This window comes from Legionella gresilensis (assembly GCF_900639865.1).
Lineage (GTDB): Bacteria > Pseudomonadota > Gammaproteobacteria > Legionellales > Legionellaceae > Legionella_C > Legionella_C gresilensis.
Genome location: NZ_CAAAHX010000002.1, coordinates 1 through 57671 on the forward strand (window position 1 = coordinate 1; position 57671 = coordinate 57671).

Here is a 57671-nt window from a genome sequence, read left to right on the forward strand (position 1 = left end):
TCTCTTTTTTATCCCAGGTGTTTAGTTGACAAGGCTATAAGTTCTGCCACGATTGTCACACGATTGCAGCCCCATTTCATCTTAGAATCTCTTCCCACGTTGGAAGATTCAAAATAACTGTTGAAGTTGCACCTGTTTCAACTCTCGTTTTATTAAGTTTAATCTAAGTGCCATCGGTTATAATAACACTTTTGCTCTTTATAGAATTACGGTTTTGCAACAGAACCATAATTAGAGCTGGAATAAATTGCACTGATTAGTATAGGCTATTTGTTGTTCAAGAAGTAATTTAAGATTAATGAAATCATCCCTCCTTGCTTGAAATAATTCTTTTAAGCTGTCTAAATTCTGTTGATACATGCCCCTAGTCTGCCTTGGATTCTGTACAGCGTATGCACACCAATTTTTATTCGGCGTTGACGAGCCATTTCCTTTAAGGATGGCAAAATCACTACCTAATTTAGAATTTAGTCCAAACCAATCGGTATCTGCAGGATCATCCCAATTCTGAAATTGAGTCGATGAATGGGGTTGTATAATGAATTCAGACATCGGACATTCTGAGCAGTAAACATAAACAACATGCATGGGAAGCATCTTCTGTGTACCACCTACCCCTTCGCGCCATTGCTTGTCAACAGCATCCCAATCTCTCTTAATACCAGGTACATAAGGCGCTCCAGAAGCATTAACATACGTTTGCAGTTCTTTAATAATAGTGTTAGTAAAATCAAAATGCTGTTGCCTGATAATTTGGCCATTTAGCTTATAGGTGAGACCTTTGGTGGTTATATTGTTATATTGTGATAACAAATTGACTAGTATTTTTTTATTCTCTTCGCTTGGTGGAATGCAAGTAAGTATTGTTGTCCACATAGGTTTATCTAGCGCCCAAAGTGCATATTCAAAGCCAGTAATATTTGCAAAAGCACGTCCAGAGCAATCGGTAACGCTACCTTTTTTAAGCAGTAATGTCTTATCTTTTTCTAGCATCGCTAAGACTTTTCCATATTTACCGCATACAATATAATGTAAAAATTTACGTACCTCTAATGGTGATTGGGAAAAAAATTGATGTCCCTTTGACAGCAGAGAAATTTTTAGTAGATCAGGGGTAGATAAATAGGGCGTGACTTCATTACCAATATTAAGTGGTAATTGGTTAAGAAATTTAAATTCATGTTGCATATCTTTTCACTTAAGGATTTTTAGAACTCATTACATTACTACGCTAAAATTCAGGTAGTAAAAATTGGTCCTATTCTATCATTTGATTTCCACTGCTCAAAAGCACCGCTCATTTCTTCAGTAATAAAAGCACCATATTCAGAAGGAATAAAGCCCTCATCTAAATCGAATGCAGGGTAATACCCTCGATTAAAGCATTTTCATTTCTTGAATAAGTTAAGAGGTAACTATAACTGTGTGAAGGTGAAAAAAATAAAATACTATTGTTAGCTGCCAGTCTATTGCAGTTGAAAACGGTAGTTTCTCATATAATAAATTCAATAATTTCCATGCATCTTCTTACATTTAACTTGAGACAATACTTGAGGATCCCGCCTAACATAATGATGCGAATTTTTTACATATGAAATTAATTTGTCGACGTCAGAAGAAAATTTTTTGTGATCATTTTTTAGAGTTTTTAATATAGTCTTGTTGAGGTTTAAACCTAGGTAGAACAGGTAAGGTAGTAGTATTGGCTGGATACCTTGCTGTGATTATCCTTATTTCTTGGTTCTCAACTGATTCACCTCGTTTTTCTTTCAAAGGATTTAAAATTATGCGTATGTTTAGAACAGTTTAATATTAACCTGGCACTAAATTTTAACAAGGTTATTATGATCATATAATACGAGAAACTTTAGTATTAAAAAGCTAAGTATGGATAACAGGAACCTAACAATCAATGAATTGCAATTGTTGAGACGCAAAGCGGTAGAAGCGGTGATAAAAGAAGGTTTAATGCAACCCTTTTATTGGGCTTTACGCCGTCAACAATAAGCCGATATATCAAAGCCTATAGAATGGATAGCGACACGAGTTTTAATTATAAACGCCGTGGGGTTGCTCCTTTAACTAACCGCTATTTGTCAGAAGAGCAATCGCAAGCACTGATAGCGATTTTATTAAACAAGACACCTGACGAAGTGGGGCTTGAACATTCGTTATGGAATAGCAAGAAGATTATCAGACATTTTATCGGGATAAAATTTTCAATTCACTATAGTGAGCGCGGCATAAGGAAGCTAATAAGCTCAATGGGCTTTCAAGTCAAAAGCCCATCAAACAGGCTTATCAACAAAATGACAACAAGGTGAAAACGTGGTTGACTGAAATCTACCCAGCTATTAAGGTTAGAGCTTCACAAGAAGGCGCAAGAATCTATTTTATCGATGAAATGGGTATCCAATCCACTGATAATCGCGGCAGAACCTATGGTTTAGTTGGCAAAACACCGGCAATTAAAAAGTCGGGTAGTCGATTTCAGAGCATTGAAAACACTGGATGATTTAACTATAAACATTCGCTATCACTTGACAAAAATTCAATTTAATCCTGAGAAAATCAGAAACTTCTTCAAGAAAAAAGAAGTCGCTTATGCAGTAGTATAGTTATTGTTATAATTTAGTGCCGGGGTAATATGCAAGAACATAGGCACAAACTTTCCCATTTGGAAAAAATTAGTTTCCAACTTACTTGATTCTCACGAGGCAATATATGTATTAAAATTATACAAATTGTAATTAAATAATGGAAATATTACTATGTGTCCTATTAATCAAAGCAATTTAGCAACTTTAAATGACAGCGAACTACAAACGATTCTGCCGCTTCCGGAAATTTTAATTTCTCATTCAAGCAACTTCAATGTTGATGCAAAAGGAGTTTGGGTATATGAAAAAACAGGTATAGCTTATCCGAATCTAGAGGATATCCCAAATTTAAAAAATACTGAGATACAACATGGCCTGGTGGTGAAAGGTCAATTAGAAGTGTACGGGCACTCAATTAAATTAGAATATATTACGCAAGATGCCTTACTTATACGCCAACGCCAAGTCTGGGTGATAAAGGGTACTAGCCAGGTTTATCAGGGAGAAATTACTAACTATACCTCCTCGACTAATAAAAAAGGTACTTTTAGCCAGACAGGTGAGGGAAAAGATGAGCAAGGGAACGTGCTTACGCTGGAATGCATTAACCCCAAAACCTTGCGCGCACGTCAACAACAAGTCTGGGTGATAAAGGGTACTAGTCAGGTTTATCAGGGAGAAATTACTAACTATACCTCCTCGACTAATAAAAAAGGTACTTTTAGCCAGACAGGTGAGGGAAAAGATGAGCAAGGGAACGTGCTTACGCTGGAATGCATTACCCAAAATGCCTTGCGCCAACGCCAAAAGAAAGATAAGCAGTTGAAGGGCAAAGCATTCTCTGCAATGAATGAAACAACGAGCACAGCTTTCCCTGAGGTAGAGTTACCCGTAAAATTTAGCCAGGTTGAAGAAGCGCTTGATGGGAACATCGATTTGTCTGAAGAATGGGTCAACTCTATACTTGCCACATCAGTCTGCACTCAAGAGCAGGCGGAAAATGAGGAAAGAGATGTTGACTTACTTGATTTTAATGACGAGATTCTAACACTATTAAGCACGCAGCCCCCTATCTTGTCATCAGCTGATGCGGATAAATTCAGTAGTAAGAGAAAAAGTAGCGAGCTTGCTTCAGAAATACAACAAGAAAGCCCAGCAACTGCCTTCGCCAATAAAAGGCTAAAATCTTCTGATTCACTCACAACATTTGGGTTTTTTGGAGCCAGAAACTCAGTTGATAGTCAAGATGAAACACATCAGAAAGATTCCGCTGATAGCTTAACTAATAAATAAAAAAATAATCTTTACCAAAGCTAACCTATGGACTGCATCGTAGAAGCTAAAGTAACATCTGTATTACAAAATAAGTATTTTTATTTAATTTTTTTGTTGTTTTCTCTTCCTTATCTGTCTAGGTATTACGCCGACGTTGAATTATTGTAATATTGACGTTTTAGCCTATTTTTTTAAGTTCTCAACAGTCAATAGTAATCCTGTGATTTAAGTTAGACTTAAATAATTTCACTGATATTATTAATAATTCAACGCCGGCTAAATGGCAAACAGCTTCACTCTTTTTTGGGCATAAAACTCCAAATCAACTTGAGGCGCTGATTAAGGCAGACTTAGAACATATAGCTTAATTGGGAGTGCATTTTTGCTTGACCATGTTATTTTGTAGTTTTCATAGTTTTTGCAACAGAACCCTTTTTTCAAATCTTTTATATATATTTAGGCTTTTTGCTAAGCAGTTCTTCTATCTCATCATAATTATCAACCTGGCAACTAGAAAGTTCATCAAGTAACCCAGAACGCTCAGCGCGTTGCAATATATCTATTATTTCAACTTCAGATGCGATATGGGAAGCTTTCCTTTTGTTTATTGGCGAGAAAAAGGTAGGACTGGCATTAGCAGTATGAGTATGCGTTATCGAAAGAGACTGTGATACTATTTTTTTATCTAAATTAGAGCTTGTTGCAGCACTTTTCTTTCGTAACTGCCATGCACTTTGCGTAATAGACTCTAAAGTAATCCGCTGACCTTGATTATCAATCAACTCACCTTGCATGATAAGACCGTCTCTTTCCACCGTATTTTCAAGCTTAGTACTATCGACTTCGGCGGTATACGCGAGACCTGTCTTTGCATAGACCCAAACCATAGCTTTTTTTGGCTGGTCTTTACGAAGTTGCCATGCACTCTGCGTAATATATTCTAAAGTAATCCGCTGACCTTGATTATCAATCAACTCACCTTGCATAATAAGGCCGTTTTTTTCCACCGTATTTTCAAACTTAGTACTATCGACTTCAGCGGCATACGCGACACCTGTCTTTGCATAGACCCAAAGCCTGGCTTGTTTTGCCCGGTCTTTACGAAGTTGCCATGTTCTTTGCGTAATACATTCTAAAGTAATCCGCTGACCTTGATTATCAATCAACTCACCTTGCATGATAAGGCCGTCTTTTTCCACCGTATTTTCCAGCTTAGTACTGTTGACTTCGATGGGATAGGCGACACCTGTCTTTGCATAGACCCAAACCCTGGCTTTTTTTGCCTGGTCTTTGCGAAGTTGCCATACTTTTTGCGTAATATATTCTAAATTAATCCGCTGACCTTGATTATCAATCAACTCACCTTGCACAACAAGGCCATTTTTTTCCTTTGTATTTTGAAGATCATTTATATCAAAAGGCGGGTCGTATTTCGTAGTAGTCTTGACTAACACCCACAGGCCTTGGCGATTTTTCCATGTTCTTTGCTTAATACATTCTAAAGTAATTCGCTGACCTTGATTATCAATCAACTCACCTTGCATAATAAGGCCGTTTTTTTCCACCGTATTTTCAAACTTAGTACTATCGACTTCGGCGGTATACGCGAGACCTGTCTTTGCATAGACCCAAACCATAGCTTTTTTTGCCCGACCTTTGCGAAGTTGCCATGCACTCTGCTTAATAGACTCTAAAGTAATCCGCTGACCTTGATTATCAATCAACTCACCTTGTACAATAAGACCGTCTTTTTCCACCGTATTTTCAAGCTTAGTATTATCGACTTCGGCGGCATATGCGACATCTGTCTTTGCATAGACCCAAACCCTGGCTTGTTTTGCCCGGCCTTTGCGAATTTGCCATGCATTGTGCGTAATATATTCTAAAGTAATCCGCTGACCTTGATTATCAATCAACTCACCTTGCATAATAAGCCGTTTTTTTTCACCGTATTTTCAAGCTTAGTGCTATCGACTTCGTTAGCGTACTGAATATCAGTCTTAAAATATACCCAAACTTTATTAGGATCTGTTGCGTGTTTAGGATCAATAAATTCAGAGAAGTTGACTGAATTGATGACTAAATCTTCGGGAAACGATAAAATTGTTTGAAAACTTTCATTATCATCTATCACGGACAAATCGTTTTGATTTCTAGGACACATAATATTATTTTCATTAACTAATTATATTTGTATAATTTTAATACAGATATCATCTCGTGAGAATCTAGTAAGTTGGAAACTATTATTTTCCAAATAAGATAGTATCAAGCTGCTCAAGGTAAGGTTGTGAGTCATGAACAGCGCCTGTGGTTATTTTAATGTCTAAAATAACGCGACTTTGGCTCGTTGTGCAGACATGCGCTTTATATTTTAAGGTGCGAGGCGCGCCTTTTTTAAACGCTAAGCTCGCATCAGGATCGGTTTTACTTTGATGGGTTTTATTAGAGATGGTTCGTTTAGTAAGCTTAACACCACTTTTGAGAGTTATTCTCATAGCAAAGTAACCTTGCCTTCTATTCGCAGTTGTTAAAGAAAAATTTAAAATCTCATACTCTCATACCATTCCAAACTATTTTCACTATCTGAAATATTTGCTAACTCAAAGAAATTAAATTCTTGTGGTTGTAAAGTTAATGTTGATTCTTTAAGGCCGATTAGATCATGACTTATATTCGGCCCTCCAACATACCAATTTCTATGATTATCAAGGTAAAAAGTATGCGACGTACCCGTAATAATTTTAATGATTTTATTTGAGTTAGGTAAATTAATAGGTTCAAATAATTTATCACCTTCCCATGAAACTGAAATAGGGCGCTTACTATCATTTGATTGATGCCTAATATAACCTCCTGAAAAATACCATTGACCTTGTGTATCACATGCAAACACATGGTAATCGCCCACAGCCAGTTTCTCAATTGGAAGGCCCTGTGGAGATTTATATTTAAAAATGAGATAAGAGGCACCCGCATTAGACCCTAATTGGTTACGACTATTGCGACCACAAGCAAACCATTGGCCACTACTACCACGTATAAAAGTATTTTCTTTACCAAGCTTAATGTCTAAAATTGTTTCTTGGGTGGGTAACGTAATAAGCACAGGCTCATTAATTTCTCCCTCAGTACCAAAAAGCTCACCTTTACCAAATCCATACCACCGACCATCACTATCGCGCAAACAAGTATGCTTATTTTTGTGAACCACATCGGTGATATTTTTACCCTTTTTCTGAATACAATCTAATGCTGCTTGATAGGGCTCTGAAGAATGATGCCATTGGCCCTTACTATCACAAATAAAATAATCGTAGTCACCCGTTGCAACTTTAGTAATGACACCATTTGAAAGCTCTATCTTCTTTATTTGTTCTGCATAGGTAGGAATCAGTTCTGAAGAAAGGTGCTTTCCAAATTCAAAATAGTTATTTTTCATATCGCCAAAAATAGCATATTCACTTCCCATGTGCATGGCTCTTATCAAAAAATCACTTGGAATGGGAATAGGCTCTATAGTCTTTGTTAAGGCTCTATATGGCCTCCCAACTGCAAATACTTTCCCCTCCCATAAATAAAAACTGCCAAATGCATGAACAGCGATTTGTAGTCTCTTTTTCTCAATATCCATTACTGCTTTAAGTTGGGGATTAGATGCGAATTTCTTAGACGTTAACCTTAATGAAAAAATACTATGTAGAGAAAGGTATTTAGATGCTATTACTCCGATAACGTCATCCGGCACATCTAAAATTGTTGTGTTGTTTTGCTCCATTTCATGTGGCGGGGAATTTTTTTCTTCTTGTAGCATAGTAATATCCCTTTCTTATAATTGTGTAGTAGTACCGGTAGTATCCCACTTTGAATAAATGTCTCTCAGGTCAATTTTAGTTAAACAAGCTTTTTATCCAAAGTTGGTTATCAATAAATATTGGCATCGGGTTCTCTCATAACTAATTAAACCTAGATAAGGGCGCTCATTATTATAATAATAAAACTCTTCGTCTAGCTTTTTAAAACCAAGTAATAGATTTATAAGATAATTCATTGCAGTAGGACTGCTTTCTTTAATGTTTATAGAGAGTTAATCCTCAAAAGATCCTACATTTACCAGTAATTTTGTTGATATTCTAAAACAATTTACTGTTTCAGAAGATGAAAATCACCCTTCTAACTTTAAACCTTAATTTATTTAGTTACATAGGGTTAATAACCTATGCATTGCTTATTTGAAAAGTACTCTAATTTAAGAAGTAGGCGGTTTAGGATTTGCGTCAAATGAACACCGATTTTAAACTCAGGGTTATTAAATTGTTGATTTTGCCAGAGCCAGGTACAATGTCCTGCAGTTAGAAAAACTAATTTTCCCCCATCACTTTTAATTAAAGAGCCTGTATAACGACCAGCTGGACTTAAATCTGGCTTAAAACCGCTAATTGAAACGACATTAGGATGCTCACAATTTAGATTGGTACTATATCATTAAGAAAGTTTTGGATAGTTTGTTTCAACCAAGCCTTGTACTTGTTGTGTGTTATACGCAATCAACTTCAAAAGGCTAAGTTTTCCTTAATCTCTTGCTTTGACATTTCATGTCTAAGCCCACTAGCAATAATTGCGACATATGATTTACATGACACTTCTAAAGGCTGTGCTGCTACATCCACTATATAATATGCTTTGGTAGCAAGAGCCAGTAATGTCCCTTACTTTTCATATGCTCACCTAAAAATGTTGCAAGTTTTCCAGATCCCCAAAAAATATCCCCACGCATGAACCCACGAATGGCGCCACCAATATCTTGCGCAATCATCAGGCGTTGTAGTTTTTTTTCCTTAGGTTGTTTTATAGTAGGTCGTGTTGTATCTAACCAGAGAGGGGCGCCAACTGGAATCCATTTTTTATCCACAGCTAAAGAATAGCCTGGAGTAAGAGTCATATTTTGTACACCGAGTGCAGCAGGCCTATTGATGTTTTCGAAAAAAACAAAAGATTTATTGGTATGAATAATTTTTTTCGCCTTCTCTGGGTGATTTTCTAAATAATGTAAGATAGCTTTTTTAGAGGCTTTATGTCGTGTCAGGATGCCTTTATTAATTAGCACTTCGGCAATGGAGGTATAAGGAGCACCATTCTCACCAGCATAATTTAGATAGAGGTCTTTGCCGTCAGGTAATTGAATGACACCAGAACCTTCTATTTCTAGAAAAAGCCGCTCTGCTGGGCTTTGGACCCAGGCAATCACAGGTGCTTTTTTCTTAAGGGCTCCTTTATCAATTTGCTCTCGAGTATACAAGGTTAAATATTTCCGATTTGGTAAACCATAAATTGGAGTATTATATTTATCAATTTTCTTTAAACTACCTTGTATTTTTGGCATGTAATAACCCGTAAATACGCTAGAAACAGGGCCGGTTTTTTTTTGCTCAAATTCAACGGGATAAAACCATTTTTCAAAAAAATTTTTTGCAGACTCTTTTGTAACAAAATTAAGTTCTAAGGCAGCTTTACAGGCAGGATACCAGTCACGAGCTTTTAACTTAATGTCTTGAGTTCCAATTGGATCTACTGGCGATTTTTTTAGAAACATCTCGCATGATGTCTGGAATGCTAATAAGGATTTTTGAACATTAGCCTTATCCCAGCCTGGCAAGTCTTTAAAAGACACATAAGTTAAAAAGAGATTTTTATTATTTACACTAACCTTTTTAGGAGATTGCTTATGTAAGGCGCTTTTTTTTACAACTACTGTTTCTAGTCCTCTCTCAAAATATGTATCATTTTTGGCCAAAATTTTGATGGCACTCATCTTTGTGGCATTCTTTATCACTTGGGTTTTAAACACTACATTTTGATAATTTAGCAGTTTCGTTTGGACTTCTACCTTATTGAAAGGCCCAACATGAAGAAAGGTAAGGCAAGTAATGCCACTTATTGTGTAAATTAATTTCTTACTCATAGCGGCGCAATACTTACATAAGATGAAGATAGAAGCAACACTTTTTATATTAATTATTCTAGTTGTAAAAAAATAAGTGTGTTGTTTCAGATATATTAATGAGATTTATCAAAAGAAATTGAAAAAAATAAATTTGAACATAAAATAGTCATTTTTTTAAAGCTATTATTCATGCCATCACTTACGTTTTTTACAGCGCTGCCATTAGATGTTGCTCTTACTATTCATTCTAAACTATCTGCCGAGACCTTGTATAAGAAATGTCGCTTAGTTGATAAATATCAATCGTTTATTGCGACTCTTGCTTTATTAAATAAGCAAGAGATTGATGCCGTTCCTTATCAACAACATTGTTTAGATAATTTATTAAAAAAGGAAATGACTTTTGCGACTGACATGGCTTATTTAACAGACGCACATTATAAACAATTAACTAATGTCTTGTTTAAGCTTATCAAAAATCCTTTATTAGATTTTAAAAGTAAATTACCCATTTTGCTGATTATAAGCAAATTAGAGAATAAACCTGCTTTAATTGATATTAGCCTAATCCATGACATTGAGGCGCAATTAAAGAGTGCTGATAGCGAAGAAATCTGTCTTGCCTTAAATTGGTTGGCTCATTTAGCGCCTTGTCTTTTACCAATTCATTTAGATAAGTTTATTACTTCTGTGAGCGTGATGTTAAAGGAGCCAAGCAAGCATGCTCGTCAAGCAATTAAGTGTTTATCATCGCTTGCGCCATATGCACAAACCATTAAGCTTACAACAATATGCACTGAGATTATGCCTAAATTGGCTGATTTAAACTGTTCTATTCGTAAAATAGCGGTAAAATGCTTGGCTGCGCTTGCGCCATACGTAACTTCCACCGAGCTTATGAAGATATGCACTAATGTCAGGGTGCAATTATCTTATGATGAGAGCTGGGATGTTCGCCAAGCTGCAATAAAGTGTTTAGCTGTGCTTGCACCATTTGTAAAACCCACCGAGCTTAGTAAAATATGTAATGAAGCTCGGGCTCAATTGGCTCATGAGGATGAGCTTATTCGCGAAGCAGCTTTAAATTGTTTGGCTGTGTTTTTGCCACATGCTCAACCTAGGGAGATTAGCAATATACTCTTTGAGGTCAAGGCTAAACTAAGTGACACTGACTGGGAGGTTCGCGAAGCAGCTATAAACTGTTTAGCCGCGCTTGTACCACTTGCACAACCCAGTGAAATTGACACAATACTTACTGAGGTCAAGGCTAAATTGCCTGATGCAAAGTGGGGCGTTCGCCAAGCCGCAGTAAAGTGTTTAACCGCGTTTGCACCCTACGTAAAACCCCCTGAGTTTACTTCGATATGTATTAAGGCTAGAGCTAAATTGGCCGATGTTGATGTGCATATTCGTTTAGCAGCCGTGAATTCTTTAACCTGGCTTGCGTCATACGGACAACCAACTGAGCTTAGCGCGATAGGCGTGGAAGTTATGACTAAATTAACTGATGCAGATCCAGGTATTCGCCGAGCAGCGCTAAAATGTTTAGCAGCGTTTGCGCAACATTTACAATCAACTGAATTGAACAAGATATGCACAGAAATTAAGTCTAAATTGACGGATGTGGACTGGCATGTTTGTTATGCAGCTTTTCAATGTTTAATCAAACTAGTAGCTAAATTACCCTATGGTGCTCAAAAAGAATTTATAAGCGCTAATAGTGGTAATTTATTACGTAGTGAATTTCGGGGGCCTTTTTATCAGTTAGTGAATTCACTAATCAGTCAACAAAGAAGAAAAGATAAAGAAGTGAATGAAATCCTTCAGTTAGTGAAAAATTATGACCCAATTTTACATATCTTTGCCACGAAATATAATGATTTACTACCTAACCATATGGTCACTGATAACAAAGAGTTTCATCCCTAGGTTAGCACTTCTTTAGGAAACGGCTAATTACTAATGTATAGGTCTGAATGACATGGACATTTAGTCTCACAGATGTTCATCTACTGGATAAGGAATTGGACGATTGCTTCATTAGCTGATTGTGCTTGTTTAGGTAAGAACTCAGGATAGGTATAGAAAGTATGGGGCATATCTTTATAATATAAAGTAGTCACTTTAACTTTGGCTGCTTTTAATTTTTCAATAAAAGCAATATTATCATCGCGCAATGGATCATCTTCCGCAATTAACATTAAAGTTTCTGGTAAATTCTGCAATTGTCCATGCATAGGACTTACATAAGGTATTTGCCAATTTCTTTTATCTGGGACATAGCAAAATCTTTCAAACGCTAATAAGCTAGAGTCTCCACGGGGGTTACCTATACCTAACTCGAAAATGGAAGGGTAGTTTTCAAAATTAAAATCCATTAGTGGACATAAACATAATACTTTATCAGGGATTTGAATGGCATGATCCGCACAATAAAGCGCTACTGCAGCTGCAAGGTTACCGCCAGCTGAATCACCACCAATAAAAATTTTAGCATTAGAGTTGGTTCGTATATATTTGTAAACAGTCAGGCAGTCTTCTAAAGCTGCGGGATAAGGATGCTCCGGTGCTAAACGATAATCAATACTTATAACTTTTATCCTACTCATGGAAGCGATTTTTTTTGCCCAAGCTTGATGCTTTCCAGCAGTAGGCGAAATCCAACCACCTCCATGTATATAAATAAAGATTGCAGAACTATCTAGGTCCTTAGGTATGAAAAGAGAAATCGGAACTTCTAAACCATCTTTACCTTTAATAATCTTTTTTTTGTGAGAAACATCTAAATACTTTTCTAAATCTGGATGCTCGGGATTTCCCCAGGCGGACCTTAGAATATCTAGCCATTGTTGAACAATTGATTTATTTTCGAGAAGATGTTGGTAAAAATGCTTTGCTGGCCCTTTTTTCATCCAGACAGGTTCTTTATTTTTTTTCATATAGTAAATCCGAAATTTGCTAAGCGTTGTTCGCATATTCCCAGACTTCAATTACTTAGGTAAATTTGCCTGGTCTATGATTTCAAATAAATCGGCTTTATAAATTAATTTAAATATAGCATCTACTTCATTATGATAATTCTAATTCCTAGAGCGAATATCATCATCTTCTATTTCAATTAGGTTCTTTCAGTGATAGGGGAAAAATAAGATTAGAAAGCTCGCCAAGTGAATTTAGCAAGGGCTCGAAAAGCTTAATCAATATTTGTTTGTGTAACTATGCAAAGTTTGTTTGGCTGACTATACTTTTCGCCGTTGCGATTATATCTATAGCATTTTTGGGTGCAATATATCGTTTAATTGCAACTAAATCTCTTGGAAGGGGATTTCCATATATAAACATTGGGTTTAATTAATGTGCAAAATTATAGGTGAGATTGATAGCTTTAGCTAATGTAGTCTTGACGTAGCGAAGTCAAAACGAAGCTTCACAATTATTGTAATCTATTAATAATATTATATTTTTTTGCAACTTTTATGCAAAAAAATGGTAAGATGCAATTTTTAATTGAAAGTATTTTGGTTTGATTTATAAAGGAGTAATGGCATGAAGCAAGCTGGACAAGTAAAGAAGCAAGAACACCAACTAAGCATGTATAATTTATTAAACTGGAGCACCGCCTATCGAGGTTATAATGCGCTGGTTGCAGGCCTTGTCATGATGCAATATATTAATAATCCTGAGGCTGCGGCAATAGAGTATCTGCCAGATGTCGCTATTCACGCTTTTGAAGCGATTGCGCCTAATACTTTAAACTGTCTAGGCGCGGCTGCTAACTACGTACGAGGAGTCCAAGCAGGGGTAGCTTTTTTTTCTAGTAAATCGACTATTCCTAAACCTGCTAATTTAGTTGATGTTGTTAATCATGGTATAAATATTTGCCATCGAGTAATGTCTTAACCTTTCGTTCTAGCATTTAAGTTCACTCATGTAGCCTTGATGTAGCGTAGCGCAATCAAGGTTTATTTTTATACAGATATTAATTTAATAACCTAAATTTATATTTTTAAGTTAATCCTAAACACTTATCTAAAAAATAAAAACACCTTGATTAATTTTTGATATTTAAAGATACTACCTTGTTCATTTTTTAAATGAATTTTAATTAATACCCTATTAAAAATCTAATTAATGAAATTATTATATTTTTATAGGTGCAATTATTTTTAATAAGGCTTTGTCCTAGAGCCAATTTTTAAAAGGTAGTTTAAATATGAAAACAATAAAATTAGTAGCGCTGGCTTCCTTATTTGTATCACAGATGGCTGCAGCTCTTCCTTGTGATGGATTTGAAATTAAGCTAAAAAACGACTTGGCTGATGATTTATTGGTAACTAAGATTAAATTACATGGTGGTAAGTTGAGCCCTGGCGGTATTCAAAAACTTGATAGTAAAACAGAGCAAGTATTCACAGTAAATAATACATCCAGTTTACCTATGGCTGGTGAACTTGTATTTCACACTATAACTTTACCAAGCAAAACAGTTAAGATCCATTTTAACTTAGCTAATACTGATTTAGGTTGTAGTTATGCGGATACCTCACCTACGAGTGATTATTCAGTGGCTGCAAGTGGTTCATTAAATCAACTTAATTACACAATTTATAATCGTTAAACAGTAATATTTACCTATGCGTAAGTTCAAATTAGGCTTACGCGTAGGTAATTTTCTCATATAATTTTTGTGGTAATATCTCTGCTTTGGAGGATGTAAAATTTACCATCGTCTATTAGCCATTCAATGTTTTGTGGCCAACCAAAAAGCTTTTCTGTATGCGTCATATCGAAACTATCATTAATTAATAGTACTAGGTAAAAGCTATAATTATTTTGAGTATGAGCAATTTAGTGATAAAAATAAATTCTACACAGATAAGTACTTACCTAGGCCGCAACTTTCTGAAGTATTTTTTTCAAATTGATACTCTTTATCTAGTAGTCTTTCAACTTGATTAAATATTTTAAGCCGCCGTTCTTTATTTTTTTCTGAAAATATATCATTGCCTAATGTAATTAACTGCTCACGATCAGAAAATGTAATAACAGTTTTAGTGCGAGATTTATCATTACGCGGATAGCATTCACCAACACATTCATTCCATGTTGGCGTATCAGTATATTCGCATAAAAAATTGCCCCAAAAATCAAAAATATATTCAGGCGTCGTATGTACTCTAATGTAGGTATGACTTTGGTCTGAATATAAGGTTTCTATTGATAACTCTACATCAACAAATTCAACCATTAGGAAATAAGCACCAACTATTGCATAGGTCTCACATGTCCCTGTTCCATACAGATAAGCATTTTCAAAATACTTAGAATAACGTGCAAACGGCTCAATAGTTTTTTGTACGTTCCTTTGTTCTTTATCAGAGAGACGAAGGCTATCTGCGATTACTGCGGGAAGTACATCAAGCTCGCTTTGCGAGTAATTAACAGGAAAGAACTGATTTTTATTGCGATCATTATTTATATAGTAAAGGCTAGCCACTCTCTCTGCAATTGGACTATTAGCTCTTCCAAAGAGTAGGACTTTATCAACTTTTTTCTTTAGTCTTGTAAAATATTCGGACATAACTTCAAGTTTATCCAGTGTCTCAATATAAGCATTTAATTCTACTTGAAGTTTAGTCATACAAGTTAATATTGATTAATTAGTGTTGCGCAATTATACGTACCAATAAAATACTGATCAACTTTCATTAATAATATACTTTTAAGGCACCTAGAAAAGGACAAGCCAGTTAAGATTTAATAATAAATAACGCATAAGTAGATTAATTAAGAGATTGCCAATAATCAATCTGGTTAAGAAAATAAATAGTAGCCAGATTTGATTTGACAAACCTCAATTTTGAAAGTTTTGTATTAAATTAAGTGCAATTTAAGGACTTTTAAATTTAGAAATGTTTCGTTTCAATTAATGACCAATCCAGCGTTTATAGCGCTGGATCAGCTAAATTTCCTTTGTCTTCTAGCCATGCTTTGCGATCAGTGGCTCGCTTTTTAGCAAGCAACATGTCCATAATAGACATGGAAGTATCTTCATCTTCAAGCGTTAACTGAACTAAGCGTCGTGTATCAGGATCCATCGTTGTTTCACGTAACTGCATAGGATTCATTTCACCTAATCCTTTAAAGCGCTGTACATTAATTTTTCCTGCATTTGACTTAGTAAGTTTAGTAATAACTTTTTGTTTTTCTTCCTCATCAAGAGCATAATGAACTTGTTTGCCTGCATCGATTCTATAAAGAGGTGGCATAGCGACAAATACATGTCCTGCTTTTACAAGTGGTCTAAAATGACGTAGGAAAAGGGCGCAAATTAAGGTGGCAATATGGGCGCCATCTGAATCAGCATCTGCTAAAATACAAATTTTACCATATCGTAAGCCAGACATATCTTCAGAGCCTGGATCAACACCAATAGCCACGGATATATCATGAATTTCTTGAGAAGCTAAAACATGAGAAGAATCAATTTCCCAAGTATTAAGTATTTTACCTCGTAAAGGTAATATAGCTTGGAAATCTTTATTACGTGCTTGCTTTGCAGAACCGCCTGCTGAATCTCCTTCTACTAAAAATAATTCAGCTTGTTTTAAATCAAGCTGCAAACAGTCAGCAAGCTTACCTGGTAAAGCTGGGCCTTGGCTTACCCGCTTACGAGCGACTTGTTTAGACTGTTTAAGTCTCCTTTGGGCGCGTTCGATAGCAAATGCAGCGATGGCTTCACCAAAGTTACGATGGTGGTTAAGCCATACAGCAAAAGCATCCTTAATTACCCCAGTTACAAAAGCTGCCGTTTGTCTTGAACTAAGTCGCTCTTTTGTTTGACCAGCAAATTGAGGCTCTTTCATTTTTACTGACAAAATATATTGACAAGGCTCCCATAAATCATCAGCGGTTAATTTAACACCACGGGGCAGTAAATTACGTAAATCACAAAAAGCAGCCAACGCATCAAAGAGGCCCGCACGTAAACCATTAACATGAGTTCCGCCTTGAATGGTGGGAATTAAATTCACATAACTTTCATTTAAGCCAGAAGGGGAGCTATTAGGTGACCAAGCAACAGCCCAATCAACGGTGGCTTCATCACTTGAAAATTCACCCGTAAAAGGCTCATCAGGAAAATAATCAGCAGGTAAAGATTGTTTTAAATAATCGACAAGCCCTTTCTCAAAACACCAGAAAGTCTTCTCCTGCGTGATATTATTGATAAATGTCATGGATAAACCAGGGCATAATACTGCTTTTGCCCTTAATACATGCATTAATTGTTTAGTTGAGAATTTGGGTGAATCAAAATATTTGGGATTAGGCCAAAAACGAATAGTCGTACCTGTATCGCGTTTTTTTACAACGCCTATTTCATTTAATTCCTGTGTCTTATCGCCATTAGCAAAAGACATTTGATAAACCACGCCATTACGTTTAATAGTAACTTCTACATGCTCCGATAAAGCGTTAACGACAGAAACCCCAACGCCATGTAAACCACCTGAAAAAGTATAATTTTTATCCGAGAATTTTCCACCTGCGTGTAAGCGCGTCATAATCACCTCAACCCCACTTAAGCCAAGTTGTGGGTGGAGATCAACAGGCATACCGCGGCCATTATCTTCAACTTCGATAGAATTATCTTGATGGAGTGTCACTATAATACTGTTGGCAAAACCAGCAATAACTTCATCAACACTATTATCAATAACTTCCTGCGCTAAATGATTAGGCCTAGTTGTATCAGTATACATTCCTGGCCGGCGTTGTACTGGTTCAAGGCCGCTTAATACTTCAATTGCTTGAGCCGTATAATTATCAGACATGACTTGATCACTTCTTTTTAAAGAGAGCTATTTTAGCATAAAAAGCACTCAAAATAGGAATGAAACTAGTGTTTATAGCATTAATTAGCTTCATTAGGCAAAAATATAATCTAAGTTAATAAATCAATTAAATTATAGATGAAAATAGTTTGATTTTATAAATATAAAAATTATCATGGTGCTTTCTTATCTAACAATAAATTCAAATTAAGGCAATGAAATGGCGACTCGACCAGACGAAGTATTTAAGAATGATGATTCGCAAATCGAAACTAGAGCATCAAGGGAGTTTAGACATCGTAAAGATAAAAACGATGTAAACGATGTAAGCGATGGGCGTGATTTCAAAACTTGGTATCATCCAGATGATGCCCAAAGGCTAGTCTGGAAATATTATAATGATATAAAAAATAATTTTCCATTTGATACTAACCAATCTATTAAAGATGTTATGTTACCGCCTTATGTATCTTTTGATGGTTATGAAATTAATGTAGTTAATTTTTTTACTGTATTAATTAACTTTTTTCAGCAAGCAAAAAATCAACATAAAGTTTTTTTGCCGTTTATAGTTAAGCCAGAAACAGGTGGTGCACATTATATAGCTGGTTTTTTAAAAAGAAATCCTGAAGGTAAAATAGATATCATTATTTTTAATCCAGTAGGATTAGATAATGATAGAATAGGTACTGAATTAGCTAACCTTGATAAAGAAAATCTTAACATAGCTAATATTATTTCGTCGCCACATACAATTCAAAGTATTGAAAATGACAAGGGTCTGCTTGCCTCTTGCGGTCCAATTTGTGTAGAGTTTTTAAGAATAGCGATGTCTAATCTAGATTGGTTATCGAGGCTTGATAAAGATTTTGAACTACCGTCAGATTTACTTGCTCCTTTGCAACAAGACTACCAAAAAACTGTAAAAGAATATCGTCTTAAGCATGAGCAAGTATTAACGCAGGTTACCGAACAAGATCTAGATCAACTAGATGAAGATTACAAATTTATTATTCCTGTAATGTTTGATGGATTATCGGCTTGGATAAAACAAAAGGATCTAAAAGTTACAAACGAATTTGACGAAGATGATCCGCTCTTAGAAGATGATTACGACTTTGATAATCAATTGTATGATGCAAGTGATGAAGAGGAAGTATTTAGCGATGGAGAAGAAGACCCAGATGACCAGAAAGAATTTACAGAGGATAGTATCCATACGCTATCAGCAAATCAAAGTTTAAATCCTGAGATGACCATAGCCACTCCGTATTCATCTCCTAAGTTATTACCGCAGAAACAAGTGGAAAATAAAAGTGAGTTAGACCAATTAAACAACCAAACTATAAAAAGGGTTGAAAATAACCAACGTCAGATGTTATTAGACGCTAATGTAAATGTAATTAAAGAAAATAATTTAAATAAAAGCACTGCCAGCTCTCCCCGCGGCGTGAAATATGTACAAGACGAAATTGATCGATTACGTAAAACTTCCAAAAGTTTTTTTGCCATTCGGTGTGAAAAAAAAGCAAAGCTTATTGAAACCGCTTTACAAGAAGCAATTGGAAAAGGTGACGATGTAAGAAATGACCAAGGCGTAAGAGCGGCCTTGGGCTATCATCGGATCTTTAGTTTTTTTGGTTTAAAGAAAGCAGATGCCTTACAACATATAGAAGAATCCTTAAATCTTCCAAAAAATCAATAATAATTAAGAAAACTTAGCCTTAATTAAGGCTAAGTTAATCCTTGGGCAAGAGGTCTATTGGTTAATTTCACTATTTTACTTCTATACTTAACTCATAAGCTGGTCTAAATTTAAACAAATATTAATTCAAGCTAATTAGTGTATACTAAAAGGGACATGACTGTAGAAGTTGTTGTTTTTAATAGAAAATTATTACCTTTAATTAATGACATGATTTTAACTCTGAACTGTTTTATTGAGGTATAAGGAGAATAAAATGAGTATTTTTACTTATCTAAAAAAAGATCATAGAGTAGCTAAAGAACTAATTAATAAAATATTACATTTAGATCCGCATGCTACTGAGGAGCGGGATGATTTATTTAACCAATTAAAAAAAGAAATTATTATTCACAGCAAGGCTGAAGAAAAGGTATTTTATAAGCCTTTAAAAAAGGAAGAGGCAACTAAAGAAGAAATTCCTCATGCTAAAGAAGAGCATGAGGAAGTTGAGCAAATGTTAGAGCGTTTATCAGATAAATCTTTAAATGGCGCTGCTTGGTCAAAGCTATTTCAAAAAATGGCAGATTCTTTAATGCATCATATTGAAGAAGAAGAAAATGAAATTTTTAAAGATGCTAAAAAAGAGTTATCTTCTAACGAAGCACAGGAAATGGAATTAGCGATGCAAAAGGAAAAAAGAACTATTGAAAAGAAAATAGATATTCCACTTCGCAATGAAGATAAGTAAAAGGTAAGTTTGGAATATAAAGAGATAAAGGCTCTTTATGTCGTTAAATAAACGATATCCCGAAACTTATTGGGGATAAAATTATTGTTTTATCCCCAAACTTGATTTCCTGGAATCGCTTGCTAATTATTAAATTTGTAATATTATGATAAAGGACTTTATCTTGAAGTAAAAAGGATTTACTGAGGTATCGTTTGATATAGATGTCAATAAATTATAAACAAGGGAATGATAATGACAACATTAGTTGGAACCCAAGAGCATTTTAAGGATGCCTTATACGAACTTTGTGAACTTGATTATGATGCTATTGAAGCTTATGAAGCAGCTATCAATCGAGTTGATAATGCTGAGTACCGTAGTAAGTTAACTGAATTTAAAAATGATCATCAAAGACATGTCCAAGAAATAACAGCACTCTTAGAAAGCCACCAAGAAAAAGCACCTGATGGACCTAGCCTTAAACAATTACTTACCCAAGGTAAAGTAGTATTAGCAAATATGCTTGGTGATGAAGTTATTCTAAAAGCAATGATAAGTAATGAAGTAGATACAAATACAGCTTACGAACGCATTAATTCTCATCAATATATATGGCCTGACGCTGTTGAAATATTAAGCCGCGGTTGGGCTGATGAAAGACGACATAAGCAATGGCTAGAATCAGTAACAAGTCAACGCTAAATAACAATTCAACTTGGGATTAGAAAGAGAGTTTAAATTCCTGATCATTTCTAAAATAGAAAAATGTTTAAATTAACAAATAAAGGAGTCGCTGCTATGAAACGGATACTTTCAGTAATGCTTACTACTATAGTCTTTTCTTCTGTTAATGCTGCTGCATCTTCTGATGCAGATACAACAAATGATTCGTCAAATGGTAGTTATTCTACCACTACCGGCACAGGTGCTGATACTACAGGCACAAATACAGGTACAGGTATCGATACCACTGGTGCAACTACTGGCACAGATAATTCTGGTATTGATAATTCTATGGGTACTGATACTACAGGTGGTGATGTAACAGGCACCGATCCTATAGGTGATGGTATGAATGATACTATGACTACGGGTAGTGGTGTAGATACGAATGGCACAGGTACTGATATGGGTACTGATGCCTCAGGTAATACAGATAGCTCTATGGGCAATGGTGCTTCAGGCACTTCAACAGGTGGCTCTATGGGTACAGGCACTACAGGTGGAACTGGTACAACAGGTGGTTCAATGGGCACAGGCACTACAGGCGGCACGGGAACTGGTGGTGCAGGCGGAGCTGGGCAATAAGATTAATTTATTTAAATAATTATGATTCAAGGAGAATAACATGGTTAACAATGAGCGTACGGGAATTTTAACGATAATCGGAATTATTATTATCGCTGCACTTGTGCTTTATTTCTTATTTGGCCGTCATACTGATACTACTACCACAACAGGTACTACCACGACGACTACTGGAACCACTGGTACTGGTACTACAGGTACTGGTACTACAGGTGGAGATACAACTGGCGGTAGCGCTACTGGAACAGGTGGTGGCGCTCAATAATCTAGAAAATCATCTGGATATGATACTCAGTAAATTTGCTGGGTATCATACTCTATAAGTTCATCTCTAAGAATCAAACACATATGCCACAATAGAATTCTTGTATAACTTGCGTCTTTTTCTTTACAGCTGCGCTGTAAACATTCCTGTGGTGCTCCTATGATATGTAAATGCCACTTCTCAAAACGTTTACGCTTTGTACTAAAACAGGATTCACAGGTTAGGTAAGAACTCTATAAATTTCGAAAAGCAGGCTGATCTACTTCAGTATTTTATCCTATACTCAATTAAGGATTGATCTAACATCAATAACAGGAAGGATTATGGCAAAACCAGTTTGGAAAGGATATATATCATTTGGATTAGTCGCAATTCCTGTCAATTTATACCCTGTAGAGAAAAAAAATGAATTGCGTTTCCATCTTTTAGATGCACGCGATCAATCGCGGGTTCGCTATGAACGTGTTAATGCAGAAACAGGCAAAGAAGTTCCTTGGGATGAAATTGTTAAAGCATATGAATTTCAAAAAGGTAATTATGTTGTTCTTGATGATGAGGATTTTAAGCACGCAGCACCAGAAGCTTTTAAATCGATTGATATAGAAGAATTTGTCGATTTAAGTGATATTAGCTGTCTTTATTTTGATAGGCCTTATTACATGGTTCCAGATAGTTCTAATAAAAAGGCGTATGTTTTATTGCGGGAAGCTTTAAAGAAAACTGAAAAAGTTGGTATTGCTAAAATTGTCATTCGTAATCGAGAGTATTTAACTTTAATTCTACCCCATGAAGAAGCTTTGATTTTATATGTTATTCGTTACCATCAGGAGATTCGTAATGAAAGCGAATTTGACTTTCCTAATGAGGGTTTGAAAGCTTATCATATTAATAATCGTGAAATAAAAATTGCTACTGATTTAATTCAGGAAATGAGTGCAAAATGGAAGCCAGAGAAATATCATGATGAATATCGTGATGCATTAATGAAATGGATTGAGAAGAAGAAGCCGACAAAGTCAACGAAAAGAAAAGCAGAAGAGCCTAAGGAGAAAAATGACGACTTAATTGACTTTATGGCGTTACTTAAAAATAGCCTTAAAAATACAAGTCGTCGTTCAACTAGTAAAGATGAGAAAAAAAGTCGATAAACTTATGTCTAATTAGGTGCTTTGACGCTCAGTTCTTACCTATCGTAACAACTAAGTGTCAACATATCCTATATAAAAATTTATAGTTCGCCAACTTTAGAGGTTATTCGACCACAATAGGTGGGAATCGGTCAGCGTAATTTAAAGGTTTCTTTGCTACATTAATGGCTAAATTTAATGCTGTTTTAGTAAAAATTGCTGCTAATTCGTTATTAGCTAATATTGCTGTAGGCTGGCCAATATCACAGTGATTGCGAATACGATGGTCTAAAGGTAATCGGCCAAGTAACGGAAGTTTAAAATTATAGGCTAACTTTTGTCCACCACCTTCACCAAATAACTTGTCTTGATGACCGCATTGACTACAAGTGTGATAAGACATATTTTCGACGATACCTAATACATCAATATTTGTTTTTGCAAACATTTGAATTGCCTTCTGAGCATCTAGCGTTGCTACAGGCTGTGGTGTGGTAATAACAACTGCACCTGTTAAAGGAATTTTCTGCACTAAACTTAATTGAATATCACCAGTCCCGGGAGGAAGATCAATAAATAAATAATCTAGTTCATCCCATAAGGTTAAATCTAACATTTGTATGAGAGATTTAGCAAGCATAGGGCCACGCCAGATTAATGCTTGTTCATCACTTGGCATGAGATAGCCAATTGACATTGCTTCAATACCATGCACTTTCACAGGTAAATAGTGCTCTCCACTAATTTCAACTGGTTGATGCTGACCAAGCATTAAGGGAATACTAGGTCCATAAATATCAGCATCTAAAATTCCTACACGTGCGCCAGCACGAGCTAATGCGATAGCTAAATTAACGGTCACAGTTGATTTACCTACGCCGCCTTTACCTGAGGCAATAGCAATTGTATTTTTAACACCACGTAATCCTTTGCCTGCTAATTGCGTTCGATGGGCTTTAATAAAAAAGTCTAGATTAACATCAACTTTTAAAGATGGATAAACATGTTCCAATTTTGCTTTAATAGTCGGTATGTAGTGGGTTTGTAAAAAATTAACAGGAAAACCTGCCTGTAGATAAACTCCAAGGTGATTTCCTTCTTTCTCTTCGTTAAGTTTCAAGCTCATTTCTGCTGCCGTTAAATTTAGAAGTTCATCTTTAGTTGTTTGTAAAACCTCGTCAGAGTAAGAAGAAATAGTCATGGTAATAATAGGGTAATTATTTTTAGACTATAATAACTGAATTGATTTATTTGTAAATTGACCAATTTCAATTAAATAATTTTAAGGATGATCATGAAATTATTAAAAATAATTCTAATCGTAACTGCTGGGTTCTATTGTTACCCTTTATTTGCAGAGTCGCAACAATTAGCTTGTCCTGACTTAAAACAAACATCTCTTATTGGAAAGGATTTAAAACAAGATTTTGAAGAAAAATTATGTAAAAAACCGATGTCGCCTACACGCGTAAAATGGATAGTAAAAAATAGTTTACCTAAAGTATTAAATAAAGAATTTCTAGGTGCTGAGCCTCCTGAAAATTGGGAAACATTAATTAATAACTTGATTGATTCTTGTTATCAACAGGGCGATTTATGTAAAAAAGAAATACAGCATAAGGTCAATAATTGTTTAAAAAGTTCTATTCCTTTGTTGATAGTTCAATTAGGACCATGGTTTGGTGATAATTGTGAGGCAATTAATCAAACTGTTATTAAAAATTGGGTGATTAAAAAAAGTGTTATTGATCAATTAATAAAAGAAGAATCAGCATCTTCAGTTAATCAAGATAAGATAGATTAATTTATAAATTTAATTTACTCAAATTGATAGAATATGATTTCTTATTGACATAAATTTATCATTATGGATAATAGCGAACCAAATCTTGGTCTACTATTTAAAATTATGAGATTTCAATCTTCTAAGTCATTAAAAATATGTTTAGATAAGCAGTTACCGAGCGCTTTGAGAATTAAAGTTCAAAACTTTTTTAGTTTTTTACCTTTCGTTTCGCCTATTGATGAACGAATAAACGAGTTAAGAAATTTAATTGATCAAGCTAAAATTAATAAACAAGATTATAGATATTGTAAATACTATGAGCTTCATATAAATTATTTTTTATCTAACCTTAAGCTTTTTTATCATTATTCTCGTAAAGAATCAGCCTACACTCAGTCGTTGCGAGATGGTAAAAATTCATTTAAAAATATAAAAGAAAATTTGTCGCCAGTTACTGCAAAACGCAATGAGGTTAGTTTAATTAATAGTACTAAGCTTTTTAATAGTTATTTAGTCCAAATAGAGAGTTTTCTAAAAGAAGATAACTTTCAGGAAAAAATAGAGAAATTGTTAAAAACCTTAGAAACTAAAGAATTACATATTAAGCTAGCAAAAGAGTTAATTTCTCAGGCACGCGCTAAACCCTTTCTATCAAAATTAACGCAAAGTGCGCTAATTATTATTGATAAACTTAATCTTGAACAAGAACAACTAGTCAGCTATGTATTTGATGACTTAAAGAATGATCAAGCTTTAGATAATTATTACTTTTATTTAATGCAAAAAGCTGAAGCCTATAAGTTAACCCTCCTTGAGTTAATAGATGATTTAGGAAGTAGCAAAGCTAGTAAAGAACCATGTCTTTATAAATTACAACGTGATTTCTTGCAGATGAAGCATCCCTTAAATCAGCTTTGCGACAATGGCGTTATCCAAGAAAAAGAAGAAGCTATTGATAGTTTTATAAAGCACTTTAATTTATGGCGTGCTGAGCAGCAAGCCAAGCTTACTACAACGCCACAGGATGTAAAAATTAAAACTTTATTACAGCAGCTTACTCAATGTATCGAACAAATTAAATTCTATATAAAAATTTTACACAAACCTATTTTAAAAGATAAGTATTATCAAGATCAGATAGCAGAAACAAAAGCACGAAAGATCTATTATGATCGCAAGGAATTTGAAGAAGATTTAGAATATAACCGAATAGATAAAATTTCAGAGCAAAGATTATATGAGTTATATCCTAATGATGATGATTTTATCAAGCAGTTGCAAAAATGTCGTCAGCAGGGGATAAAAGTTTTTGATGCAAAAGAGTTAAAGCATCAGGAAGAAACTAGCTTTTCCAAAGCTTCGGTGTTAAGTATTTAATATAAACTAAGTTATATTCTAACACCTAGCCCTGGTCACCTCCAAGCAGGCAATGCTTAAATTAATTTAAAGTAACAACCTGCTGGTTTTATTGTTTACGTGTAAGGGCTAAATTACAGCCCTCTAACTTTTTTACCGCCTAAGTGGCTCGGCTTGTCCAAGGCATGCAGGTGATGATGAAATTAACTGAAAGCAATCAACAACTTTCTGTCCTTAATTCCTATATTTTTAAAGGCGACCGATTTTATTCTAGATACCGCGACCAAGTCGCAGTACGTAGAGTCTAATGAGGTGCGGTACGCAGGGTCTAATGGATAGTCATGCGTAGTTAAAGTTAAACACAAAATAATGGCAGGTTAGTGGAAAAGAGATAAAAGATTTTTGTATTAATAGAATCAGGGCAATATACAAGTATTAATCTGTGCTTTATTTTCGACTTTCCAAGATAGCCAAAATTGGGTTGGAAGATAATAAATTCCTAATTGCATTGGCACCTTGATGATCTCTTTCAAAGATTCTATATTTTTATTTAATTCTTCTTGATCTAATCGTTGCTGTTCTTGGGTAGCCGGTGTTGTTTTAAAATTAATTAGCCAATAGGCGCCCTGATCATAAAAAGTCCTATCAATTAATTTCGTTTTAATAAAACCATCTTCATTAACTAGCAATTCATATTGATTACGTTCATCTGTATGTAATTTACAAAGCCATTGACCAAGCTCACTTGATAGCATTGCTTCAATTTGGGCTTGAATGGTAATAATGATTTTAGTTTGCTCACTATGAGTAAAGCCCATCATTTGCAATCGTTTCTGAAGTATAATCCAAGGTAGTTCAGTAATATTTTTTGGATGGTGGCTAAAAATCCAATAGAGCAGTTCATAAATAGCTTCGTTTGTTTGCTTCGTAAGTATATCTTGTTCGAGTGATATATTTGATCTTGCTAGAGGTGGGATTTCTTTGGATTTTATATAGTGCTCTAAAGGTAGGCGTCTTAATAGGGGTAACATCATTTGTAGGTTAGCCATTGGAGTGGGGTAATCTATGGAAGCAAATGGTTGTTTACTTAAGAATTCACGCAAGGTATTAAGTGTTAATTTTTGGTGATTGTCAAAAAGATAAAGCCTTTTTCTAGCGCGTGTAACAGCAACATATAAAAGGCGTTGCTGCTCATAGCTATCTTTTTCGGCGTCAATATCTGTTAAATAATTATATAAGAGGCATTGCTCCTGCTGCGCTGCCCGAATCGGTGACATAAGAAGTAAGTCATCACCAACTTGTCTAGGTAATTTTAACCAACGAATTAGAGGTCTATCCTGCTGCTGCGATTTACTGCCTAAACTCGGTAGAATAATAGTATCAAACTCTAAGCCTTTGGATTTATGAATAGTCATAATATGTAGTCGTGAAGACGACGTATTTTGAGAGTAGAGTCGTTTGAACTCTATTTCAAACTGTGTTACATCATTAATTTGTCCATCTTTTATAAATCTATTGAGCAAATTAAAAAATTGTTCAATGTCTAATTGTTGTGAATCACTTAAAAGTAAATCACCATGCAACTGCTTAATAATTTCAATTAAGGATTCTATTAGTGGTTTCTGTTGACGAGTGTTTAAAGCCCGTTGCATAACGGTATAGAAATAACGGGCGCGAATTAAGCCCTCTTTGCTTAATTGAGTTAATTTATCTAAATGGGCAAGGGTATAATAGATTGAGCGATGCTTATTAAAATTAGCAATATAATATAAGTCTTTTAAAGATAGGCCACACCAAGGACTTCTCATAGCAGCTAACCAAGCCAGACGATTAGCAGGCATCAGTAGCGCTTTAGTCAATGACCAAATATCAACTAAATGAGCTAAACTTGATAACTTTTCAACTTCTACCCCTTGAAAAGAAATATTTTTCCGCCGCAGTAAGGGAATTATTTCTACTAGATGGGTACGCGATCGAACTAAGATAGCGATAGTATCTTTTGGGTACTTAACTAATTCTTGTTCAACTAATTGAACAACTGCTTCCGCTTCTTGCTGTCTATCATTAAATTGTTGCGCTTTTATCCAGCTGTCTGCAGGTGAATTTATTACAGCACTAGAGTGATGAAACGAAATAGCGCCTGTTTCAATGTCATCATGGGGAGGAAAAATAGAATTAAAATGCTCATTGACCCAATCAACAATAACAGAAGTGGATCGGAAATTAGCACTAAGTTCAAGTGGTATTAACTTAATGCTGGCTAATCCTTCTTCACGGGCTTTAATAAATAATCCTACTTCAGCTTGTCTAAAACGATAAATGGATTGCATGGGATCACCCACAATAAATAATGTTTTACCATCGTCGGTGCTCCAGCCTTGAACAAGCTTTTTAAGCAATTGAAATTGCTGTAAAGAGGTGTCTTGAAATTCATCAACAAGAATGTGATGAACTGTATGATCAAGGTAAAGGGCTAAGTCTGTAGGATATAAATCATCGCCAAGTGCAAGTAACGCTTGTTGTGAAACAGCAGTGAAGTCAACTTGATTTTTGGTACAAAAAGTAACTTGTAGGTGAGCAGCTAACAAAGGTAAAAGCGCTAGAAGTGCTTGTAAAATCTCCCATTGCTCATCATTATAATAGGGAGCTGGAAGGTTTTTTAAACGAATTAGTAATTTTAAAAAATGTGGTATGTTGCTTAACTTATATAAAATATTTTTACTTCTAGTTTTTAAGTCCTCATAAATTTCTTTGTTACAACTGTCTCTTTTTAAACCTACATGGTGATCAAAGCTTTTTCGTAACTTATTATCTTTTGTCAGCAGTAAAGAAGCTAAACAATTCGCTATTGCGCGATTAAATTGATTGACTGTCGCCCACTCTCGTAGCGGTTGTCTTGTTTGATTTATTTCTAAATCAAGCATGGCAAATTGTGCACATAGTTTACGTAACTCTTCACATAGTGTTGAAGGAAAACTAGCAAGAAAACGCTGTAATTCATGTTGTTCAATCAAGTAGAGAGCTTGTTCAAAATTTTCCTTTGTTTGCTCATGTGCTGCATAAACAGCAGGCAACCATTGCTCACGAGTTTTAAGTAAATCACTTAGTAAAAGAACTAATCGATCTTGGCGATTATCAAGATGATGAAGTAATATTTTTAAAGGCTCGTGCAAAAAGTCTTTGTTAAGTACATCAGTTAACCAATCGCGTATAGCTTGTTGATAAAGGTCGTGTGGATCTTCACTTACTTTAGCATAAGGAATTTGTTCATCATTTAAAAAAATTGCCTGACTAATGGTTTGGCACAACGCATCAATAGTCATGATCTTTAAGCGGCCGGGTTGTTTAAGAAGCTGCCAATCATATTTTAGACTATTATTTAAAGCGTCTTTAGCATAGCGCTGGGTTAATTGCTGATGGGGCGTATTAGCTGCGCCACCTTTTTCTGCCCGTTGTAAGGCAGTTATTATCCGCTCACGCATCTCACTGGCTGCTTTACGGGTAAAAGTTAAGGCAACAATTTGCTCAGGTGAAGTTACTGTACTAAGTAGTCTTAAATAACGTTGTGTTAATAACTCTGTTTTGCCTGAGCCAGCTGGTGCTTGAACAATAAAAGAATACCTTGGATCAGTCGCCTGTTCCCGTTGCTTACTATCCTTAAGCATAGTTAATCTACTACTAACTCTTGTGCAGGAGGTCTTAGATTATAATTAGAACTCATACAATAGCCATAGGCACCTGTATTAGCAATTAAAATAATATCGTTTTCAAAGGTTCGAGGAAAAAGACGGTCATATCCTAAGGTATCTGACGATTCACAAATAGGGCCAACCACATGCGAAAAATCTGTTTTTTCATCTGTTAAGCGAGTTAAATTAACAATTTCATGATAAGCGCCATATAAAGCAGGCCGTATTAAAGAGTTCATACCTGTTTCAATGCCGATAAATCGTACTTTGCCCTTTTCTTTGCATTGGGTAACTTTAGCTAGAATAATACCACTGTCAGAGACAAAGTAGCGTCCTGGTTCTAACCAAAAGGATAAATGTGAAAAACGGGTTTTTACAGCAAGCAGGGCAGCATCTAAAGCAGCCAAGTCTAAAGGTTGTTGCCCTGGCTTTTCAACGACACCCAAGCCCCCACCTAGATTCACAATTTTTACATCAGGAAATAAGGATAATAACAAGGTTAACATTTGCGCAGTATTTTGCCAAAGCTCCGTTGTTAAGATACCGCTACCAGAATGAGCATGCAGGCCGACCACAGAAATTTGGTGTTCAGCAATAAGTTTATGTGCTATTTCTAAATCACTTTGTGGTATGCCAAATTTTGATTCATTTCCGGCTGTGCAGACAAATTTATGATGACCTGCGCCACTTCCTGGATCAACGCGTAAGAAAATCGATTTATTTTTAAATAATTCTGGCCAGTTTTCTAAAGGATACAAGCTATCTATAGTTAAATAGCAATTTAGAGATAAGGCAAATTCATATTCGTGTTTAGGTGCAAAGTTAGGAGTAAAAAAGATACGCTTTGGATCAATATCAGGAAATAATTTTAGTATGAATTGTAATTCATTGATAGAGACGCACTCAAATCCTAGCCCCTTACTATAAAAAGTTTTTAAAATATCGCTATTAGCATTTGCTTTAACAGAATAGAATAGTTGATCAATTACTTGCAATTTTAATAATTCATCTGCGCGTCTTATAAGCGTTTCACGATCATATACATAGCAGGGTGAATGGGTATATGCTAAATCAAGTAATTTATCACGTTTGTTTTCCCACCAAGGAATGTTACGTTGCCCAGGATTACCAAACTCTTCATGCCAACTTTTTGAGTAGTAAAAACTCTGGGGATTACTTTCAATAAGCAAATTATGTAGTTTCTGGCAGAGTTTTTCTGCATGTGATTCATCAACAACAAAAGTTAAATTTAAGTCATTCGAAGCCAATGACATTAAATATATTTGTTTAGCTTCAAAAACTTCTAGGGTAGGGCCTAGTTTGGGAAGAATTGTACGAATATGATGACCAACTAAACTAATGGCGCTACAAGGCTCAATAATTTTTGCTTTACCAAATTGATTTAAGTCTTCTATTAATGCTTCAAGATTATGTCTTTCATGAAGCTTTGCATTAGTATCTAAAGATAGGGTTACATTAAATTCGGATGAAGACAATAAATCAACCGAAAAACCATGGTGTTTAAATGCTGCAAAAACATCAGCTAAAAAGCCGACTTGATGCCACATATTTAAAGTATCAATAGAAATTAAAACAATACTATGTTTTATTTGAATTGACTTAATGGGTGGCGCTAGCTCATCACTATCTTGAGTAACCCGTGTGCCTGAATGTTCAGGCATATTTGTGTATTTTACAATCAAAGGGATATTAGCTTGGCGTACGGGCGGTAAGCAATTAGGGTGGAGAACTTTAGCACCCATAGAAGCAATTTCTTGAGCTTCATCATAGTTGAGTTGTTTAAGAAGACGTGCATGTGGAAATTGATGAGGATTGGCTGTATAAATTCCAGGTACATCAGTCCAAATTTCACAACTTTTCGCACCGACAATGGCAGCGAGTAAACCTGCTGATGTGTCCGAACCCCCACGGCCAAGTAAAACAGTATCACCTTGCGGATTAGCAGCAAAAAAACCTTGAGTAATAATGGCTTGCGTACCTGAATTAAGTAACCTTTTTTTAAGTTCAGGGTTTGGATCACAATGACAACGTGCCGTTAGAAAATTAATAGTATCATTACCAGCGACAGGCACTGAAACCAAGGCTTCACGGACATCAAACCATAGGCAAGAAATTCCTTTTCTTTGTAAAAAAGCATGACCAAGTCGGGTCATCATTAATTCGCCTAAACTTAAAATCTGAGCTCGCGTTTTAGCAGGTGCTTCTTTAAGTAGTGCAATACCTGTTAACCATTGATTAAGTTGAGCAATCTCAATTTTAATTAAATCGGGTGAAACATTGAGTGTTTGAGCAAGGGAGAGATAACTTTCAATAATGTCATCTTCAATGGCTTTATGTTGATCAAATAAGGCGGCTTCAGTTGCTTTCTCAAGTTTATTTGAAATTTGAGCCATAGCTGAGCAGACAATAATAGGTTGAACACCACTTTTAATATGCTGCTTTGTAATTTGTGCAATATTTTCCCAGGTTTGTAAAGAGGAGACACTGGTACCGCCAAATTTTGTCACTACTTGTTGCATAAAATTGTCCGCACAAAGAAAAACCACATTATCATGGAGTCCTTTATCTGACAAGTTAGCGAGTTAAATTTGTTAGGGCTTACGAAAAACACTAATCTCTTCGTTAAAAAAACAGGTTTAATTCGGTTATTTAGTCTATCTATCTAAATTCCCTCATTAAACCTATTTTTTGTCTTAATTTTGGTATTTTTCGTAAGTCCTGGTTGTAATAAAAAACCATTATGATTCCTAGATATGCATGTTGAATTTTATATGCATAATACGCTGATTTAATTATAATTTTTTTATGAGAATCATTTGAAAATAACTTTAATTCATTTATTATGTTCTGCTCTGCAGATTTAGGATGCATTTTATAATGTAAGGAGTTAGGTGTGTCGAGCATACAAAAACCTATGAGAACAATCCTGAGTACTACAATTGCTACTATTTTAGTAAGTAATACTTATGCTGGAAGTTTTTCCCTATATACGGAATCAAGTGCTGTAGCTACTGGAAACTTTGCCGCTGGTGTTGCTGCTGAAGTAGCTGACGCATCAACTGGCTGGTATAACCCCGCTGGTTTAGCTTTAATACATAATCCACAAGTAGTAACTGGAGGCGTAGGAATTTTTCCTTCCTCTAAAATTACTGGGACAAGTACATTTTTTACTGAGACTGTTCCTGTTCCTGCTTTAAGAACTTATACTCAATCGTTTCATGATTTAGATGGTGCAGATGATGGTTTTGTACCATTCTTTCATTTGGCTTACCCTTTAGGTCCAAATGCTACAGCTGGGTTAACCATGAATGCGCCTTTTGGATTAGCTACCAATTGGAGTAGAACAGGCCCCGTTCGTTATCAAGCGACTTATAGTGAAGTAATTACAACTAACCTTGCGCCTGAAATTGGTGGCCGAGTAACTGAAAATTTGTCGTTAGGTCTTGGTATTGATTTGCAGTATGCAAGAGTAAAATTAAATCGAGTTCTTGGTTCGCCTGCGTTTGGTCAATTACCTGTACCAGGATTAAGCCCAACAATACTTGACTCTTATTCATATAATAAAGGCGATTCCTTTGGCGTTGGTTTTCATGCTGGTGCTTTAGCCTTGTTTAATGACAACCACTCTAGAATTGGTATAAATTATCAGTCGCAAGTTAATCATAAGTTTCATGGTTGGAGTCGTTTAACAGGTCCATTAGCAAGACCAGGTTTAGTTAACGTAACGCCTGCATCTGCTATTCTTGCTGCTTCAGCGATTGGAGATCCCGTGTTCTGGAGTAATGATCTTACAAGTAATAGCGTTCAGCTACCAGATATTGTCACCTTAAGTGGTTACCATGATGTTAATGAAAGCCTTGCTTTACTAGGCTCTGTTGTCTATACAAATTGGCATACCTTACGTTCTATTCAACTATATAAAGTAGCTGGTTTTGCAGCCGGAAGAGGGCAAGCTAGACTATTTTCTGAATCAATTACGGACTACCGTAACACATGGCGTGCATCTATTGGTGCCAATTATCGTGTTAATAATCAATGGTTAGTTCGTGTAGGTGGTGGTTATGATCAAACGCCAACGGTTGATGAATTTCGTGATATACGTATAGCTGATTCTGATCGCTGGGCACTATCAGCTGGTACTCATTACCAATATAATCAAAATTTAGGGGTAGATTTCGGGTATACCCATCTATTTGGTATTGGTAGCGTACCTATCAATAGAACTGATCCTGCTGGTGCTGGCAGTACTTATAATATCAACGCGAGAGCTAAAGGGAAAGCTGATTTAGTTGCGCTACAAGCCGTATGGACCATGGACAGTGCTGAACCGCCAGTCATGACTAAATAGTGTGTATTGACTTAAAAGAACTTAACCGTTTAAAAATGAGCTTATTAAGCTCATTTTTTTACTCAATGACATGTGAAGAACATTCTTGATTATTGGCTAATATAAATTTATTAAGGAATCTAGCTATATCTGCTTAAAATTGCTTATCAACATTGAAAACATTTATACAGCGACATGTAAACTGTTCAGGTATGCAAATTTTTCTGCTTAGAACCTATTTATTTTAATTGTCATTCCCGCGCAGGAAAGATGATGACTTCATATTCCTTAATTACATACACCGTGAATCGTTACACTGACATGAGTATATCACGACAAAAGATATAATCTCTTTAGGACAAACTTAAGATAATTAATAGCGTCCGCAAACTAAATTAAATCGATTGTCTTAATAAACGAGCTATGTCCTTAGCAAAATAAGAAATAATTAAATCAGCTCCAGCACGTTTGATCGCTAAAAGGCTTTCAGTTATTGCTCGTTCTTCATCAATTAGACCTTGCTGTATAGCATTTTTTAACATTGAATATTCACCACTTACCTGATAAGCCCCTAAAGGCACTTCAGGAAAATGATTTTTAATTTTATAGATAATATCTAAATAATTCATAGCAGGCTTAACCATAAGCATATCCGCGCCTTCTTCCAAATCAATAGCCGCTTCTCTTAAAGCCTCATTACTATTGGCAGGATTCATTTGATAGGTCTTACGGTCACCAAATTGCGGGGCACCTTGTGCTGCTTCACGAAAAGGACCATAAAAACTGGAGCAATATTTTACAGCATAACTCAAAATTGCTGTTTGCTGAAAACCGGCGTTATCGAGTGCTTGGCGAATGGCACCAACCATGCCATCAGTCATACTACTAGGCGCAACCCAATCTGCACCAGCTTCTGCATAACTAACTGCTTGCTTACCTAACAATGCTAATGTTGTATCATTATCAACTAGCTCATCTTGTAAAGCGCCACAATGACCATGGTTTGTGTATTCACAAAAGCAAACATCTGTAATAACCACCAGATTAGGATTAGCTTGTTTTATACGTTGAATTGCCTGTTGAATAATACCGGTAGAATTTAGCGAGGCGCTGCCAATTTCATCTTTATGAGTAGGGATACCAAATAATAAAACAGCTGGAATATTAAGATTAGAAATCTCCTCAATCTCTTCGGTTAAATCAGAGATGGGTAGTCGAAACTGTCCTGGCATACTAGTAATTTCGCGCTTGATATTAATTGCTTCGTCTATAAAGATAGGCGCAATAAACTGTTGTGGATGTAGACGCGTTTCTTGCACCATTGCTCGAATTAGGGGCGTGCGACGTAATCTTTTTAAGCGTAAAGGTAAATGATAATCTAACATACAACTTAGTCCTTCTGATGGGTGTAGAATAAGTCAATGCCACTACCTGTCGTACTAGCATTAACTTGCACACTAAAAAATTTATTAAGTAAATATTTTAAAGTTAAAACATTGGTATCTGTTTTTGATAAACCAACGTTATAACTTAGATATAACCTTTTTGATAAAGACTTACCTATAACTAAGCTAGTTTTATCGGTGCTTTCATTAGTTTTTTGATTATATTGAATATTGTTTTCTATATTAAAATCGATGCCTAAGCCTTTCTTTAATTGAGATAAGAGCTGCGTACCTCCACTGCTGGAATCAAGGTTAAGGGCTGAGACTGCAGCTAATATTAATTGGGCGCCTGATTTATCAGCTTGGTTTGCTGGTCTACCAAGAAGTAGCATGGATAAAATATCCGCTTGAGATAAAGTAGATGGCACTGAGAATAATTCCACTTTGGGCTTACTTAAGCGTCCTTTCACCTCAATACCCACTGTCGTGTATTTACCAAAATCCAGTGTTTGAATATTAGAAGAATTAAAATCAAATAAATGATTTGAACCGGCAAGCGTATTATTAGTGGTGTTGTTAAATTTTCTGATAGCACGTACTTGAATAGCAGGATTATTGATTAATCCACCAGTAAATAAAAGTTGACCTTTTTCAATAGTTAAATCTTGTCCGTAAGCTTGATATTTCCCATCTTTTACATCTAGTTTACCCGTCGCTGTTAAGGGGCCCTGTGGGAGCTGGCGAAGGTTAACTGCACCTATTAAGTGGCCTTCTAACCCCTTTACAGTCAGCATAACATCATCGCCCATTTCAATTTTAACATCAGTATCAATATCGTAGGGATTGGGCGATTCCTTTTTATCAACAAAGACTACATCATCAGTTAAACTGACTGAATTTGAAAATGTTTGCGGTTTAATGATAGCTTTAGGTATAAGAACCTGTCCCTTCATCTTTAAATCAGAAGGAGTAAATTCAAAGTTTAAATTAGGTGAAATATTAATCAAATACTCTTTGCTAGAGATTAAGGGAACGTGTTCACCTTTAACAGTAAGTGCTCCTTTAACACTTGGCATAAATTCACCCTTACCATTGATAAATAAAGGAACCCCGCCTGAAACAGCCTCACCTTGCACTTGCCATTTTTTATCGCTACTAAGTAAGGTTAATTGGATTGGATTTAGATTAATACCTAGGCTAGGCATAGCGATACTTGCTTTAGTTAATTGCACTTCGCCATCAATAGTAGGTTTACCAAGTGTGCCAGTTACTTTTAAATTCGCGCCTAAATGACCTTCAAGTTTTTTAATCTCAGGGCTAAAATCGCTTAAAAAAGCTAAGGAATTAACTATAAGTTGTAAATTACCATTGACACTTTGCTGTTTTAAGTCACCTTTAAAATAGTTAAATTTTGGTAAACTAAACGAAAGAAGCATTTTCTTGGCGTCATCTAGAATTAGATTACCTGTGGCACGCAGTTGTGTTTCATCGAGCTTTGCGACTATATTTCCGCCTGCAAAATTTACCTTAGTAAATTCAGGAGTTTTAAACTCACCCTTGCTTATAGAAAGTTGTAAATCGCCTTTTTGCTCATCTGACAATGCAGCTTCAGCGGTAATTGTTGTATTTAGGCCATTCAAATAAGGATGTAGCAATGACGGTTGGGGTATAGATGCTTTCAAATTCCAAGGGAATGGTGCAGAGCCATTCACTTGAAAATGGTTAGGACCTAAATCTATGGCAGCTTCTAAAGTTTGTTTATTATAATGGACAATTACTTTAACCGGACTGTCATTATAGCGTCCAGTGATTTGGCTATATAAGGAAAGCGTAGGAAGTGATTCACCAGAAAAGTAATTTTCAGCCTGAACTTGTTTAATCGGTAAGCCTAATTTGTCATCTTCGTCGGCTAAGTGGGATTTTAAGTTTCCTTTTAAATGAGGCAATTGATTATTATCATAAGATAAATCTAAATTGACATTACCTACTTTAGATAAAAGGCTTGCCTTTGCATGTGCCCCAGTAGCAGTAGTAGCTGCATTTATCTGTAAGGTAGAGGAAAGAGGTTCTTTAATTTGTCCATTTAACGCCAGCGTTAAATTAGGTAATTCGCCATTTACTTTTAATTGACCTTGTTCGCTGACGAATTGATAATCTTTAGTAAGAGGCCAGGTTAAATTTTCCCAATTACCCACTAAATTTAGTTGTGAGCCGTTAATAATATTGCCCTTAACAGTAAAAGGGGTCGGGTTGGTAAATTGTCCAGTAAGAGAATAATTAAGAAAATTACCACTTAAGTGAATTTGCCCATTTAAACCAACTTGTGTTAAGTGAGCTGGTTGTATTTGAGCGGATGCAGTTACTGGGTAAGGCATTATTGAGCTAATAACTGCATCACTTTGAACAATATGACCATTCGTTATTAAGCTAACGTTCTGAAATTGCCATTGCTGATTAGTAAGGTTAGCTTGTAGGTGAATCTTTTCTATTTCTTTAGTTGAGTTAATTTGGTTAATTTTAACACGATTGATATCTGCATTATGAATAACAATGCTTAGGGGTAAATGAGGTAAGTTAAAATGAGGTAAGGTAAGCTTAGAGTCCGAGGTTACTGTTTCTTGCTCTTTTGAAACGATAACAAGGTTAACTTCATCAACTTGCAAATTATTAATTGTTAACCTTTTCTTTAATAGATCGGCTATAGACCAATTTAGATCTAAATTAGATATGTTTACAGCATAATCCTTATCAGAATAAGCGATCTCTTTAAGTCCAATATGATTAAAAATATTTCCTTTGACAGAATTAACCCTTAGATTACCTGGTACAATATATTGAGCAATTTTTATTGACGTCCATAAACCAGGCGTAGTTCCTAATAAGAAAAGTACAATAGTAGCTAATAATAAGAGGGTAATTAGCAAACTGTAAAACGTAATCTTAAGTGTTCGATAAATAACATGCATTATAAATCAGGTCCTATATTAATAACTAACTTAGGTTTTTTACCGGAAGTCATTTTAAAGTCTGACTCAATCGCCTGTGCTATACCAATTTTAATAGGCCCAACTGGGGAGACCCACATTAAGCCAAGTCCAACATCTTGCTTAACATTCTTAGAGTGAGGTTTATACACATCACCGACATCATAAAAACCAATAACATACCAATTTTCTACTGTTTCTTTTTGAACCTCAATACCACCATAGGTTAAAATTTTACCAGGTCCTAAAGCGTTATAATTATAACCCTTTAAATTATCGGAGCCACCTAATAGAAAACCTAGGGAGACGGGTAATTGATAAATATCATTAATTACCGTTATTCCTTGAATAGTATGGAAAAAGAAGCGTGTTCTGATAGGGTCTACCATATAGGCAGCGCGGGCATCAAGCAACACTTGCGAGAAATTAATATCAGAAAGTAGTGCTTTAGTCGCGCCTAACCCAGTTAGAGTTAACTTATAACCATTGGGTGAGAAAAGTTGATCAGATTTATTAAGCCAAGTAAAGGTAGCCTTAGGATATAATGTGTTTTTAGTCGTTTTTTCAAATGTAGGTTGATTATCATAGTTAAAACGTTCAAAAAGTGCATTTAAAGACAATAAGCGTTGGAATGTAGGTAAATTATGACGTTGGGCTAATGAAAGTAATAGCGAATTACTGTAAGCCGCATTGTAATTTAAATTAGAAAAGCTACCCAGTGCTTCATATTGATCAGTAATAGGATTTTTGCCCGGAATTACATATTGTGTTTGTAAGGAATTTTCATTAAAAGAGCCTAAAGCAACTGCATTAAATTTATGTCCTGCTCGATTAACAGGGGCAATATGGACACCTGCTTTACCACGAATACCTGTATCTGTTCCAAAACCTAAACCTAGAGAATAATTAATTCTTGATGCCCGCTGCAAATGAACATCAATAGGAATAATTTGTGACTTTTCATTTTGTTTAGGTTGCACATTAACTGCTTTAAAATAGCCACTGCCGCTTAAATAATTATTAAATTCTAAAACCTTGTCAGCTGAATAAGGCTGACCATATTTAAAAGGGACGAATCGATGTAAAAGATCTGGTGAAATGTAAGTTGGGTCAAAACGAACTTGACCAAAGTAATATTGTGGCCCGGTATCAAAAATAAGAATGATAGTAGCTATATATTTTTTTCTATCAATAAGAACTTCAGATTTTTCAAAAGAGGCTCGTAGATAACCTTCTTGTTCAGCAACACTCATTAAATTTTGTTTAGCTGTTTCATAATTAGCACTATTGAAAGGTTTACCTGATTTAATAGGCAATTCTTTTAGAGCTTGGATGAAACGAGGATTATCTTTTCCTGCACCAATAATATTTGTGTCAATTTTAGTTACTATTAATCTTGGTCCTGGAATAATATTAAAAATAGTTTTATTAGGTTGATAAGAAATTCGAATCGTTGGTTTGAAAAAACCATAAGGGGCCATTGCCTTTTCAACCTGCGATTTTAGTTCTTCTTCTGATTCCTCTTTTAACGATTTATTTTGCGCAATTTCAGTTAGTCTTGTTTGAATATTATCAAGTAATTTCCCACTTACACCATTAATTTGAATGTTTTTGACATCTTCGGCAGCAATAAATAAAGGTAGGCATAAAATAATAATGAGCAAGCGGACTGTTTTATTCATACTTAATTCTCAACTATAATTTTGTGACTAATCACTTTGATATTTTGCTAATAAAGGTCTATTGTTCATATTTGTTAAAGCATTAACATAATACGTGGTCTGTTTCTTGTTTTAATCTACAAATTAGATCAAAAGCCATACGGGGCGTTAAATTATCAATATCAAGTTCTGCTAAAAGCTTAAGAATATTGTTTTCAGGCTTAGTTATTTTCTCATTAGCCTTTACTTCAGGTTTTTTAATAGAAGGTACAGTCTGTAGATATTGAGTAGCAAGCTCAAGAACTTCTGCTGGGATACCTGCAAGTTGCGCGACTTCTAACCCATAACTACGATTTGCATAACCTTCTTCCAGGCGATATAGAAAAACTATCTTATCTTGAGTTAGCTTAGCTTGCAAATGAGCATTTTTAATACAAGGGAATATTTGTGGTAATTGCGTTAATTCAAAATAATGAGTAGAAAATAAAGTATATGCTTTAACTTTGCTAGCAAGATAGGCACAAGTGGCATAGGCAAGTGCCATCCCATCATAAGTGCTTGTACCTCGACCAATCTCATCAATTAATATTAAGCTTTTTTCAGTTGCTTGCCGCAAAATGTGCGCCGTTTCTGTCATTTCAACCATAAACGTTGAACGTCCCGAGGCTAAATCATCACTTGCACCAATACGAGTGAATATCTTATCAATGTGGCCTATTATAGCATCTTTTGCAGGTACATAGCTGCCTAAATGCGCTAATAACACAATTAAAGCATTTTGGCGCATGAATGTTGATTTACCTCCCATGTTTGGGCCAGTAATAAGGAGCATATTTTGTTTGGGTTTAAGTATAAGAGAATTAGCAATAAATTCTTCTTTTAAAAGGGGCTCAATAACGGGATGACGTCCTTGATTGATTTGAATAATATCTTCCGATACCAATGTCGGTTTACACCAGTTAAAGTTGTAAGCTCGCTCGGCAAAATTGGCTAGTACGTCGAGTTTTGCGCAAGCATCAGCAATATCTTTTAAAGTAGGGATATAATCAATAAGGGCAGTTAATAAGTTATCATAAAGCCATTTTTCTCGAGCAAGCGCTTTAGCTTGGGCAGATAAGACTTTTTCTTCAAATACCTTTAATTCAGGCGTAATGTAGCGTTCAACATTCTTAAGCGTTTGCTTACGTTGGTAATTAGCAGGGGCTTTATCTGCTTGGCCACGCGCTAATTCAATATAATAACCCTGAACGCGATTAAACCCCACTTTTAATGACGATAGGCCTGTACGCTGTTTTTCGTTGAATTCTAATTCTAAAACTTTCTCATTAGCATTCGTGCTTAAAGCGCGTAATTCATCCAACTCTTCATCAAAACCTAGAGCAATAACGCCACCATCACGAATAAGAACGGGCGGTGTATCGACAATTGCTTTAGTTAAAAGATCAACTAAATCAGGCTGAGGAGTTAATTGCCTAATTTGTTGTTTAATTAAAGTAGACTGATTAGTTGTTAAAGCCTCTAATAAAGAAGGTAATAATGATAATGCTTGTCTTAAGCTGACTAAATCACGAGGTCTAGCTGAGCGTAAAGCAATCCGAGATAATATTCTTTCAATATCACAAAACTCACTCAATACAGTATGAAGTTTAATATCTTGTCGATTAATAAGTAATTCACTCACTGCATCTAGGCGGTGCTGAAGCAGTTTATGTTGGCGTAGTGGTCTACCTAGCCAACGCTTGAGTAAGCGACTACCCATAGGATTAACAGTATGATCGAGAATGGCAAGTAAAGAGTTAGTACGTTCTCCTTGATAATTTTCAAAGAGCTCTAAATGTTTTTGTGTTGCAGCATCTATTTGCAAATAATCGTCATCTTTTTCAAGCGTTAAGTGCTTTAAGTGCGGTAAGCTTTGACGCTGGGTCGCTTGCAAATAAAATAATAGGCAGCCTGCAGCGGGAAAAGCATTAGTATAGTCTGGCTCACCTAGTCCTTTAAGGTTATTTACAGCAAACTGCTCACATAATAATTGACGCGCTCGTTGTAAATCAAATTCCCAAGCTGGACGCGTTTTTATAACAGATTGGTTTGCTTGAAATTTAGAAAATGAAAAATTCTCGGCAATAAGAATTTCAGCTGGTTTAAGACGATTAATAGTAGCTTGCAATTGGCTCTCGTCTTTGGCTTCTGATAGATAAAATCGACCACCACTTAAATCTACCCAAGCCAAACCAAATTGTTGTCGATAAAAATAAATAGCAAGCAATAAATTGTCTCGCCGCGAATCTAGTAAGGCTTCATCGGTGACAGTACCTGGTGTAATAATGCGTGTTACTTGCCTTTCAACGGGCCCTTTACTTGTGGCTGGATCACCAATCTGCTCGCAAATCGCAACAGATTCACCCTTCTTAATAAGTCGGGCTAAATAATTTTCAACAGCATGATAGGGTATTCCTGCCATTGGGATAGGTTTTCCTGCTGATTGTCCTCTATGAGTTAGCGTTAAATCTAATAAACGAGCACCTCTTTTTGCATCATCAAAAAATAATTCATAGAAATCACCCATGCGATAAAATAAAAGCATATCAGGATATTGAGCTTTGATGCTTAAGTATTGTTGCATCATTGGCGTATGGCTAGTATACATAACAACTCGCTGTTGTAAATTTGGACATTTTAACAAACTCTGCAAAATAGATTAAGTGCGACTATAATAATAAAGATGTTTTTTAACTTAAGTCCTTCACTTAAGACAAATTTTTGCTAGACTATTAAACGGAATTAAACAGAATTTTAACTATGGAGAGAAATATTATGAAACGTTTAGCCCTAGTGATAGCTTCTACTTTTATGGCTTTGGTATTAACTGCTTGCGGCGAAAATGATGCTAATAGAAACAACAATGCAACTGATAATCAAACTCAAAGCAATTTAAATAATGCTAATAAAGATGTCAACGCTGAGCTTTCAAGCGATGCTAATGTAAATAAAGCAGACACTCAATCTCAAGATGCAAATAAAACTAATCAATAATTAGTTTAGATAGCGCTACAACATTGAGGCTAACAGGCTCTAATATTAACATAGGATAGTCATGTTAGAGATGCCCCCATTTATTAATGGGGGAATCATTTTTCAGTATACTACTTAATATTTAAATTCTATTTAGTTACCTTACTCTTTTAACTTCTCACTTTCATTTAGATCTTAAACATGCACAATTTAGACATATTATTGGTAAATTTAACTAACACTTTGAAAATGAACCAGCTAGTTATTACTACAGCAGAATCCTGTACGGGTGGATTAATAGCAAGTTTTTTAACAAAGTTGCCTGGCAGCTCAGCTTGGTTTGATCGAGGGTTTGTAACTTACAGTAATTTATCTAAACATGAGATGCTTGATGTTGAGTTAAATCTTATTAAAAAGCATGGCGCTGTAAGTAAAGAGGTAGCTCAAGCAATGGTTCAAGGCGCTTTAGCGCAAAGTAAGGCTGATGTTGCCGTAGCAGTAACTGGAATCGCAGGCCCCACAGGAGGTAGTTTAGAAAAACCAGTAGGAACAGTTTACCTTGCTTTTGCCTTAAGAGATGAGCAACCAGTCATTGACTATTGTTATTTTCAAAAGAAAACACGGGAAACGATTCGATTACTGACCTGCCAACAAGCTTTTAAGGGAGTGCAATCCTTGATAGATAAAAGTTTGCCTTATCTGTAAATTTAGTTTACGAAACATACTATACAGAATCTGTAAATTTATATTTTTATTTTTAAATCAATCACTTTAAAAGTATACGTTTTTTTATGCTCATAGCGTCCATTTAATTGTCTTAATAATTTATCAAATGGTTAATAATTGTTTGATGCAAACAGGCATATGTGGGATAATTTATTCTTTGTAGACTATCTTGGATAACATCATGGAAACTAATAAACAAAAAGCTTTAGGCGCCGCCCTCGCACAAATTGAACGTCAATTTGGTAAAGGTTCTGTCATGCGTTTAGGCGATGATAATCTATTAAGTCGCGACATCGAAGCAATCTCAACAGGTTCATTAGGTCTTGATATTGCATTAGGCATTGGGGGATTACCTAAAGGCCGTATTGTAGAGATTTATGGTCCTGAGTCATCAGGTAAAACTACCTTAACATTGCAAGTTATTGCAGAATGCCAAAAAGCAGGTGGTACGGCTGCTTTTATCGATGCAGAACATGCACTTGATCCTAGTTATGCTGCAAAATTAGGCGTAAACGTTGACGATTTATTAATTTCTCAACCTGATACTGGTGAGCAAGCTTTAGAAATCACTGACATGCTCGTTCGTTCAGCAGCAGTAGACGTTATTATTATTGACTCCGTTGCCGCTCTAACTCCTAAAGCAGAAATTGAAGGGGATATGGGTGATGCGCATGTGGGTTTACAAGCTCGACTGATGTCACAAGCGCTACGTAAATTAACAGCGAACATTAAACGCTCAAACACCTTAGTTATTTTCATTAACCAAATTCGCATGAAAATTGGTGTTATGTTTGGTAATCCTGAAACAACCACAGGTGGTAATGCTTTAAAATTCTATGCTTCTGTGCGTTTAGATATTCGCCGTGTTGGTTCAATTAAGAAGGGTGAAGAAATACTAGGTAACGAGACACGTGTTAAAGTTGTTAAGAATAAAGTGTCACCTCCCTTTAAGACTGTTGATTTTGACATTCTTTATAATGAAGGTATTTCACGTGAAAGTGAAATCATTAATTTAGGTACGCAATTAGGTCTGATTGAAAAATCAGGTGCTTGGTACAGTTATAAGCAAGAAAAAATTGGCCAGGGTAAGGAAAATGTGCGTGTTTATCTTAAAGAAAAAGCAGACGTTGCTGCAGAGTTAGAAAAGCAAATTAGAACAGAGTTATTAAATAAAAAAGGAGCTATTCAACCTGAAGAGGCAACTGCTGAAGAATTAGAGTCTATGGATGACTAAGGCATATGATTGCGCCGTGCGTTTATTAGCAAGGCGCGAACATGGAATGCGTGAATTAATTAATAAATTAACTAGCAAAGGATTTTTCTTACAAGAAAGCAAAGATGCTGTTTTAAGGTGTCAAGAGCTTAACTTACAAAGTGATGAGCGATTTGCTGAATCACTTTGTCATACTAGATTTCAGCAAGGTTATGGGCCTGTAAGAATTATGCAAGAATTACAGGCTAAATATATTAATAAAGAATTAATAGCGCAAACGATAGAAAATTATCAAGAACAGTGGGAAGAGCAGGCTTACTTTGTTTGGCAAAAAAAATTTAAAGATTCAAATAGACAGTTAATTTCTGATATACAAAAACAAATACGATTTTTACTTTATCGCGGTTTTCCTGCTGAAATTGCTGCTAAAATTGTACATAATCGTAAAAAATAATTTGTTAAAGTTTTGTCGTAAATTCTTATTAAGATCATTCTTTCTTCTAGATAGCCTTCTCGCTACCTACTTTATATTTGCATATACTTTATAAAAAGTGAGTTTTTATAAATTAATGAGTATACTGTGCCAACTTAATTAGCAATTAACAATGAATTTGTAATTATGAAAAGCTCTGAAATTAGACAAGCATTTTTTGATTTTTTTACAACAAAAAATCACCAGTTAGTTCCTTCTAGTTCACTTGTTCCTATCAATGATCCAACCTTATTATTTACTAATGCCGGTATGGTTCAGTTTAAAGAAATTTTTTTAGGTCTTGAGTCTAGGCTTTATACGCGTGCGGTAAGTGCGCAGCGTTGTGTACGGGCAGGTGGTAAACATAATGATCTTGAAAATGTAGGTTACACAGCAAGGCACCATACATTTTTTGAAATGCTTGGTAATTTTAGTTTTGGTGATTATTTTAAGCGCGAAGCAATTCAATATGCGTGGGAATTTTTAACTAACGTTTTAAAGCTTCCTAAAGAAAAACTATGGATTACTGTTTACTTAAATGATGATGAAGCAGCTAATATTTGGCTCAATGAAATTGGTATTTCGCCTAATCAGTTTTCACGTTGTGGTGAAAAGGATAATTTTTGGTCAATGGGGGAAACAGGTCCTTGTGGCCCTTGCACAGAAATTTTTTATGATCATGGCCCAGATATTCCTGGAGGGCCCCCAGGAACTCCTGAAGCGGATGGCGATCGTTACATAGAAATCTGGAATTTAGTGTTTATGCAATTTAACCGAGATAAGACGGGCGATTTGCATCCTTTACCAAAGCCTTCTGTTGATACAGGCATGGGATTAGAGCGAATTGCCGCTGTTGTTCAAGGTGTACATAATAATTATGAGATAGATAGTTTCCAACATATTATACAAGCTATTACTGCATTATTACCTTCAGTTAAAACTAGTCACCCTGTTTTTGGTTTATTACCCTCCGTTGACGCCAATCATCCTTCTTTAAAGGTTATTGCTGATCATATTCGAGCTTGCGCGTTTTTAATTGCTGACGGCGTTTTACCTAGTAATGAAGGACGAGGTTATGTACTACGACGTATTATTCGTCGTGCTGTACGTCACGGCAGTAAATTAAATTTACCGTTGCCTTTCTTTTATAAATTAGTTAATCCGCTCATTGAAGTAATGGGGGCAGCTTATCCAGAGTTAGTGGCTAATAGAGAGCAAATTGAACGTGTTCTTATCCAAGAAGAAAACCAATTTGAAAAAACACTAGAGCAAGGTTTGCGCTTATTACAAGATCAAATACAGGGTTTAAATACGAAAGAGATTCCGGGTGAGGTTGCCTTTAAACTGTATGATACTTATGGATTCCCTTTTGATCTAACGCAAGATATTGCTCGTGAACAAAACCTTGTAGTCGATGTTGAAGGCTTTAATCATTGCATGCAGCAGCAGCGGAAATTATCACAATCAGCTAGTCAATTTACAGCGGATTATTCAAGCGTACATATTCAGGAGGAATCCTCTAATTTTCATGGTTACGATAGTGATCATATGGATAGCAAAATTTTAGCTATCTTACATGAGGATCAGAAGAGCAAACAGTTAACAGAAGGGCAAAAGGGCGCAATTATTCTCGATAACACACCCTTTTATGCAGAAAGTGGTGGCCAGGTAGGCGATCAAGGTTATCTAATGAGTGCTGAGGGGCGTTTTCAAGTAATTGATACGCAACGCTTTGGCCAAGCTATTGTACATTACGGTAAAATCTTAGAAGGTCAGTTAAGTGTTGGTGAGGATATAAAAGCCGAAGTTGATATCGAGCGTCGTAATGCCATCCGTTTAAATCATACAGCAACTCATCTTTTGCATGCTGCGCTTAAAAATGTTGTTGGTTCTCATGTACAACAGAAAGGATCATTAGTTGATGCAAGTCGAGCTCGTTTCGATTTTTCTCATTTTGAGCCTTTAACTAACGATCAACTCCAACAATTAGAAATTTTGGTTAATAATAAAATAAGAGAAAATATAGAAGTTGCTACTCACCATATGTCACTTGATGATGCTAAAAAAAGCGGTGCTGAAGCTTTATTTGGTGAAAAGTATAGCGATGAAGTAAGAGTTTTATCTGTAGGTGATTTCTCGAAAGAGTTATGCGGTGGAACGCATGTCAAGCGAACAGGTGATATTGGCCTTTTTAAAATTATCTCTGAATATGGTATTGCAAGTGGTGTAAGAAGAATTGAAGTTATGACCGGTGCCCATGCCCTGGAATGGACTAATCAACAACTTCAACAATTCGAAGTGATAGCCCAACGTTTTAAAGTAAATACCGATAAAGTAATTAATAAAGTGGATCAGTTTTTACAAGACTTTAAGCAGCAAGAAAAAGAAATAACAAAATTACAGGCAAAGCTTGCAGCAAATCAAGGTAGTGAGTTAACTAAAGAAATAGAAAAAATAGGTGATGTGAGCTTATTAATCAAACAACTTGATATGGATAATCAAAGTTTACGTACTACACTTGATCAATTAAAAGGTAGTCTTAATAATGCTGTGATTGTTTTATATGTAATTGACGGGCAGCGAATTAATGTTGTTGCAGGATTAAGTAAAAGTTTAATTGAGCGTAAGCTATCAGCGGTAACGTTAGTTAAGCTTTTGTGCGGCAAAGGAGGCGGCAGAGATGATATGGCGCAAGGAGGAGGCCAGGTTCCAGAAGATCTTGCTACCAAAGTCAATGAAATCAAAGCAACAGTTGCAGCACAAATAATAAAATAAAGGGTATTAAATGAAGGGATTCATAAGCGAGTTTAAACAATTTGCCATGCGCGGCAATGTCGTTGACTTAGCAGTTGCAGTCGTTATCGGCAGCGCATTTAGTAAAATAGTGTCATCGCTAGTCGATGGCATTATTATGCCTTCTATTGGCTTGTTGCTAGGTGGTATCAATATTACCAATAAAGTGTTTAGAATAGGACAGGCCGTTATTAAATGGGGCGCTTTCCTGCAATCTGTTTTTGATTTTACCTTAATTGCACTTGCTATATTCATCGTTATTAAGTTCATTAATCTTTTACAACAAAGAAAAGAAGAAACCCATACCGACCTTAGTACGCAGGATAAAATTTTATTAGAGATTAAAGAATTGTTAGCTGAGAATCTTAATAAAAAGAATAATTAAGTCTAGTTGGAATTCATTACAGGCCTAATCGCTATATTTTAAGTATTCACGCTTAGTTGGCTTTATAATTAAATATAAGTATTTAGCCAACTCTATACGAGTTGTCTCGGCATCTAGAAAATATTAATCAGTAGTTAAATTCTTCCATAAAATACACCATCTACCGCCTACGAATCATAACTTGTTCACACTATCGACTACTGTTCGCGGTATCTAGGAAATATTAATCAGTTGCATATTTTTTGGAATATGTTTCCTTTACAAATTCAGATTAATCTTTGAAAAAAGATTGGTTGCTATGAGTTAATTTCGACATTGCTTGGATGCCGCGAACGAGTCGCGGCACGTAGATAAGAAGAAATAATTTACCGTATATAAGCTAATATAGCAGTAGCTGGAGTGAAACGAAGTGAAATCCGTATTCAACTACTAGTAAGCAATAAAGTCTGCAATGTTAAAGACTCCTGACTTGTTTATTAGATCTAGAAATTTTTAATTAACTTGAGTTGATCTCTAGTAAATAAGCAAAAAAGATTAATAGCTTTTATGCTAATTCTCTTAATATAATGCAATAAATTAAATAATAAAAAATAATTATGCCTCAGTTAGATAAATATCCTATCGCCGACCTGCATTCCTCTGGATTCATAGAGGTTACAAAAGACAACTTTATCTATTATGAACAGCGAGGTAACCCTAATGGGCCTGCTGTTGTTTATAATCATGGCGGGCCTGGTGGTGCTTGTGCCCCTAAATGTAGTCAATGGTTTGATCCTAAGCACTATAATATTATTCTCTATGATCAACGCGGTACCGGCCAATCGAAACCTTCCGTTGCCAATCAAACAGCTCATCCCAAACAATTTAGTGATTTAACTATTGATGATATGGCGCAAGATCTTGATAAGTTAAGACAATCTTTAAACATTAAGCAATGGTTAGTTTTTGGTGGCTCTTGGGGCTCAACCCTTTCTCTATATTATGCTGCAAAATATCCGCAGCATATTACAGGCCTTATCATTTACGGTATTTTCTTAAACACCATTGAAGAGATGGATGTTTATTATAATGAAAAATTATTTAAAGAGCGTTTTCCCGAACTTGGCCCAGAAGCATTTGATATTTTAGTTTCATATGCTCGTTTAAAAGGATTTAATGTAGATACTAATTCTTCCCAAAGCTTTGTAGAAACATATTACCAGCTTTGTGTTAACGAAAATGATTCTGCCGCCCAATATTTATGGACTGCGTTTGAAGATTTTAATGATAATCCAAGCAAAGAAACATTAGAAAATTTAAGAACCATTCCAGAGAAGATAGAACCTATTGAAAGAACGCTTGCTGTTTTTGAAAGCACTCTTTTTAGGCAAGCTTACAAGGGATTAAATCTTTTAAGTGAAGCACTATTAGTAAATCTTAAAAATATTGATATGCGCATTGTTCAGGGCGCTGAAGATACAGAAGCGCCACCCATTTTTGCGCAGAAACTAATAGACGCCTTATTAACAATAAAGCCTAACTTATGGTACCGGTTCGTCGATGGCAAACATGATCCAAATTCTTCTAATGAATTAGTTCAAACCCTAATTAATTGTACAGATGATTTTAAAAACAAACCTAATTCGCTTGAAATTGAATCAAGTTTAAATTCGACTTCGCACTTAGTTAAACAGAGCATATTTGCTCAGCGTGAACCCGAAAAGAAAAGCGAAATCAGTGAAAAAGAAGATCAACTAACCTACGGGTAACTTGAATTTCGTAGCTGAATTTTAAAAGAAAATTGGTTTATTTTAAATGATTGTTAATTTTAATATGCAAAATAATTGACTTTGATATAATTGCGCCCATTTAAAAATGATTGGTAATTTTTATGATTATTGCAGTTTTTTCTTTAGGACAATTTGTTTCATCAAAACTTGATATTTTAAAATTAGGATTTGAAAATTGGTTCAAAGCGCAACATAAGGAAGTTTCAGGTGAGGCTGTTTGGCAATGGATGGCTAATAATCTAACCCCTTTACGACTAGGAAATATTACAGTCAAACAATTTTGTGACCAATTTAATCAATACTTTCAAGTAGAGATATCTTTTACTGAATTTAATAAAATTTTTAACTCCATGTGTGAGCTTGATAAAAGCTCATTAGAGCGGATTACAAAATTTAAAAATTTTTTAGATAGTCATAATGATGTGCAATTTGTACTTGTTTCACATACTAATTATTCTCATTTAAATTATATTTTATCGCAGCTACAAAATATTTTGCCTGAAAATCAATCATTAATTATAAATGATGAGACTCATTGGTTAGTAGATGGAAAAATTCTATTTGCACCTTCAATGTCATCAAAATGTACAGAGCATTCCGATACATTGAAGTACGCAGTAGATAAACTTAAATTAGAGGAAAAGGATTCAATCATTTCTTTTCTAAATACAATTAAAAAGTTTGAGCATCCTAATTTTAACTACATTGATCCTGGTAAAGATCTTGAAAAAGTAATGGAAGTAATTGAAAACTTAGCCTCTATAAAAGAATTAGTTTATGCACTCTAGGTGAAACATCTTATTTAAACCTCTTACTATCGTTGTAAATTTGCTGCACCAATATGTAATGCTATGGCATTGTTAGGCTGAATATTAGCTGTAAAACGGCCGTTTGTATCTATTGTATATTGAGAGCCTGTGCAACCCTTATCATTTGTAAAATCAGCATGTAAAATATCGCAATAGACGCCAGCGGGTAGCGTTGATTGAAATGTCCTACTAAGTGTACTCGCTTCATGATTAATAACGATATAGCCTTTGTCACCACGAGCAAAAGCAATGGCTTGATAGCCATTTGACCACCAATTGGTTAAGGGCGCATCAGCAACTACATTACGAAAGTTGACCATATTAGCAATTTGTCTTCTTCTATGTAGGCAAGTCCAGCCATCCTGAAAGCAGTCAATGACTTTACCTTCATTAGGAGGACCACTATTAAAATCTGAAAATTCATAACCAGAAAAAATATTAGGCGAACCATATGGATGAGCCAACATAAAGACATTAGCAAGAATATAATTGGTACCACTTTTATAATTTAAAGTGGAGCCATTGCGTTCTGTATCCCAGTTATCAATAAAAGTACGCGCCTTATTATGGGGTAGGTATCCCCAAGCTTCGCCAAAATTATTTAAATAACTTAACCGCTCTTGTTCAAACATTCTTTTTAAATCGCGGCCATAGCGAAATTCATCAATAGAGCCAAGCTCAATATATTCATTGGGATGAATAGCTTCGCCTTCACCATAAATGACTTCTTGTACCCATATTTTATTAACATCAGTAAGTTTTGATTGAATTTGTTGCAAATCATGGGCTGAGATGTGTTTAGCTGCATCGATGCGAAAGCCATCTACACCATATTTAATTAATTTACTTAAATACTCTGCAATTTTAGCCTGAACATAGGGACTACTGGTGTCTAAATCGGGAAGCCCACCTAATTCACAATTCTGTACGTCATAACGATTACTATAATCTTTAATTTCAGAATGACAGTTATGGAAATCTTGTACTTGATAGTAACCGGGGTAGTCATATTTACTAAATACAGAACCGCCTACACCCACACCTTTTTCTAACATGGACATATGATTAATAACTGTATCTACAATCACTTTAACACCTGCTGCATGACATTGAGCAATCATTATTTTAAAAGAAGCTTCATCGCCCAAGCGGCTTATTAATCGATAGCTAACAGGTTGATAAGATGTCCACCATTGTGGGCCTTGAATATGCTCTTGAGGTGGCGAAATCTCTACATAACCATAGCCTAAAGGGCCTAAGGTTGTTTTACATTCTTTCGCGATTGAATCAAAACGCCATTGAAACAGTGTTACCGTTACATCCTTTTGGTTATTTGCTAGGGCATCAAAATTTAGACTAAGAAGTGATAAAAAAACAACTAGAAGATTTAAAAGATGCAGTTTCTCAAAATTTAATTCAAATCCTTTTAAAGCAGAAATCATTAAGTCTATCCAAGCTTAATAAAATAACAATTTTACCCATTTTTGCTTTAATGATAAAGAGTTACAAATTATGCAATTGTTGTTTATATTTGAACGGTCTATACTAATTTAGGTCAACAAAATTAGGGAAGAGCCCCATTTAAAAGGAGCTTTATATGGATATAAATTTTATGGATTTGTTGCAAGAGAAATCCTCGCCACTTAATAAACAGTATTTTACATGGCGAGAATTAGGCGGTATGCCAATTAGTAAACTGGATGATGATGCCTTTACTCGCATTAGGATTATTTTGCTAAATGGCATAGAATTAGATGCGTTACGGCTTAAGCACTTTGGTGCCCGCTTTCACCGCAGCTTACAATTACCTCTTGCCGAAGTGCGTCGGGTTGAGCAGCATCAGGCAACCATGATAAATTGGCTTCTTTCTGCTGATCATTCACCGCTTGAAATAACCATTGCTTATGAGCAAGTTGCTATTGAAGTGACTGCAGCTGTTGCTCAAAATGAACCCGATCCTTATCAAGCCCAGACTTATCGCTTTGGCTTATTAGAAGATTTTGATCATCTTTATCGCTATTCAGCCTTGTTAGATAGGCTAGAAGGCAAGGATGCAAATAATATTCTTCAAGGTTATACAGACATTGTTCCAGGCCGTCCAACAACGTTTCATCATCGAGCGCCAATTAATGATCTACGTTCGCCTTATGATAAAGATAAAGCGGCGTTAATAACCAAGCTGCATGCTACGATGATTACAGCAGCTGAATATCAGACTCATGATTATTATATGAATATCGGGCCTACATTCGCAGATCCCATCGCGCGCCAATTGTATGCTGAAATAGCTTCAGTAGAAGAGCAACATGTAACGCAGTATGGTTCTTTAATGGATACTAGAGAATCATTCATAGAAAAATGGATTCTTCATGAAGCTGCTGAAATTTATAATTACATTTCTTGTGTTGAACAAGAAACCAATAGTCGTATTAAGAAAATATGGGAACGCTTCTTAGATTATGAAATTACCCATCTAAAAATTGCTTGTGATTTATTTAAGCAACATGAGAATCGAGATCCCGCTGAAATTCTAGCTGATAAATTACCAATGATGATTAAGTTTAAGAGCCAGCGAGACTTTGTCCGTAAAGTATTAGCAGCTGAAGTAGATTTACGTACAGATGGCGTTAATTATGTTAAACGTGATAAAGAAAATGTCGATTCCTTAACTTACCGTAAACATTATAATGCAGACGGTGTACCTGCTGAAATTGTATCTGCAGGCTATAACTGGCAACCTGGAACTGAGTTGAACCGCCCAACTATCTAAGGAGTTATTATGGCTAAGACAGTCAATATGGGTATGAATCATACTGGTACACAAATGTCACCCATGGATACAAAACGTTTATTAGACTATGTAAAAAAGCATCCCGCCGATATAAAAGGCAATGAAAGTGCATTAACTAAAGAACGTACCAACATGACTTCAGAAAAAAACGTTTTAGGAACTATTCCACTACCTGGATCAGCAAAAGGGGCAATTAAAACTGGGGTAGATAAGTTATTGGGAAATCAACCTGAATTAATAATCGATAAATTAGGGGAACGTTTAGCGTATGAGCGGGGTGGCGTTAGGCTTTATGAGGCAGCGATTGCCAAAGCAAAAGCATTTAAACAAACTAAATTAGTGAAAGAATTACAGCATATTCGTGATGAAGAGGAAGAGCATATGTTTTTGCTTATCGATACCTTAAAAAAGCTGGGGGCTGATCCAACAGTAATGACGCCTAGCGCTGATGTAGTTGGGGTGATTGCTCAAGGGCCAATGCAAGTTTTAACTGATCCGCGTACTAATATGGCGCATTGCTTAAATGCATTGCTAACACTCGAACTTGCTGATAATGCCGCTTGGGAATTATTAATTGATTTACTTAAAGACAGTAACAAGACAGATATTGCCAAGCAATTTCAAAAAGCCTTTTTACAAGAACAAGAACACCTCAAAATAATAAAAAACTTTTATAAAAAATTACTTAATTAAGTTATTAATCACATGTAGGTTGGGCTAAGCATCGCGCAGCCCAACAGTTTTCGTGATAAGACGTGTAGCATTTTCCTGAATTGTTGGGCTGCACTTCGTTTAGTCCAACCTACGATAGCTATTAATTAACCTGGGCCCGGGACCCCGGTTTCACTTCGTTGTACCCAGTCTACTTATTTTATTTTTAAATTTAATTAACTTATTAAAATTTAAGCTTTCGATAAATAAAAAAAGGCAGTCGCGTAATTATCGCCATAATATAACGCCAAAAATGTGGATGATAAATAAAAGATTTATTGGCATAGGACGCATTCCAACAGGCCTGGGCACATTTTTTGGGGGGTGAAGCATAAAAAATACCTGGCATGCCAAATGTTTGCGCTGTATCAATGAAACCAAGGCGAGCAATAGTAATATGACGATTTTTATTTGGGGTTTGTTGTAAACCTTGTAAGAAAACTTCAATGGCTGCTTTACTCGCACCATACAAGCTGTTTTTTGCTCTACCGCGGCAAGCCGCTACTGAGCTTAAAAAAATGACTCGATGTTCTACTTGCTCTTTCTGTAAATAGCCGTAGATGAGTTGTGCTATGCTGGTAATATTAGTCGTCACGAGTGTTTTAATGGCTGAAAAAGTAAGAGATTGATTATCAGCCATATCACTATACGCAATAAATAAAGCAAGTTCTTCTTTGCTTTCCTGTAAAATCTTAATAAGTTCTTCAGTATTGCTGGTAAAATCGAAAACAATAAAAGAGCAGGAAACATGATAGCGAAGTTGTATATCAGCTGTAATAATGGCCAGTTGTTCTTTATCTCGCCCTATTAATACTAAAGAATGATTGTGTTGGCCTGCAAGGCGGGCAAATTCTTCAGCAATAATCGACGTTGCACCTAAAATAACCCATGTTATTGGCCTCATAAAGTAAGTCCTAATCGACAAGATAAGTTAGAGCTCATTTGTGGAGAGTATTGTCCTAAAATGTGGCAAAATGATTGGTGATTAGGATATTGTGATTCAAATTGTTCGCGAGTAAGAAATAAATCTTTGGCCAAATAAATTTTTCCTTTTACGTCTGTTATTAATTGATTCATTTTTTCTATTGCATACTTGGCTTGTTTATTATTAATAAAGTCAATAGCTAAGGTAAATCCTGGTTCAACAAAGGATAGTAAGCCACTTGCAGGTCGCTTAAAATATTTTAATACAGCTAAGGTTGGTACGGCATGATAGTGGTTAATGATTTTTTGTAATTCTGCTAATAATTCTATTGCTATAGTTGGATTAAATAACCCTTGAAATTGTAAAAGTCCTTGTTTGCCATATAAGCGATTCCAATGTTGAATGGAATCTAGGGGGTTATTAAATTGGCTAACAGACTGAAGTACAGATATTTCTTTGGCTTGATGAAAATAATATTGATTATAGATTTTCATTCCTAGTCGAGTAATTAAACGTAAAGGTAATGAAGGTACAGTAAGTATAAGAGGTGTTTTATGGCTAATTTCTTCTTGATAATGATTACCAAAAGTAAGCAGCGCACGGTTATCATTTAAAAAATCAAGCCAGGCAACCATATAATCATTATTTTCGGCTTGATTTTCCATGTGATTAAGTAAGCTATCCCAGTGATAATATTTTTTTATTTGTACTTTAATCGTTCGGCTAGCTTGGCGCATTTTAATAGCCATCCTTTTAATAACGCCTGTTAATCCTAGCCCTCCAATGGTTGCCTGAAAGAGTTGTTGATTTTCTTCATTACTGCAATAAAAAGTTTGTTCCCCTATTTGTAGCTCAAGCCATTGAACATGTTGGCCTAGGGTTCCTAAGTGAATATTATTTTTACCATGAACATCATTGGCAATACCACCACCTAAGGTAGCATGCAGCGTACCTGGAATAACGGGTGGTATATAGCTAGGGTGTACAGAAAGAAGGTCTGCAAAAGTAATTGCAGGCTGGCAAACAATCGTTTCTTTATCTTTATCAAAAGATAAAAAATGATTAAACCGCGATGTATCAACAATAATACCATTTTGATTAAGGCAACAATCGCTATAGCTTAAACCTTTTCCTCTAGCAAGTAGGGTTTTATCAGTATTTTGAATATAGTTAAAAAGCGCTGCTAGCTGTGGTTCCCGCTCGGGCCGATAACATTCTGAGTTTGACGACACTGCTTGGGTAAAGTTTGAGAAAAGCATTTTTTTACTGCGCATCTACATTCCTAGTATAGTGGTGCTATAAATATTTAAGTGCTTAATTTTCTGAAGGTTAAACTATTATAGCTAATAAAGTAAAACGTTTATCTAATAAATTATCTATAATTAAAAACAAAGACAAAAAGGTGCATTTATGAATCATTTATGGAAAATAATTTGTTCTTTTATGATTTTTTTTTCAGTTGCTGCTTATGCTGTTGATGAGCCAACGGTTGTAGAAGATACACAAGATTTTAATATGGATATGTGCATCCAAAATAACAAAAATGAATGTGTAAATGCAAACTGTTTAACATCGACTGATATGGAATGTATTCCAAAGTGTGAGGCTAAAGCAGAAGATAAATGTAAGGAACAATCATTAGAATAATAAGCCAATAGGTTAATTTAATAGTTAGATTTAAGGACAGTTATGGCCCGAAAAGGTATTTTGTCTCAAGAAGAAATTGATGCATTACTGGGTATTGCAAGATCTAGCAATCGATTAATTAAGCTAAAAGAAACAAAATCTTCTAAAATTAAAGAAGCAAAAAAATCTTTATCAGAAAAAAATTTATCAGCAGTAAATTTGATGATTAATGTTTTGCTAACTTATAAAACAATAACGCTTGAAGAGTACCTAGGTTTGCAAATCGGTGATTTTTTGCCGTTGGAACTGGCACCTACTGTCACTATCAACCTTGCAAAAACGCCTGTTTTTACAGCCACAATTGAAAGATATATTGATAAACGTGCATTGAAATTAGTTGATAGATTAAGTTATGACTAAACGAAAAGGTATTTCCCAATCTTCTTCTAATAAAAGTAA

At 35.4% G+C, this 57671-nt stretch carries 47 protein-coding genes and 1 pseudogene (1 of these 48 running past the window's edge); 28 read left to right on the forward strand and 20 right to left on the reverse strand.

What is annotated here, in order from left to right; genetic code table 11:
* Window positions 1-231 precede the first annotated feature (231 nt).
* Window positions 232-1188, reverse strand: a complete 957-nt coding sequence (locus E1P04_RS01855) for an F-box protein (protein ID WP_131781236.1) — start codon at window positions 1186-1188, stop codon at window positions 232-234.
* A gap of 842 nt (window positions 1189-2030) precedes the next feature.
* Between E1P04_RS01855 and E1P04_RS01860 the strand changes: the two genes are divergently transcribed.
* The 3 genes from E1P04_RS01860 (at window position 2031) to E1P04_RS01870 (ending at window position 3893) form a co-directional block, all read left to right on the forward strand.
* Window positions 2031-2324, forward strand: a complete 294-nt coding sequence (locus tag E1P04_RS01860; RefSeq protein ID WP_131781237.1) for a winged helix-turn-helix domain-containing protein — start codon at window positions 2031-2033, stop codon at window positions 2322-2324.
* Window positions 2321-2515 carry a hypothetical protein gene (locus E1P04_RS01865; protein ID WP_131781238.1) on the forward strand — a complete coding sequence of 65 codons (195 nt, stop codon included), beginning with the start codon at window positions 2321-2323 and terminating at the stop codon, window positions 2513-2515. Before E1P04_RS01860 ends, E1P04_RS01865 begins: the two co-directional genes overlap by 4 nt.
* A 256-nt stretch (window positions 2516-2771) precedes the next feature.
* Entirely contained in the window at window positions 2772-3893 is a 1122-nt protein-coding gene (locus E1P04_RS01870) for a hypothetical protein (RefSeq protein WP_131781239.1), read from the forward strand.
* A 428-nt stretch (window positions 3894-4321) separates the two neighbouring features.
* Here E1P04_RS01870 and E1P04_RS01875 read toward each other — a convergent pair whose 3' ends face one another.
* From E1P04_RS01875 to mltA, 5 genes and pseudogenes are all read right to left on the reverse strand, one after another.
* Window positions 4322-5803 (reverse strand): hypothetical protein, encoded by a 1482-nt coding sequence (locus E1P04_RS01875; RefSeq protein WP_131781240.1) that lies wholly within the window; start codon window positions 5801-5803, stop codon window positions 4322-4324.
* Window positions 5788-6015: a hypothetical protein gene (locus tag E1P04_RS01880; protein WP_131781241.1), complete on the reverse strand. Its 228-nt coding sequence runs from the start codon at window positions 6013-6015 to the stop codon at window positions 5788-5790. Before E1P04_RS01880 ends, E1P04_RS01875 begins: the two co-directional genes overlap by 16 nt.
* Before the next feature lie 136 nt (window positions 6016-6151).
* A pseudogene (locus E1P04_RS01885) lies at window positions 6152-6337 on the reverse strand (IS1182-like element ISLlo2 family transposase); the annotation flags it as partial.
* Between the two features lie 80 nt (window positions 6338-6417).
* Window positions 6418-7689, reverse strand: coding sequence for a hypothetical protein (locus E1P04_RS01890; RefSeq protein ID WP_131781242.1), 1272 nt, complete (start codon window positions 7687-7689; stop codon window positions 6418-6420).
* A gap of 855 nt (window positions 7690-8544) precedes the next feature.
* Complete coding sequence (gene mltA, locus E1P04_RS01895) at window positions 8545-9837, reverse strand: murein transglycosylase A (protein WP_131781243.1); 1293 nt, start codon at window positions 9835-9837, stop codon at window positions 8545-8547.
* 171 nt (window positions 9838-10008) lie between these two features.
* Between mltA and E1P04_RS01900 the strand changes: the two genes are divergently transcribed.
* A complete protein-coding gene (locus E1P04_RS01900; RefSeq protein WP_131781244.1) occupies window positions 10009-11748 on the forward strand; it encodes a sister chromatid cohesion protein PDS5 in 1740 nt (579 codons plus the stop codon).
* 80 nt (window positions 11749-11828) lie between these two features.
* On the opposite strand, the gene E1P04_RS01905 is transcribed toward E1P04_RS01900, so the two are convergent.
* Entirely contained in the window at window positions 11829-12758 is a 930-nt protein-coding gene (locus tag E1P04_RS01905; protein WP_165482651.1) for an alpha/beta hydrolase, read from the reverse strand.
* Window positions 12759-13365: 607 nt separating this feature from the next.
* On the opposite strand from E1P04_RS01905, the gene E1P04_RS01910 reads away from it, so the two are divergent.
* Both E1P04_RS01910 and E1P04_RS01915 read left to right on the forward strand, forming a co-directional pair.
* On the forward strand, window positions 13366-13719 hold the full coding sequence (locus E1P04_RS01910; protein WP_131781246.1) for a hypothetical protein: 354 nt from the start codon (window positions 13366-13368) through the stop codon (window positions 13717-13719).
* A gap of 313 nt (window positions 13720-14032) precedes the next feature.
* Complete coding sequence (locus tag E1P04_RS01915; RefSeq protein ID WP_131781247.1) at window positions 14033-14437, forward strand: hypothetical protein; 405 nt, start codon at window positions 14033-14035, stop codon at window positions 14435-14437.
* Window positions 14438-14493: 56 nt separating this feature from the next.
* Here the strand turns inward: E1P04_RS01915 and E1P04_RS18335 are convergent, their stop codons facing one another.
* The 3 genes from E1P04_RS18335 to parE form a co-directional block, all read right to left on the reverse strand.
* On the reverse strand, window positions 14494-14604 hold the full coding sequence (locus E1P04_RS18335) for a PEP/pyruvate-binding domain-containing protein (protein WP_131781248.1): 111 nt from the start codon (window positions 14602-14604) through the stop codon (window positions 14494-14496).
* Between the two features lie 82 nt (window positions 14605-14686).
* Entirely contained in the window at window positions 14687-15460 is a 774-nt protein-coding gene (locus E1P04_RS01925) for a hypothetical protein (RefSeq protein WP_131781249.1), read from the reverse strand.
* A 304-nt stretch (window positions 15461-15764) separates the two neighbouring features.
* Window positions 15765-17654, reverse strand: coding sequence for a DNA topoisomerase IV subunit B (parE, locus tag E1P04_RS01930; protein WP_131781250.1), 1890 nt, complete (start codon window positions 17652-17654; stop codon window positions 15765-15767).
* Window positions 17655-17874: 220 nt separating this feature from the next.
* Here parE and E1P04_RS01935 point away from each other — a divergent pair, with 220 nt between their 5' ends.
* The 6 genes from E1P04_RS01935 (at window position 17875) to ku (ending at window position 22792) form a co-directional block, all read left to right on the forward strand.
* Window positions 17875-19359: a hypothetical protein gene (locus E1P04_RS01935; protein WP_131781251.1), complete on the forward strand. Its 1485-nt coding sequence runs from the start codon at window positions 17875-17877 to the stop codon at window positions 19357-19359.
* A 256-nt stretch (window positions 19360-19615) separates the two neighbouring features.
* Window positions 19616-20089: a hemerythrin domain-containing protein gene (locus E1P04_RS01940; RefSeq protein WP_131781252.1), complete on the forward strand. Its 474-nt coding sequence runs from the start codon at window positions 19616-19618 to the stop codon at window positions 20087-20089.
* Window positions 20090-20323: 234 nt separating this feature from the next.
* Window positions 20324-20773, forward strand: coding sequence for a DUF892 family protein (locus E1P04_RS01945; protein WP_131781253.1), 450 nt, complete (start codon window positions 20324-20326; stop codon window positions 20771-20773).
* Window positions 20774-20869: 96 nt separating this feature from the next.
* A complete protein-coding gene (locus tag E1P04_RS01950; RefSeq protein ID WP_131781254.1) occupies window positions 20870-21379 on the forward strand; it encodes a hypothetical protein in 510 nt (169 codons plus the stop codon).
* Window positions 21380-21419: 40 nt separating this feature from the next.
* Window positions 21420-21644: a hypothetical protein gene (locus tag E1P04_RS01955; protein WP_131781255.1), complete on the forward strand. Its 225-nt coding sequence runs from the start codon at window positions 21420-21422 to the stop codon at window positions 21642-21644.
* 323 nt (window positions 21645-21967) lie between these two features.
* On the forward strand, window positions 21968-22792 hold the full coding sequence (gene ku / locus E1P04_RS01960) for a non-homologous end joining protein Ku (RefSeq protein ID WP_131781256.1): 825 nt from the start codon (window positions 21968-21970) through the stop codon (window positions 22790-22792).
* 103 nt (window positions 22793-22895) lie between these two features.
* Here ku and apbC read toward each other — a convergent pair whose 3' ends face one another.
* Window positions 22896-23972, reverse strand: coding sequence for an iron-sulfur cluster carrier protein ApbC (gene apbC, locus E1P04_RS01965; RefSeq protein ID WP_131781257.1), 1077 nt, complete (start codon window positions 23970-23972; stop codon window positions 22896-22898).
* Window positions 23973-24065: 93 nt separating this feature from the next.
* On the opposite strand from apbC, the gene E1P04_RS01970 reads away from it, so the two are divergent.
* Together E1P04_RS01970 and E1P04_RS01975 are read left to right on the forward strand one after the other, a co-directional pair.
* Complete coding sequence (locus E1P04_RS01970; RefSeq protein WP_131781258.1) at window positions 24066-24575, forward strand: hypothetical protein; 510 nt, start codon at window positions 24066-24068, stop codon at window positions 24573-24575.
* Window positions 24576-24680: 105 nt separating this feature from the next.
* Window positions 24681-25934 carry a hypothetical protein gene (locus tag E1P04_RS01975; protein WP_165482652.1) on the forward strand — a complete coding sequence of 418 codons (1254 nt, stop codon included), beginning with the start codon at window positions 24681-24683 and terminating at the stop codon, window positions 25932-25934.
* A gap of 395 nt (window positions 25935-26329) precedes the next feature.
* Here E1P04_RS01975 and E1P04_RS01980 read toward each other — a convergent pair whose 3' ends face one another.
* Together E1P04_RS01980 and E1P04_RS01985 are read right to left on the reverse strand one after the other, a co-directional pair.
* Window positions 26330-29578, reverse strand: a complete 3249-nt coding sequence (locus tag E1P04_RS01980; protein WP_131781260.1) for a UvrD-helicase domain-containing protein — start codon at window positions 29576-29578, stop codon at window positions 26330-26332.
* Between the two features lie 2 nt (window positions 29579-29580).
* Window positions 29581-32142, reverse strand: coding sequence for a bifunctional aspartate kinase/diaminopimelate decarboxylase (locus tag E1P04_RS01985; protein WP_131781261.1), 2562 nt, complete (start codon window positions 32140-32142; stop codon window positions 29581-29583).
* A gap of 374 nt (window positions 32143-32516) precedes the next feature.
* Here E1P04_RS01985 and E1P04_RS01990 point away from each other — a divergent pair, with 374 nt between their 5' ends.
* Window positions 32517-33971: an OmpP1/FadL family transporter gene (locus E1P04_RS01990; protein WP_242604367.1), complete on the forward strand. Its 1455-nt coding sequence runs from the start codon at window positions 32517-32519 to the stop codon at window positions 33969-33971.
* 374 nt (window positions 33972-34345) lie between these two features.
* On the opposite strand, the gene hemB is transcribed toward E1P04_RS01990, so the two are convergent.
* From hemB to mutS, 4 genes are all read right to left on the reverse strand, one after another.
* Window positions 34346-35335 carry a porphobilinogen synthase gene (hemB, locus tag E1P04_RS01995; protein ID WP_131781262.1) on the reverse strand — a complete coding sequence of 330 codons (990 nt, stop codon included), beginning with the start codon at window positions 35333-35335 and terminating at the stop codon, window positions 34346-34348.
* A 5-nt stretch (window positions 35336-35340) separates the two neighbouring features.
* Window positions 35341-38301, reverse strand: a complete 2961-nt coding sequence (locus tag E1P04_RS02000; protein WP_131781263.1) for a translocation/assembly module TamB domain-containing protein — start codon at window positions 38299-38301, stop codon at window positions 35341-35343.
* Window positions 38301-40001, reverse strand: a complete 1701-nt coding sequence (locus tag E1P04_RS02005; protein WP_131781264.1) for an autotransporter assembly complex protein TamA — start codon at window positions 39999-40001, stop codon at window positions 38301-38303. Before E1P04_RS02005 ends, E1P04_RS02000 begins: the two co-directional genes overlap by 1 nt.
* An 82-nt stretch (window positions 40002-40083) precedes the next feature.
* On the reverse strand, window positions 40084-42627 hold the full coding sequence (gene mutS / locus E1P04_RS02010) for a DNA mismatch repair protein MutS (protein WP_131781265.1): 2544 nt from the start codon (window positions 42625-42627) through the stop codon (window positions 40084-40086).
* Between the two features lie 167 nt (window positions 42628-42794).
* Between mutS and E1P04_RS02015 the strand changes: the two genes are divergently transcribed.
* From E1P04_RS02015 to E1P04_RS02050, 8 genes are all read left to right on the forward strand, one after another.
* Window positions 42795-43013, forward strand: coding sequence for a hypothetical protein (locus E1P04_RS02015; RefSeq protein ID WP_131781266.1), 219 nt, complete (start codon window positions 42795-42797; stop codon window positions 43011-43013).
* A 180-nt stretch (window positions 43014-43193) separates the two neighbouring features.
* Entirely contained in the window at window positions 43194-43697 is a 504-nt protein-coding gene (locus tag E1P04_RS02020) for a CinA family protein (protein ID WP_131781267.1), read from the forward strand.
* A 202-nt stretch (window positions 43698-43899) separates the two neighbouring features.
* The gene (recA, locus tag E1P04_RS02025) at window positions 43900-44952 is read left to right on the forward strand and encodes a recombinase RecA (RefSeq protein WP_131781268.1); all 1053 of its coding nucleotides are present in this window, start codon (window positions 43900-43902) and stop codon (window positions 44950-44952) included.
* Window positions 44945-45385: a regulatory protein RecX gene (locus E1P04_RS02030; protein WP_131781269.1), complete on the forward strand. Its 441-nt coding sequence runs from the start codon at window positions 44945-44947 to the stop codon at window positions 45383-45385. The genes recA and E1P04_RS02030 overlap by 8 nt, the downstream gene beginning before the upstream one ends.
* Before the next feature lie 165 nt (window positions 45386-45550).
* Window positions 45551-48178 carry an alanine--tRNA ligase gene (gene alaS, locus E1P04_RS02035; protein ID WP_131781270.1) on the forward strand — a complete coding sequence of 876 codons (2628 nt, stop codon included), beginning with the start codon at window positions 45551-45553 and terminating at the stop codon, window positions 48176-48178.
* A gap of 10 nt (window positions 48179-48188) precedes the next feature.
* The gene (gene mscL / locus E1P04_RS02040; RefSeq protein WP_131781271.1) at window positions 48189-48581 is read left to right on the forward strand and encodes a large conductance mechanosensitive channel protein MscL; all 393 of its coding nucleotides are present in this window, start codon (window positions 48189-48191) and stop codon (window positions 48579-48581) included.
* Window positions 48582-49177: 596 nt separating this feature from the next.
* Window positions 49178-50329: an alpha/beta fold hydrolase gene (locus E1P04_RS02045; RefSeq protein WP_131781272.1), complete on the forward strand. Its 1152-nt coding sequence runs from the start codon at window positions 49178-49180 to the stop codon at window positions 50327-50329.
* A gap of 122 nt (window positions 50330-50451) precedes the next feature.
* The gene (locus E1P04_RS02050) at window positions 50452-51138 is read left to right on the forward strand and encodes a hypothetical protein (RefSeq protein ID WP_131781273.1); all 687 of its coding nucleotides are present in this window, start codon (window positions 50452-50454) and stop codon (window positions 51136-51138) included.
* A 26-nt stretch (window positions 51139-51164) separates the two neighbouring features.
* Here E1P04_RS02050 and E1P04_RS02055 read toward each other — a convergent pair whose 3' ends face one another.
* Window positions 51165-52601 (reverse strand): alpha-amylase, encoded by a 1437-nt coding sequence (locus tag E1P04_RS02055; protein ID WP_131781274.1) that lies wholly within the window; start codon window positions 52599-52601, stop codon window positions 51165-51167.
* Between the two features lie 155 nt (window positions 52602-52756).
* Here E1P04_RS02055 and E1P04_RS02060 point away from each other — a divergent pair, with 155 nt between their 5' ends.
* The gene (locus E1P04_RS02060) at window positions 52757-53929 is read left to right on the forward strand and encodes a hypothetical protein (RefSeq protein WP_207385971.1); all 1173 of its coding nucleotides are present in this window, start codon (window positions 52757-52759) and stop codon (window positions 53927-53929) included.
* A 9-nt stretch (window positions 53930-53938) separates the two neighbouring features.
* On the forward strand, window positions 53939-54643 hold the full coding sequence (locus tag E1P04_RS02065; protein ID WP_131781275.1) for a ferritin-like domain-containing protein: 705 nt from the start codon (window positions 53939-53941) through the stop codon (window positions 54641-54643).
* Window positions 54644-54845: 202 nt separating this feature from the next.
* On the opposite strand, the gene E1P04_RS02070 is transcribed toward E1P04_RS02065, so the two are convergent.
* Window positions 54846-55565, reverse strand: a complete 720-nt coding sequence (locus E1P04_RS02070) for an SDR family NAD(P)-dependent oxidoreductase (protein WP_131781276.1) — start codon at window positions 55563-55565, stop codon at window positions 54846-54848.
* On the reverse strand, window positions 55562-56860 hold the full coding sequence (locus E1P04_RS02075; RefSeq protein WP_131781277.1) for an FAD-binding oxidoreductase: 1299 nt from the start codon (window positions 56858-56860) through the stop codon (window positions 55562-55564). The genes E1P04_RS02070 and E1P04_RS02075 overlap by 4 nt, the downstream gene beginning before the upstream one ends.
* Window positions 56861-57029: 169 nt before the next feature.
* Here E1P04_RS02075 and E1P04_RS02080 point away from each other — a divergent pair, with 169 nt between their 5' ends.
* The 3 genes in view from E1P04_RS02080 to E1P04_RS02090 are tightly spaced (at most 42 nt apart) and all read left to right on the forward strand, a layout consistent with a single transcriptional unit that may run on beyond the window.
* Window positions 57030-57233, forward strand: coding sequence for a hypothetical protein (locus E1P04_RS02080; RefSeq protein ID WP_131781278.1), 204 nt, complete (start codon window positions 57030-57032; stop codon window positions 57231-57233).
* A gap of 42 nt (window positions 57234-57275) precedes the next feature.
* Window positions 57276-57632, forward strand: coding sequence for a FliM/FliN family flagellar motor switch protein (locus E1P04_RS02085; protein ID WP_131781279.1), 357 nt, complete (start codon window positions 57276-57278; stop codon window positions 57630-57632).
* Window positions 57625-57671: the 5' end (the start) of a FliM/FliN family flagellar motor switch protein gene (locus E1P04_RS02090; protein WP_131781280.1), read on the forward strand. Its footprint extends 295 nt past the window's final position; only the first 47 of its 342 coding nucleotides appear in the window; the start codon lies at window positions 57625-57627; its stop codon lies off the right edge, out of view. The genes E1P04_RS02085 and E1P04_RS02090 overlap by 8 nt, the downstream gene beginning before the upstream one ends.

Excerpts from the sequence above, each read along its gene's own strand:
- E1P04_RS02070 (WP_131781276.1), bottom strand. The coding sequence starts at position 55,565 with ATGAGGCCAATAACATGGGTTATTTTAGGTGCAACGTCGATTATTGCT.
- E1P04_RS01935 (WP_131781251.1), top strand. The coding sequence starts at position 17,875 with ATGGCGACTCGACCAGACGAAGTATTTAAGAATGATGATTCGCAAATC.
- E1P04_RS02045 (WP_131781272.1), top strand. The coding sequence starts at position 49,178 with ATGCCTCAGTTAGATAAATATCCTATCGCCGACCTGCATTCCTCTGGA.
- E1P04_RS01925 (WP_131781249.1), bottom strand. The coding sequence starts at position 15,460 with ATGACTAAACTTCAAGTAGAATTAAATGCTTATATTGAGACACTGGAT.
- E1P04_RS01985 (WP_131781261.1), bottom strand. The coding sequence starts at position 32,142 with ATGCAACAAGTAGTGACAAAATTTGGCGGTACCAGTGTCTCCTCTTTA.
- recA (WP_131781268.1), top strand. The coding sequence starts at position 43,900 with ATGGAAACTAATAAACAAAAAGCTTTAGGCGCCGCCCTCGCACAAATT.
- E1P04_RS01945 (WP_131781253.1), top strand. The coding sequence starts at position 20,324 with ATGACAACATTAGTTGGAACCCAAGAGCATTTTAAGGATGCCTTATAC.
- E1P04_RS02055 (WP_131781274.1), bottom strand. The coding sequence starts at position 52,601 with ATGATTTCTGCTTTAAAAGGATTTGAATTAAATTTTGAGAAACTGCAT.
- E1P04_RS02085 (WP_131781279.1), top strand. The coding sequence starts at position 57,276 with ATGGCCCGAAAAGGTATTTTGTCTCAAGAAGAAATTGATGCATTACTG.
- E1P04_RS01975 (WP_165482652.1), top strand. The coding sequence starts at position 24,681 with ATGAGATTTCAATCTTCTAAGTCATTAAAAATATGTTTAGATAAGCAG.
- E1P04_RS01860 (WP_131781237.1), top strand. The coding sequence starts at position 2,031 with ATGGATAGCGACACGAGTTTTAATTATAAACGCCGTGGGGTTGCTCCT.
- E1P04_RS01950 (WP_131781254.1), top strand. The coding sequence starts at position 20,870 with ATGAAACGGATACTTTCAGTAATGCTTACTACTATAGTCTTTTCTTCT.
- E1P04_RS01910 (WP_131781246.1), top strand. The coding sequence starts at position 13,366 with ATGAAGCAAGCTGGACAAGTAAAGAAGCAAGAACACCAACTAAGCATG.
- E1P04_RS02080 (WP_131781278.1), top strand. The coding sequence starts at position 57,030 with ATGATTTTTTTTTCAGTTGCTGCTTATGCTGTTGATGAGCCAACGGTT.
- E1P04_RS01855 (WP_131781236.1), bottom strand. The coding sequence starts at position 1,188 with ATGCAACATGAATTTAAATTTCTTAACCAATTACCACTTAATATTGGT.
- E1P04_RS02075 (WP_131781277.1), bottom strand. The coding sequence starts at position 56,860 with ATGCGCAGTAAAAAAATGCTTTTCTCAAACTTTACCCAAGCAGTGTCG.
- E1P04_RS18335 (WP_131781248.1), bottom strand. The coding sequence starts at position 14,604 with ATGACGCATACAGAAAAGCTTTTTGGTTGGCCACAAAACATTGAATGG.
- E1P04_RS01955 (WP_131781255.1), top strand. The coding sequence starts at position 21,420 with ATGGTTAACAATGAGCGTACGGGAATTTTAACGATAATCGGAATTATT.
- E1P04_RS01940 (WP_131781252.1), top strand. The coding sequence starts at position 19,616 with ATGAGTATTTTTACTTATCTAAAAAAAGATCATAGAGTAGCTAAAGAA.
- E1P04_RS02020 (WP_131781267.1), top strand. The coding sequence starts at position 43,194 with ATGCACAATTTAGACATATTATTGGTAAATTTAACTAACACTTTGAAA.
- E1P04_RS01905 (WP_165482651.1), bottom strand. The coding sequence starts at position 12,758 with ATGAAAAAAAATAAAGAACCTGTCTGGATGAAAAAAGGGCCAGCAAAG.
- E1P04_RS02015 (WP_131781266.1), top strand. The coding sequence starts at position 42,795 with ATGAAACGTTTAGCCCTAGTGATAGCTTCTACTTTTATGGCTTTGGTA.
- mutS (WP_131781265.1), bottom strand. The coding sequence starts at position 42,627 with ATGTATACTAGCCATACGCCAATGATGCAACAATACTTAAGCATCAAA.
- E1P04_RS01980 (WP_131781260.1), bottom strand. The coding sequence starts at position 29,578 with ATGCTTAAGGATAGTAAGCAACGGGAACAGGCGACTGATCCAAGGTAT.
- mscL (WP_131781271.1), top strand. The coding sequence starts at position 48,189 with ATGAAGGGATTCATAAGCGAGTTTAAACAATTTGCCATGCGCGGCAAT.
- E1P04_RS01915 (WP_131781247.1), top strand. The coding sequence starts at position 14,033 with ATGAAAACAATAAAATTAGTAGCGCTGGCTTCCTTATTTGTATCACAG.
- mltA (WP_131781243.1), bottom strand. The coding sequence starts at position 9,837 with ATGAGTAAGAAATTAATTTACACAATAAGTGGCATTACTTGCCTTACC.
- alaS (WP_131781270.1), top strand. The coding sequence starts at position 45,551 with ATGAAAAGCTCTGAAATTAGACAAGCATTTTTTGATTTTTTTACAACA.
- E1P04_RS02005 (WP_131781264.1), bottom strand. The coding sequence starts at position 40,001 with ATGAATAAAACAGTCCGCTTGCTCATTATTATTTTATGCCTACCTTTA.
- E1P04_RS02000 (WP_131781263.1), bottom strand. The coding sequence starts at position 38,301 with ATGCATGTTATTTATCGAACACTTAAGATTACGTTTTACAGTTTGCTA.
- E1P04_RS01970 (WP_131781258.1), top strand. The coding sequence starts at position 24,066 with ATGAAATTATTAAAAATAATTCTAATCGTAACTGCTGGGTTCTATTGT.
- E1P04_RS01890 (WP_131781242.1), bottom strand. The coding sequence starts at position 7,689 with ATGCTACAAGAAGAAAAAAATTCCCCGCCACATGAAATGGAGCAAAAC.
- E1P04_RS01870 (WP_131781239.1), top strand. The coding sequence starts at position 2,772 with ATGTGTCCTATTAATCAAAGCAATTTAGCAACTTTAAATGACAGCGAA.
- E1P04_RS01875 (WP_131781240.1), bottom strand. The coding sequence starts at position 5,803 with ATGCAAGGTGAGTTGATTGATAATCAAGGTCAGCGGATTACTTTAGAA.
- E1P04_RS02065 (WP_131781275.1), top strand. The coding sequence starts at position 53,939 with ATGGCTAAGACAGTCAATATGGGTATGAATCATACTGGTACACAAATG.
- apbC (WP_131781257.1), bottom strand. The coding sequence starts at position 23,972 with ATGACTATTTCTTCTTACTCTGACGAGGTTTTACAAACAACTAAAGAT.
- parE (WP_131781250.1), bottom strand. The coding sequence starts at position 17,654 with ATGTCTGATAATTATACGGCTCAAGCAATTGAAGTATTAAGCGGCCTT.
- ku (WP_131781256.1), top strand. The coding sequence starts at position 21,968 with ATGGCAAAACCAGTTTGGAAAGGATATATATCATTTGGATTAGTCGCA.
- E1P04_RS01900 (WP_131781244.1), top strand. The coding sequence starts at position 10,009 with ATGCCATCACTTACGTTTTTTACAGCGCTGCCATTAGATGTTGCTCTT.
- hemB (WP_131781262.1), bottom strand. The coding sequence starts at position 35,335 with ATGTTAGATTATCATTTACCTTTACGCTTAAAAAGATTACGTCGCACG.
- E1P04_RS02050 (WP_131781273.1), top strand. The coding sequence starts at position 50,452 with ATGATTATTGCAGTTTTTTCTTTAGGACAATTTGTTTCATCAAAACTT.
- E1P04_RS02030 (WP_131781269.1), top strand. The coding sequence starts at position 44,945 with ATGACTAAGGCATATGATTGCGCCGTGCGTTTATTAGCAAGGCGCGAA.
- E1P04_RS02060 (WP_207385971.1), top strand. The coding sequence starts at position 52,757 with ATGGATATAAATTTTATGGATTTGTTGCAAGAGAAATCCTCGCCACTT.